The 57,671-nt window shown below is 40.1% G+C and carries 57 protein-coding genes and 1 pseudogene (1 of these 58 running past the window's edge); 4 read left to right on the forward strand and 54 right to left on the reverse strand.

Translation table 11 applies throughout. The annotated features are described in order from the left end of the window. Positions 1–47: 47 nt before the first annotated feature. The gene (locus tag QM657_RS09610) at positions 48–299 is read left to right on the forward strand and encodes a carbon storage regulator (RefSeq protein WP_415066418.1); all 252 of its coding nucleotides are present in this window, start codon (positions 48–50) and stop codon (positions 297–299) included. Between the two features lie 2 nt (positions 300–301). Here the strand turns inward: QM657_RS09610 and QM657_RS09615 are convergent, their stop codons facing one another. After that, on the reverse strand, positions 302–1,558 hold the full coding sequence (locus QM657_RS09615; protein ID WP_415066419.1) for a nucleotidyltransferase family protein: 1,257 nt from the start codon (positions 1,556–1,558) through the stop codon (positions 302–304). Positions 1,559–1,729: 171 nt separating this feature from the next. On the opposite strand from QM657_RS09615, the gene QM657_RS09620 reads away from it, so the two are divergent. After that, positions 1,730–2,458 carry a C39 family peptidase gene (locus QM657_RS09620; protein ID WP_415066420.1) on the forward strand — a complete coding sequence of 243 codons (729 nt, stop codon included), beginning with the start codon at positions 1,730–1,732 and terminating at the stop codon, positions 2,456–2,458. On the opposite strand, the gene QM657_RS09625 is transcribed toward QM657_RS09620, so the two are convergent. From QM657_RS09625 to fliD, 3 genes are all read right to left on the reverse strand, one after another. Beyond that, the gene (locus tag QM657_RS09625) at positions 2,452–2,847 is read right to left on the reverse strand and encodes a hypothetical protein (protein ID WP_415066421.1); all 396 of its coding nucleotides are present in this window, start codon (positions 2,845–2,847) and stop codon (positions 2,452–2,454) included. The two genes, QM657_RS09620 and QM657_RS09625, sit on opposite strands and share 7 nt — an antisense overlap. A 71-nt stretch (positions 2,848–2,918) precedes the next feature. Then, positions 2,919–3,287: a flagellar export chaperone FliS gene (gene fliS, locus QM657_RS09630; protein ID WP_415066422.1), complete on the reverse strand. Its 369-nt coding sequence runs from the start codon at positions 3,285–3,287 to the stop codon at positions 2,919–2,921. A 21-nt stretch (positions 3,288–3,308) separates the two neighbouring features. Continuing rightward, positions 3,309–5,645, reverse strand: a complete 2,337-nt coding sequence (fliD, locus tag QM657_RS09635; RefSeq protein ID WP_415066423.1) for a flagellar filament capping protein FliD — start codon at positions 5,643–5,645, stop codon at positions 3,309–3,311. A 142-nt stretch (positions 5,646–5,787) separates the two neighbouring features. On the opposite strand from fliD, the gene QM657_RS09640 reads away from it, so the two are divergent. After that, complete coding sequence (locus QM657_RS09640; protein WP_415066424.1) at positions 5,788–6,561, forward strand: ParA family protein; 774 nt, start codon at positions 5,788–5,790, stop codon at positions 6,559–6,561. Between the two features lie 21 nt (positions 6,562–6,582). Further along, positions 6,583–7,221, forward strand: coding sequence for a late competence development ComFB family protein (locus QM657_RS09645; RefSeq protein WP_415066425.1), 639 nt, complete (start codon positions 6,583–6,585; stop codon positions 7,219–7,221). Here QM657_RS09645 and QM657_RS09650 read toward each other — a convergent pair. From QM657_RS09650 to QM657_RS09895, 50 genes and pseudogenes are all read right to left on the reverse strand, one after another. Continuing rightward, on the reverse strand, positions 7,218–8,501 hold the full coding sequence (locus QM657_RS09650; protein ID WP_415066426.1) for an EAL and HDOD domain-containing protein: 1,284 nt from the start codon (positions 8,499–8,501) through the stop codon (positions 7,218–7,220). The genes QM657_RS09645 and QM657_RS09650 overlap by 4 nt on opposite strands. A gap of 3 nt (positions 8,502–8,504) precedes the next feature. Continuing rightward, positions 8,505–9,413, reverse strand: coding sequence for a chemotaxis protein (locus tag QM657_RS09655; protein WP_415066427.1), 909 nt, complete (start codon positions 9,411–9,413; stop codon positions 8,505–8,507). An 82-nt stretch (positions 9,414–9,495) separates the two neighbouring features. Beyond that, a complete protein-coding gene (locus QM657_RS09660) occupies positions 9,496–9,978 on the reverse strand; it encodes a chemotaxis protein CheD (RefSeq protein ID WP_415066428.1) in 483 nt (160 codons plus the stop codon). Next, a complete protein-coding gene (locus QM657_RS09665; protein ID WP_415066429.1) occupies positions 9,971–10,597 on the reverse strand; it encodes a chemotaxis protein CheC in 627 nt (208 codons plus the stop codon). The genes QM657_RS09660 and QM657_RS09665 overlap by 8 nt, the downstream gene beginning before the upstream one ends. A 32-nt stretch (positions 10,598–10,629) precedes the next feature. After that, positions 10,630–11,406: a flagellar hook-basal body protein gene (locus QM657_RS09670; RefSeq protein ID WP_415066430.1), complete on the reverse strand. Its 777-nt coding sequence runs from the start codon at positions 11,404–11,406 to the stop codon at positions 10,630–10,632. Between the two features lie 13 nt (positions 11,407–11,419). After that, a complete protein-coding gene (locus QM657_RS09675) occupies positions 11,420–12,223 on the reverse strand; it encodes a flagellar hook-basal body protein (protein ID WP_415066431.1) in 804 nt (267 codons plus the stop codon). Positions 12,224–12,238: 15 nt separating this feature from the next. Continuing rightward, on the reverse strand, positions 12,239–13,015 hold the full coding sequence (locus QM657_RS09680; protein WP_415066432.1) for a sigma-70 family RNA polymerase sigma factor: 777 nt from the start codon (positions 13,013–13,015) through the stop codon (positions 12,239–12,241). Between the two features lie 35 nt (positions 13,016–13,050). Then, positions 13,051–15,123, reverse strand: a complete 2,073-nt coding sequence (gene flhA / locus QM657_RS09685) for a flagellar biosynthesis protein FlhA (protein ID WP_415066433.1) — start codon at positions 15,121–15,123, stop codon at positions 13,051–13,053. 41 nt (positions 15,124–15,164) lie between these two features. Then, positions 15,165–16,226, reverse strand: coding sequence for a flagellar biosynthesis protein FlhB (flhB, locus tag QM657_RS09690; protein ID WP_415066434.1), 1,062 nt, complete (start codon positions 16,224–16,226; stop codon positions 15,165–15,167). A gap of 23 nt (positions 16,227–16,249) precedes the next feature. Further along, positions 16,250–17,011, reverse strand: a complete 762-nt coding sequence (locus tag QM657_RS09695; protein WP_415066435.1) for a flagellar biosynthetic protein FliR — start codon at positions 17,009–17,011, stop codon at positions 16,250–16,252. Positions 17,012–17,050: 39 nt separating this feature from the next. Further along, the gene (gene fliQ / locus QM657_RS09700; protein WP_415066436.1) at positions 17,051–17,311 is read right to left on the reverse strand and encodes a flagellar biosynthesis protein FliQ; all 261 of its coding nucleotides are present in this window, start codon (positions 17,309–17,311) and stop codon (positions 17,051–17,053) included. A 15-nt stretch (positions 17,312–17,326) separates the two neighbouring features. Beyond that, positions 17,327–17,989, reverse strand: a complete 663-nt coding sequence (gene fliP, locus QM657_RS09705) for a flagellar type III secretion system pore protein FliP (RefSeq protein ID WP_415066437.1) — start codon at positions 17,987–17,989, stop codon at positions 17,327–17,329. A gap of 11 nt (positions 17,990–18,000) precedes the next feature. Beyond that, complete coding sequence (locus tag QM657_RS09710; protein ID WP_415066553.1) at positions 18,001–18,351, reverse strand: flagellar biosynthetic protein FliO; 351 nt, start codon at positions 18,349–18,351, stop codon at positions 18,001–18,003. A 26-nt stretch (positions 18,352–18,377) separates the two neighbouring features. Next, positions 18,378–19,820, reverse strand: a complete 1,443-nt coding sequence (fliN, locus tag QM657_RS09715; RefSeq protein ID WP_415066438.1) for a flagellar motor switch protein FliN — start codon at positions 19,818–19,820, stop codon at positions 18,378–18,380. Between the two features lie 50 nt (positions 19,821–19,870). Next, on the reverse strand, positions 19,871–20,317 hold the full coding sequence (gene flgC, locus QM657_RS09720) for a flagellar basal body rod protein FlgC (protein ID WP_415066439.1): 447 nt from the start codon (positions 20,315–20,317) through the stop codon (positions 19,871–19,873). 22 nt (positions 20,318–20,339) lie between these two features. Next, a complete protein-coding gene (locus tag QM657_RS09725; RefSeq protein WP_333650786.1) occupies positions 20,340–20,699 on the reverse strand; it encodes a response regulator in 360 nt (119 codons plus the stop codon). 49 nt (positions 20,700–20,748) lie between these two features. After that, the gene (locus tag QM657_RS09730) at positions 20,749–21,768 is read right to left on the reverse strand and encodes a flagellar motor switch protein FliM (RefSeq protein WP_415066440.1); all 1,020 of its coding nucleotides are present in this window, start codon (positions 21,766–21,768) and stop codon (positions 20,749–20,751) included. Positions 21,769–21,798: 30 nt separating this feature from the next. Beyond that, complete coding sequence (locus tag QM657_RS09735) at positions 21,799–22,545, reverse strand: flagellar motor protein MotB (protein WP_415066441.1); 747 nt, start codon at positions 22,543–22,545, stop codon at positions 21,799–21,801. Positions 22,546–22,611: 66 nt separating this feature from the next. Beyond that, on the reverse strand, positions 22,612–23,421 hold the full coding sequence (locus QM657_RS09740; protein WP_415066442.1) for a motility protein A: 810 nt from the start codon (positions 23,419–23,421) through the stop codon (positions 22,612–22,614). Between the two features lie 33 nt (positions 23,422–23,454). Next, entirely contained in the window at positions 23,455–23,712 is a 258-nt protein-coding gene (locus QM657_RS09745) for a flagellar FlbD family protein (RefSeq protein WP_415066443.1), read from the reverse strand. A gap of 8 nt (positions 23,713–23,720) precedes the next feature. Continuing rightward, the gene (locus QM657_RS09750; RefSeq protein WP_415066444.1) at positions 23,721–25,337 is read right to left on the reverse strand and encodes a flagellar hook-basal body complex protein; all 1,617 of its coding nucleotides are present in this window, start codon (positions 25,335–25,337) and stop codon (positions 23,721–23,723) included. A gap of 81 nt (positions 25,338–25,418) precedes the next feature. Next, on the reverse strand, positions 25,419–25,793 hold the full coding sequence (locus tag QM657_RS09755) for a TIGR02530 family flagellar biosynthesis protein (protein WP_415066445.1): 375 nt from the start codon (positions 25,791–25,793) through the stop codon (positions 25,419–25,421). After that, positions 25,794–26,408 (reverse strand): flagellar hook capping FlgD N-terminal domain-containing protein, encoded by a 615-nt coding sequence (locus tag QM657_RS09760; RefSeq protein WP_415066446.1) that lies wholly within the window; start codon positions 26,406–26,408, stop codon positions 25,794–25,796. An 11-nt stretch (positions 26,409–26,419) separates the two neighbouring features. Continuing rightward, positions 26,420–27,667, reverse strand: a complete 1,248-nt coding sequence (locus QM657_RS09765) for a flagellar hook-length control protein FliK (protein WP_415066447.1) — start codon at positions 27,665–27,667, stop codon at positions 26,420–26,422. Positions 27,668–27,741: 74 nt separating this feature from the next. Further along, a complete protein-coding gene (fliJ, locus tag QM657_RS09770) occupies positions 27,742–28,191 on the reverse strand; it encodes a flagellar export protein FliJ (RefSeq protein WP_415066448.1) in 450 nt (149 codons plus the stop codon). Positions 28,192–28,212: 21 nt separating this feature from the next. Next, positions 28,213–29,514: a flagellar protein export ATPase FliI gene (gene fliI, locus QM657_RS09775; RefSeq protein ID WP_415066449.1), complete on the reverse strand. Its 1,302-nt coding sequence runs from the start codon at positions 29,512–29,514 to the stop codon at positions 28,213–28,215. Positions 29,515–29,528: 14 nt separating this feature from the next. Next, a complete protein-coding gene (locus QM657_RS09780; RefSeq protein WP_415066450.1) occupies positions 29,529–30,302 on the reverse strand; it encodes a FliH/SctL family protein in 774 nt (257 codons plus the stop codon). Then, on the reverse strand, positions 30,286–31,290 hold the full coding sequence (gene fliG / locus QM657_RS09785) for a flagellar motor switch protein FliG (RefSeq protein ID WP_415066451.1): 1,005 nt from the start codon (positions 31,288–31,290) through the stop codon (positions 30,286–30,288). Before fliG ends, QM657_RS09780 begins: the two co-directional genes overlap by 17 nt. Next, positions 31,280–32,866 (reverse strand): flagellar basal-body MS-ring/collar protein FliF, encoded by a 1,587-nt coding sequence (fliF, locus tag QM657_RS09790; RefSeq protein WP_415066452.1) that lies wholly within the window; start codon positions 32,864–32,866, stop codon positions 31,280–31,282. Before fliF ends, fliG begins: the two co-directional genes overlap by 11 nt. Positions 32,867–32,893: 27 nt before the next feature. Beyond that, positions 32,894–33,205, reverse strand: a complete 312-nt coding sequence (locus tag QM657_RS09795; RefSeq protein ID WP_415066453.1) for a flagellar hook-basal body complex protein FliE — start codon at positions 33,203–33,205, stop codon at positions 32,894–32,896. 18 nt (positions 33,206–33,223) lie between these two features. After that, positions 33,224–33,610: a flagellar basal body rod protein FlgB gene (flgB, locus tag QM657_RS09800; RefSeq protein WP_415066455.1), complete on the reverse strand. Its 387-nt coding sequence runs from the start codon at positions 33,608–33,610 to the stop codon at positions 33,224–33,226. Between the two features lie 435 nt (positions 33,611–34,045). Next, entirely contained in the window at positions 34,046–35,107 is a 1,062-nt protein-coding gene (locus tag QM657_RS09805; RefSeq protein ID WP_415066456.1) for a galactitol-1-phosphate 5-dehydrogenase, read from the reverse strand. Continuing rightward, positions 35,104–35,793 (reverse strand): IspD/TarI family cytidylyltransferase, encoded by a 690-nt coding sequence (locus QM657_RS09810; RefSeq protein WP_415066458.1) that lies wholly within the window; start codon positions 35,791–35,793, stop codon positions 35,104–35,106. Before QM657_RS09810 ends, QM657_RS09805 begins: the two co-directional genes overlap by 4 nt. Before the next feature lie 18 nt (positions 35,794–35,811). Next, a complete protein-coding gene (locus tag QM657_RS09815; RefSeq protein WP_415066459.1) occupies positions 35,812–36,474 on the reverse strand; it encodes a ribulose-phosphate 3-epimerase in 663 nt (220 codons plus the stop codon). Positions 36,475–36,671: 197 nt separating this feature from the next. Further along, positions 36,672–38,549 carry a hypothetical protein gene (locus QM657_RS09820; RefSeq protein ID WP_415066460.1) on the reverse strand — a complete coding sequence of 626 codons (1,878 nt, stop codon included), beginning with the start codon at positions 38,547–38,549 and terminating at the stop codon, positions 36,672–36,674. 283 nt (positions 38,550–38,832) lie between these two features. Next, the gene (locus tag QM657_RS09825; RefSeq protein ID WP_415066461.1) at positions 38,833–39,492 is read right to left on the reverse strand and encodes an acetyltransferase; all 660 of its coding nucleotides are present in this window, start codon (positions 39,490–39,492) and stop codon (positions 38,833–38,835) included. Position 39,493: 1 nt separating this feature from the next. Beyond that, complete coding sequence (locus tag QM657_RS09830) at positions 39,494–40,198, reverse strand: metallophosphoesterase family protein (RefSeq protein ID WP_415066462.1); 705 nt, start codon at positions 40,196–40,198, stop codon at positions 39,494–39,496. Positions 40,199–40,222: 24 nt separating this feature from the next. Then, positions 40,223–41,101, reverse strand: coding sequence for an NAD-dependent epimerase/dehydratase family protein (locus QM657_RS09835; protein WP_415066463.1), 879 nt, complete (start codon positions 41,099–41,101; stop codon positions 40,223–40,225). After that, on the reverse strand, positions 41,098–42,204 hold the full coding sequence (locus QM657_RS09840) for an ATP-grasp domain-containing protein (RefSeq protein ID WP_415066464.1): 1,107 nt from the start codon (positions 42,202–42,204) through the stop codon (positions 41,098–41,100). The genes QM657_RS09835 and QM657_RS09840 overlap by 4 nt, the downstream gene beginning before the upstream one ends. A 169-nt stretch (positions 42,205–42,373) precedes the next feature. Then, entirely contained in the window at positions 42,374–43,561 is a 1,188-nt protein-coding gene (rffA, locus tag QM657_RS09845; RefSeq protein WP_415066465.1) for a dTDP-4-amino-4,6-dideoxygalactose transaminase, read from the reverse strand. Positions 43,562–43,581: 20 nt separating this feature from the next. Next, positions 43,582–45,078 carry a TDP-N-acetylfucosamine:lipid II N-acetylfucosaminyltransferase gene (locus tag QM657_RS09850; RefSeq protein ID WP_415066466.1) on the reverse strand — a complete coding sequence of 499 codons (1,497 nt, stop codon included), beginning with the start codon at positions 45,076–45,078 and terminating at the stop codon, positions 43,582–43,584. Between the two features lie 183 nt (positions 45,079–45,261). Then, positions 45,262–46,593 (reverse strand): glycosyltransferase, encoded by a 1,332-nt coding sequence (locus tag QM657_RS09855; RefSeq protein WP_415066467.1) that lies wholly within the window; start codon positions 46,591–46,593, stop codon positions 45,262–45,264. Positions 46,594–46,667: 74 nt separating this feature from the next. Further along, a complete protein-coding gene (locus QM657_RS09860) occupies positions 46,668–47,612 on the reverse strand; it encodes a flagellin (protein WP_415066468.1) in 945 nt (314 codons plus the stop codon). A gap of 260 nt (positions 47,613–47,872) precedes the next feature. Further along, positions 47,873–49,930, reverse strand: a complete 2,058-nt coding sequence (locus tag QM657_RS09865; RefSeq protein WP_415066469.1) for an HAD hydrolase-like protein — start codon at positions 49,928–49,930, stop codon at positions 47,873–47,875. A gap of 16 nt (positions 49,931–49,946) precedes the next feature. Further along, positions 49,947–51,365 carry a glycosyltransferase family 4 protein gene (locus QM657_RS09870; protein ID WP_415066470.1) on the reverse strand — a complete coding sequence of 473 codons (1,419 nt, stop codon included), beginning with the start codon at positions 51,363–51,365 and terminating at the stop codon, positions 49,947–49,949. A gap of 7 nt (positions 51,366–51,372) precedes the next feature. Continuing rightward, positions 51,373–52,455, reverse strand: coding sequence for a glycosyltransferase family 32 protein (locus tag QM657_RS09875; protein WP_415066471.1), 1,083 nt, complete (start codon positions 52,453–52,455; stop codon positions 51,373–51,375). 10 nt (positions 52,456–52,465) lie between these two features. After that, positions 52,466–53,590: a glycosyltransferase gene (locus QM657_RS09880; RefSeq protein WP_415066472.1), complete on the reverse strand. Its 1,125-nt coding sequence runs from the start codon at positions 53,588–53,590 to the stop codon at positions 52,466–52,468. After that, entirely contained in the window at positions 53,591–54,709 is a 1,119-nt protein-coding gene (gene wecB, locus QM657_RS09885) for a non-hydrolyzing UDP-N-acetylglucosamine 2-epimerase (protein ID WP_415066473.1), read from the reverse strand. Positions 54,710–55,523: 814 nt separating this feature from the next. After that, a pseudogene (locus QM657_RS09890) lies at positions 55,524–55,994 on the reverse strand (methyltransferase domain-containing protein); the annotation flags it as partial. A 26-nt stretch (positions 55,995–56,020) separates the two neighbouring features. Further along, positions 56,021–57,671: the 3' portion of a hypothetical protein gene (locus QM657_RS09895; protein WP_415066474.1), read on the reverse strand. Its footprint extends 854 nt past the window's final position; the window shows 1,651 of its 2,505 coding nt (coding positions 855–2,505); the start codon falls outside the window, past its right edge; the stop codon is at positions 56,021–56,023.

The raw sequence follows: 57,671 nt of genomic DNA on the forward strand, positions 1-57,671 counted from the left end.
TCGTTTCCGCCATCCTCTCAGAGACTTTATAAAAAAGGGGGATTAGTATGCTGATTCTTCAAAGAAAAAAAGACCAATCCCTCACTATTAGCAATAATATCTCTATTACAGTTCTTGATATAGGAAATGATTGGGTTAAATTAGCTATTGATGCACCAAAAGAGGTCTCTATTCTTCGTACAGAGCTGCTGGAAGCTGTCTCAGCAAACCAGGAAGCTGCCTCCACACCTTTGAGCGAAGGTTCTATCTCTAAGATCCAGGAGTTGATGAAAAAATCAAAAAACAACAGAGATACCTGATACTATTTAGGTATCTCTGCTGTTTTTTCTTCATTATCCTGTTCTTCTGTTTTCTCGCTTTCCTGGATTTGAATTTCCTCTTCTGGACTCTGCTTCTGTCTTCTCAAAAGCAAGGAAAACTTCTTTTTAAAAAGCAAGAATTTATATCTGGATCTGTTAACGATCAATCTTATCCCATATCGTCCAAGACGAAGTATCCAAAATAATGGCAAAAGTACACCCGTTTTTTCCAATACCGGATATATAGTTTCCATATATGACCTGTCTGGAAACAGCCAGTTTATCAGACGTTTTAAGTCCTCTGCCTTTCTGTTTCTCGCATAACAATCTGCTACTTTTGTAATCAAAGGTAGTAACTGTGCGCTGATTTCCCGTCCTTCTGCGCCCTTACTGAATATGTAAGATTCCATAGCATCATATATTTCCATATTCTCAATTCCTGCCCCGGTTCCGAGCCAGCGAAGGATTAGATATTCCAAATGCTCTGCAAACCCTGCTATTTTAAGCTTCTTTAATTGCTCATAAATATGAGGCCATGCAAATGCCTCTCCATGTGCTTTATAAAATACCCAGAAATCTATAATCTGATTCAGGCTGATATCTCCTCTGGCATAGGAATCCGTTAATCTGCATATGAAAAACAAGTACATCTCAGTGGGATTCATTTCCAAAATGTGATTATACCCACTTTTATTGTGCAATGCACGGAAGAAATTTATGTAAAACTTCTGCATGTGTTTACTGAAAAACATATTCTGGTTAAAGCATAAAACTCTGCTTCCGGGAATCTTGTAATATAATTCTCCAGGCCCTTCTGTATATCGTTCTTCAAAATCTGCTTCCCTAAAAAAAAACTTGACCTCGGTAGCATCTCTTCTTTTCAGACCAATTTCAACAGAATCTCTGCAGCACATTTCTTCAATAGGATAACATTTAACTATATCAGAATAGTTTAAGAAAAAACAATTAATCTCCCTTTTTTCAAAAATAGTTTGAATCTGTTTTTCTACAGAATTCAAACGATCAATTCGGTGAACAGATTCTAAATATTTATCAAAAAAATGCTGGCGAACCAGCTGGGGAATATCCTCGTCCAATCCCATAATCCCATAATGAACAACATGTGCCACGTGATGATAATCAGCAATCCGGAACAGCTTTTCCCAATTTAAATATCTTAAGGGAGCTGGGGATTCCTTCTGGTTCATGACCGATGACAACAATGTCATTAAATACCGCTCTTCGTATCCTTTACTCATTCACTATTCCACCCTTAATCTATAAGAAACTTCGTCATCAGTATACCATTCACTGTAACAAAAATTTCCTTTCATATTATATATCGGTTTTTTTTAGACAATCTTAACTTTAACATGTAACTGTTCGATAAATAATATGTAAATAAAGCTAAGATCACGATTACAGAAAGGGTGAATGAATTGAACACCATTCATTACATTTTACTTAGAACTCTGTTTTTGACAGGAGTTCCGTTTATGACCGCCTCTCCTCATGGACAAGGTAGTCAGGAAAAAACTGCTATTGTTTCAGATTTCACCCAAGAAGAAGGATATTCAGCCTTGTTAGATGACTTTCCCCAGGAAGGCCGGTATGACCTTATGCTAGACAGCGCATGCGGCCCTCTCACCTATTATAACCAGTCTGATACGAGATGGGGAGGCTTTCTGTATGGAGGAAAGGACCCTCTTTCCACTTATGGATGCGGTCCCACAGTCATGGCCATGGTGGTTACAAGCCTTACCGGGAATCAAATATTACCTCCTGACATGGCTCAGTGGGCGGCAGAAAATAAGTCCTGGGCATCAGGTGAGGGGTCTTATCATCGCCTCATTTTGGACAGTGCGCTGGCTTATGGCCTGAATGCTGCTCCTCTTAAAGATTATACAGTTCAGGGACTGGAAAATACATTAAAATCCGGCTACATAATCGTAGCTCTTATGAAAAAAGGGCATTTCACTCAAAACGGACATTTTATCATTCTTACCAGTTTTACAGAGAATGGTATGATTAAGATTGCTGATGCAAATGAATATAATAATTGCCTGACTGAATGGGAGCCTTCCCTTATATTAAAGGAATTAAGCTACAGGGCCTCAGACGGAGGCCCCCTTTGGATGATCGGACCTCCTGACTATTGATAATAGGAATCCTTTCCTGACAACCGTATGCTTATGTAGCGGTCCAGTTCAATGGTACGCTTTAAGGCTGAATGAATGTTTTTCCCCTTCTCCAACAACATAGCTGCTGCTGGAGTATCGGGGGTTATATTTGCATTTCCCTTCATCCAGCCTCTCACTTTAAAGCCTTCCTCGGGCGGTAAGGCAGATACCAGATACTCCATATTTCTTGTACATAAATCTGCCTTATCCATCTCTTCCTGGCGCATCCCCAGCAATAATTGAACCGATTCCCTGTCATTGCGGGACAGGGAATCTCCCATGTCTCTTGTGATACGTTCGATTTCAACAATGCAATTATATCTCTTCTGCACTTCTTTCAGAATTTCAATCAGAATAGAATCTTCCATTATATTTCCTCCTTATCCCTATAATTAAATTTTAAATAGCCGGAGAGAAATTCTTCCCTCCGGCTTTACCTTTAACTGCTTAATTTCTCTGCCTCTTTGAACGTATCCCTTAATTCCACTATCAAGGGCCTGACTTCTGATATCACCGCTGAATTTCTCCCTGCACTGATTCGACTGAATTCATACAGAAAAAAGTCATACAGTCGTTTCAATTCAGAACTTATTTTATAATTATAATCTAAAGTATTTTTTAAATAATTAACAATTTCAACAGAGCGTTTCATAGACTGGTCAAAAAGTTCATAATCTTTTTTCTCCAGGGCAAGTTCTGCTCTTGTCAGGCGTTTCAACAGCTCATCATAGAGGAGATTCAGCATCTCTCCGGGAGTCATCGTACTTACCGCCTGTGTTCTATAATTTTGATAACCATAAGCATTCATATTATGCACCGCCGTTCCTTATCAACCACCGAAGGCCCCCTGCAGCCAGCTGCTTTGTGAGTTCATCTGAGAAATTAATGTTTCAAGAGAGGTAAACTGTTTCACATACCTGTCTGTTTCCACTTTAAGCTGGGCCTGAAGGCGTTCAACATAGTCATCTATTCTATCCATGGATTTCTTGAGTGTATTGGAGAGAATGCTGGCTGGTGAATGAATGGAACCTGCCTTTTCTATCAGACTGCCTTTTACTGATCCGGTGGTAGCAGCATACTGCTTATTAACCTCTGACAAACGGGCCATAAATCCGCCTCTGTCTCCTGTATCCTTATCTGCAGCCTTATTGAACAATTCCTGAACTTTATCAGGAGTCTCTTCAAGAGCCTTTCTGAACTTTGTTTCATCAAATGACAAGGCTCCGTTCTCTCCATAATCTGTGCTCTTGGTAATACCAAAAGATTGCATGAGAACAATCTCATCTCCGCCAGTACCAAATATAAAGCGCATACTATCAGAAAGACTTCTCAATTCGGGATCACCAAACAGCATTCCCTTCTTTGCTTCTGTCTCCCATTTCTCAATCTGCTTTTCCGTCATTTCTTCTTTCTGTTCATCTGTCAGTGGCTCGTACTTTCTGTTTGGTCTGGTAGAAACCTCATCATTGATCAGCTTGATCAGTTCATTATAATCCTTAACCATACTAGAAACGGCTTTCACAATCTTATCAGGATCTGCTTTGGTGTTGAGAGCAACCTCCTGAGTAGCATCATTTCCATCTGTATTAAAGGTTCCATTCACTGTGACCTTCATTCCATCCAGGTCAAAAGTATTGCTTCCTCTGCTCAGCTTAACAGGATCTGTGGAATCTCCGTATCGAACGCTGATGATGGCATCCTGACCATCAACCGTACCTGCAGCAGCGTTAAACAGGTCTGCAGCAGCCTGATCAAGTGTTACCTTTCCGGAAGCGCCTTCTTGCTTCGATATGATAGAGAACTGGTCTGTATTCTTCATATATGTTACTGTTACATCGGTCTCATTATTGATTGTCTCAATAAGCTCATTCATTGTCCAATCAGGATCAATGGTTATTTCCTTACCATTGATTTTAATCTTCCCGTCTGCCGGTATAACCAAACCGGAATCCTTGACCGCTGCATCCCAGTTCAAGCGGTTAGACTGCCCCGTCTTTACACCTAAAAGTTCCACTATACCAGAATCAGCAGAAGTGACTGTAAGTTCCGATGTAGAATCAGTTCCACCATTCGGAGTCTGAGTTACAAACTTAAGCTTACCATTATCTGTTGTTACACTGATCCTTCCTTTTCCAAAGACATCCTCTAATTTAGTTTGAATATCTTGGGCAAAATTTTGTAACCTGTCACCAATACCCCACGTATCATCATACTTAAGATCTATGGTTTTTGATGTCCCATTATAAGAGAATGTCATCTTCTTTCCATCTATTCGATCCTTAAAGCTTAACTGACTAAAAGCCTTCTGAGTTAATCCATCAATACCTTCCGTACCAGAATCAGTAATTTTTAATGCTACAAAGGCAGAACTGTCTTCAAAACCAAGTGCTTTTAGAGCACCTTCACTGCCCCCTGTCAGACTAATCTCTCTGTTATCCGGATCGATGGACGTAAAATCCAACTCAAAGGGAGTGCCCGATGGAGTGTTTTCATCACCAGCAGGACTTGCAGTCACCTGAATCACCTGATCCAGAGTCTTATCTCCTATTGAAATTCCCTTTAATGCCTCTTTAATAGATGCCATAGCCTTGGTTGCATTGGAATAATCGTATGTAAATCCACCCACTTCCCCGCTCTTTAACTCAACAGCAAAAGTTTCAGTTCCCACCTGAAAGTTTAATGTCTGTCCTTCCAGGTTGCTGATGGTCTTCACATCCTCGAAATTAATCACACCTGTATTCAGCGCTCCACCGCTGACAGAACCGGAAGTCACAGATGCCCTCTTTGCAAGCTTCTCCACTCCTACAATAGAAATATTGCCGGAACTGTTAGGACTCCCCGTTACCTGAACGTACTTACTGTTAACTCCTGTGGGAGTAGCTGCACTTTTAGTCCAGAAAGCGGTACTAAGAAGGTTTGTATCCACGCTTGAGTAGGATGTATATTTTTTTGAAAATTCAATCAGCTTGGAACTGATTGAACGGTAAGTATCCTGTTTCCACTGCAAGGTCTGTTTGCTCTTTTGTTGCTTTGCAATCTTGGACCTTGTTCCAATTGTCATGCCTTCAATCAGACTATCTCTGTCCAAACCACTGGCAAGGCCGCCGAAACCACGGATTGAAGAGGCAGAGCTACCGCTGCTTATCTTACTAGATGCTGATGCCATATTAAAAACTCCTTTCTAAACATACAGACAATTTAATTCTTCAAAATTCGCTTTTTTTCTTGTTTCTGCTATACTTATTTATCGACATATTGTATACTAAAGATAATAGTATTATCTCAATTTACGAATGGAGGAATAGAACTTGTCAACTGTAATTGCAATTACAAATCAAAAAGGCGGCGTAGGCAAAACCACTACTTCCTGCTCCCTTGCCTGCGGCCTGGCTATGAATCATAAAAGAGTTCTGGCTGTAGATTTGGACCCTCAGGGGAATTTGGGGTTCAGCCTTGGACTGCAGATCGAATCAGGAGCAACCATTTATGAGGTCCTAAAAGGAACCGCTACCTTGCAGGAGGCTATCCGCTCTGTAAAGCGCTGTGATGTGCTTTCCTCCAATATCTTATTAAGCGGTGCGGAGCTGGAATTTACAGGCAAACAGAGAGAATGTATGCTGAAAAATCTCCTCTCAACGGTAGCAGGATATTATGATTATATCATTATCGATACCCCTCCTGCACTTAATATCCTCACCATAAACGCATATGCAGCCTCTGATTACCTGATCATCCCCATGGTGCCGGAAATCTTAAGCCTGATGGGAGTTGCTCAGATTAAGGATACCATCAACACCGTCCGTTCTTCAGTCAACCCGGAACTGGTGGTTCTTGGCATACTGCTTAATAAATACAATCCCAGAACCCTCCTTTCCAAAGAAGTAAAGGAAATGGCTCAAAAGATTGCTTTGCAGATCGATTCCACGGTATTTAACACCCACATCCGGTCCAGTGTCAGTGTGGCGGAAGCTCCTGCCCAGGGAGAAAATCTTCTGGATTATGCCCCACGGTCTAATCCGGCTCATGACTACAAGGATTTGGTTACTGAGGTTCTGGAATTAATTAAGCAGCGCAAAAACTGATAATAAAAGGAGTATGAAATTATGGCCAGAAAAAGCAGTAAAACAGCTCATGTTATGAATCTGTTGGCCGGGGATGATTCTGAGTCCCCAAAGGAGGAGGCTGCCAGAGAAAACCTGGCGGCCAGACAAACTTCTGATTCCGCAGAGGCCATTAAAGGGCTTACCAGCATGAATCAGCCCTCATCTGCACCGACACCCATTTCCATCATTGATATGTCTTCCTCAGCGCCTGATCCTGTGGCGGAGCTGATTAAAGAACAGTTGGAAGAGGCCGAGGCGGCTGAAGATACCCCTCCGCCCAGCAGCCCGGTTATGGAACCTGAAAAAGAAGTTGTCAAAGAAGTTCCCAAAGAGGTGATTCCTGAGAAAAAGGTTTCCGTAGAACCGCCCATTCCTTCTTTTCAGTATTTAAACGTTATGGAATACATCGTTAAGAATGCTGCTCCGCAGTACATGAAGAATTTTGACGTATGCACCTGTGACCACTGTACCGCAGATGTGACCGCATTAGCCTTGTCTCATCTGCCTCCCAAATACATTGTTGTAGACCGGGATTCTGTGTCTCCGCTTTTAAATTTTTATTCCACCCGTTTCACCCAACAGGTGGTGGTGGAGCTAACTAAGGCTTGCTCTGTTGTAAAAGAAAACCCACACCATTAGGTGTGGGTTTCCTGTATTACAGCTTCTGCTTCCTGATAAGCGCTGCTGCTTATAATTCCCTTCCAGATTTCGTTTACGGCTTCCACACAATCCATATAGGTCTGTGCAAGCAAGCCAGACGGAATTCCCAATTCATTGGAAAGAAGCTTCACTTCCTTCCAGTCCGCATTCTCATAGCTGAGAATGAGCCTGTAAAGTTTTCCGCAAACTCCCTCTTTCTTGATCAAAGCATCCTTGATTTCCTGAGCTACCGGAACCTCCTCCAGTATTTCCTCCAGGGGCGCATCGATCATGAACTGTAAAGTAGAAAACATTCCCATCATATAAACCTCTGAACGGATAATGGGCAGATCCTTGATATGTTCAGAAAGAGCCATGGCATAGTTTGCCCTGAGAAAGGACAGTTTCATCATGGCCTCACGGGCCTCATCATTTTCAAATTCATTGTTGAAGCTCAGGAGATATACCCATTGCTTCAACTGGCTGATACCCATAGTCACCAAAGCCTGGCGAATGGAGGATACCCGTCTGCGAAGGGCAAAATAAGCGGAATTTACGATTTTAAGAAGAGCATAGCTCAAAGCCGCATCATGACTTACGATTTCCTCTATCTGCTCAATATCCGGCTCATCTTTGGATACCTCCACAACAAGCTGGAAGAAGTTTCCTTCCAGGAATTCCATGCGCTTTACCTTATTGGCCATTGCTTCTGCCACATAGCTGCCTTCTGCAAAATCTGCACCGATTTCCACAGCCAATTCATAATCTTCCTTCGTATTGACTCCGGTTGCAATACACTTCTTATCAAAGCCTCTCATGGTATTGATGAGGTTATTTAAAGAAACCCGCTCTCTTCCCTCATGCTTATTGCTGATATCCACCTTTATATATGTGACAAAGTCCAGCATGGTGAAATATTTGGGGGAAAACTGAAAGTCATTGATGGCAAATATGTATCCTTCTGTACGGTATTTCTTAATGATCGTAGGTGATAAGGGATGAATCATCACATGGTCTTCGATCTGGATGATCAGTTTATCCTTATCAAAAATCTTCGGCGTATTCCGGAACAGCAGGGAAGGGGTAAAAGTTACAAATGTCAGTTTATCCTGAAAAATTTTCTCTGTATTCTGCATCAGAAAGCCTGCAATGGTGTCTGCTGCCGCCACATCAGAACTGCTGTAGAGGGAATCATAATCCTTCTGGAACAGCACCTCATAGCCGATAATCTTGTCCTCCTTCAGTGCCTTAATGGGCTGCCGGGTGACATATCTGTCCATTTTCTACCTCCTTTCAAGCAAATGATCAATTACTTCCACCAAATGCCCGATTTCCGGTTTAGACAACTGTTCGTCTGCTCCCAGTTGTTTTCCTTTGATCATTAATTCCTGATTGATCATGGAAGAGAAGATAACAAGAGGAAGGTGCTTTAACTGCCTGTCCTCCTTCACCAGCTTTGTCAGGTGGTGTCCATCCATTTCCGGCATCTCAATATCCGTAATTATCAAACTCACCTTCTCAGTAAAATCCGAATCATTTCTGATCTCATTTAAATAATCCCATGCTTCCTGGCCGTTGTTCTTGAAGGTCAGATTTTCATAGCCTGCCTTTCTGAGAGAAGCTTCAATCATCTTTGTCAAAAGAATGGAGTCCTCTGCAATCAGAATGGGGCTGTCAATCTTTTCCCTGTGACCGAGTCTGGATATTTCATCTAACTGAATTCCTGTTTCAGGAGCTATCTCCGCTACAATTTTTTCAAAGTCCAGAATCGTTACCAAATCCTTTCCGCACTGGGCGATGCCTGTTGCCACGCCTTCTTCACCCCGGCTGATGGTGTCATCCGGCTTCTGGATATCTTTCCATGAAATGCGGCTGATGCCAACAACACTATGCACGCGGAAAGCAATGTGCAGCTTATTAAAATTGGTAACAATGAATAAGTCCTTTGGCTGCTTCTCTGTCGCACTTCCGGTTAAATAATGAGGAAGGTCAATGACTGTGAGGAGGATATCTCTGGGTTTGAAAATCCCCTCTACAGAAGGATGAGCATGGGGGATGGGCTTCACCTTATCTGACATCATGATTTCCCGGACTTTTGCCACATTAATACCGTATAATTCACCATAAATAGTAAATTCCATTATTTCAATCTCATTGGTTCCTGATTCTAACAAAATATCTGTTTCTGCCATAGTTCTTCTCCTTTGTCCCAATATAATCAGCAAAAACATCTGCTTACTGAAATATCGGCATATTTCTTCCGGTTCATAATGTTTATAAATCAATTTCCGCTCTGCCGTAGGTTCTGATTCTGACCCTTCCCGTACTCACATCAAAAGACATGGTCCTGGCGTAATTTTCTCCCACATCGGAAGCCGCAAGGCGGATTCCCTGGGAATGAAGAATATGTCTTACACTGACAATATTGCGGGCTCCTATATTGCCTAAGGTGCTGTTTCCCTGAAGTTCAAACATCTTGGCCCCCCCGGCAATCTTGGCAATCAGCCTGGCCTTTCTGGCTCCCATAATTTCTATTTTCCGGAGCGTTTCAGCCAGCCCGGTATCGGCATATTTAAATATGTTTCCGTCCCCTGTACCATATACTTCAGGAAGCATGATATGAATCAGGGCTCCCAGCTTAATCATGGGATCATATAAGCTGATCCCAACACAGGAACCGAGCGCATAAGTGATCAGGACTCCCTCCTGCCGCGCAAACTTCATATCTGCGATTCCAACTGTCAGATTTCTATCCATTGATTATCCCCAGCTTTTCCATTAAAAAGTTCAATGACTGAATTTCCGGCATCATCAGAAGGTCACTGTGAAGCACATTTCCGCCTATGATAAACTGACCGCTGATCATCATCATCTTATCCGTCTGATAGCCAAATTCTACCATGGGCACGCTTAAAATTCCGCCCAGCATGTTTACCGCTATATCCGGAACAGACAGGTTGATGGTCACATCGCTGAGGGTGGACATTGCGTTGACGTAGGAAGATATGATAATGTTTCCAACCTCCTCCAGTGCGGAGGTCTCCAGAACATTCAGTTGATAATAGTCTTCAATTTTTTGCTGCATCAGGCTGGACAAAACCTCATTGATAAAATCCAGCTTCAGGATAAAGAGCATCAGTCCATTGATTTCTCCTGACATCTTTACCAGTATGGCTGCCACAATTTCCTCCGGATCTCCGAGAAACTTAATGGCATCATTGTAGCCGAGAATCTGCACAGTCGGAAGTGTCATCCGCACAGTCTTCCCCAGCATAGAAGATAAAGCTGTAGCTGAATTTCCAGTTCCTATGCTGCCTATCTCACGGATCACATCCAGTTCTAATCCATTCATCTCATCGTAGCGTTTTATTTTCATGACACCGCTCTCCTTCCTATGTGGTTACCTTATTACTGTCGAAGCGTATTGATGGTAGCTTCCACCTCTTCAGAGGTCTGTACCATTCTGAGAGAATAAGAATAGGCTCTCTGGGCTTCCATCATTTTGGTCATTTCTTTTGCAAAATCTGTACCAGATACTTCCATGGCACCTTTTATCACCTTGGCATGTTCAAGGAGAATAGGGGCTCCATTCTTTTCAGTCACAGCAAATTCATTATTTCCCGCGCTTTCAATTCCATCCCGTCTGATAAAGGTATAGATGCCTACGGTTTTCGGATCATGGGCTCCTTCTTCAAGTTCCTCCTCCTCTGCCTCTTCCACTTCATCCTCCTGTCCGGGATAAACGGCAGGCTTGACATCATAGGAAATCTCCTCCTGATCCATGTTCAGGACTCTCTTTCCGGAAACATTTACCAGATAAAACTTGTCCTCTAGCTGGGAAAGCTGGAAACGTCCATCTCTTGAATATGTAATCGCTCCTGTAGCCGGGTCTTTCAGCATGAAAAAACCTTCCCCAGCTATGGCATGATCATGCTCAAGACCGGTCTCGCGGTAGGGCATATCGGTCATATCGGTCTTTGCAAAGTCCATTCTGACTCCGCTGCCTGTTTTGGCCGCATCTCCCCCCTCCGTACTCCTTGTCTGAGAATAAATCAAATCGGAAAATACGCTGTACTGAGGCTTAAAACCTGATGTATTCACGTTTGCAATGTTGCTGGATACCACATTCATCTTTGCCTGATTGCTCACAGCACCTAAGGCACCGATATAAAAAGACTGATTCATCTTATTCCTCCCCCTACACTCTGCCTATATCATTAGAGGCCTTACTCATAAGCTGGTCATAAATCCGCAGCACCTGAGCTGCACTTTGAGAAGCTCTCTGGCTGGTAATCATCTGTGTCATTTCTTCAATAGGATCGATATTAGACCGTTCCAAAGCCTTCCACATAATCCCTCCATCTGCTACAGTTCCTTCAGCAGCGGTGGTAAAGGAACCGTTATCGCCCTTTATTAGCTGACTGTAATCGGCAAAATCCACAACCCTGATTTTACCCAGAAGAACAGGTTCCTGCTCCTCATTGGTATCACCGTCTTCTCCCGTACCAAGACCTTTGATGGGGACTTCATAAATGTTACCATCTCTGTCTACCGTAATATGATCGGAGGAAATCTCAATGGGGTTGCCATCCTCTCCAAGAATCCTTCCCAATGAAGGAATGGAAAGGTATCCTTCATCATCAACGGTAAAGGAACCGTTTCTGGTGTAAACCTGGTTTCCCGCAAAATTCCGGACAGCAAAGAATCCTGGGTTTGTCAGAGCAAAATCCAAGTTTCCTCCTGTTTCTTCCACTGCTCCCTGGTCATGATTGGTCACTGTGCTTCTGGATGCGCGTATCATGGATACGGATCCCAACTGAGATGCATTGTTTTTATTGCGGTTTCCGGTGCGAAACAGCATCTCATCACGGAAGGTGGTGCTGACCATGCGGTCAGGCTTAAAGCCTGAGGTTCCGCTATTGACCATATTGTTTCCAATTACATTTAAGTTTCTGGTCTGATACAGAATTCCTGATGTCAGATTATAAAATCCTTGAAACATATCATTTCTCCCTTCCTACTTCCCATCTATGAAATTAGTCAGATGCAGCCTAAGTTTTTGAATCGCATTGGAGTGAATCTGTGAGATTCTAGGCTCGCTGACACTCATGACGTGTGCAATCTCCTTCATATTTAATTCGTCCATATAGTACAGTGAAATAACCTTTTGTTCGTTTTCTTTTAAATTATTTATGGCAGAAATCAAAACCTCTTTAAATTCTTCCTGCAGATAGTGATCTTCCGGCTGATCATCTTCATTGATGGAAGGAAGCTGCACCATCTTTTTGTTATCACTTCCCGCCTCCAGAACCATATCTAAGGAAAGAACACTATAAACATTGGACTTGCCAAGTGTTTCCTGATATTTTTCCAGACTGATATTCATGTAGGACGCAGTCTCCTGAGGTGTTGGAAAACGGCCCAAGCGGTTGCACAATTCAGTGACAGCATTATCCATCTCTTTCGCGTTTTTCCTTACGCTTCTGGGTATCCAGTCCTGCTTTCTCGCCATATCAATGATCATGCCGCGAATCCGCTTGGAAATGTAAGTTTCAAATTTTACGTTCAAGTCCGGGTCAAACTTCTCAATACCATTCATAATGGTCAGCACCCCTTCATTGACGATATCCTCCACCTGGGCAAAACTCAGATAAACATCACGCATCTGAATGGATATGCTTCTGACCATATTCATATACCGCATCACCAGTTCATGCTTGATTGTGATATCTTTTGTATGCTTATATTTAACTAATAAATCCTCATTGGTATATTGGCTTAAATCCTGTTCCATTTCGACTAACACTGCCTTTCTGACACAAAGATCGGTCAAAGGGTAATATTTCCGATTGCCTGGATCTGAATATTATTTGCGATCTCATTAAAGGAAAGGACATAGACATTGGGATAGAACTGTTCCACCAAACGATAGAAATACAGTCTGACTACCTGGCTGGTGAGAATCACCGGCTTTTGTTCCAGATCCGCAAACTTTTTCATCTGTTCCCCCATCTGTCCAATCACAGACTGCATCACATCTGGACTAAGAGCCAGATATATGCCCTGTTCTCCTTTTGCCATACTGCTGATAATATTTTTCTCCAGTTCCGCCTCCAGAGTGAGAACCTTCATCTGGCCGCCTTCACAAAACATTCTAGTGATGGTTCTCTTTAAAGCGATCCGGATATTCTCTGTAATTGTATCCATATCCCTTGTAGAAGGAATCGAATCTGCTATGGTTCCCAGAATCGTTTCCATATCTTTAATGGGAACGCCTTCCCTCAGAAGATTAATAAGAATCTTTTGAAGACCGCCGTAAGTCAGCTGTCCCGGCATCAGTTCATCTACCAATTCCGGTGTATGCTTCTTCACATTGTCCAGAAGCTGCATGACCTCCTGACGTCCTAACAATTCAAAAGCGTGTTGCCTGATGGTTTCAGATAAGTGGGTCAGCATAACGGAGAGAGGATCAATAACGGTATATCCGTAAATTTCTGCCATCTCCTTGTTTTCAGGTCTGATCCATTTACTGGGAATTCCGTAAGCAGGCTCCACGGTCTCAATTCCGTCTACCTCGCCGGAAATGCCTGGAGGCTCTAAAGCCAGATAATAATCTACCAGGATTTCTCCTCTGGCTACCTCTTCCCCTCTGATCTTTATAACATACTGGTTTGTATTTAAACTGGAGCTGTCCCGCAGCCTGACAGAAGGAATGACGAGTCCCATATCCTGGGCATACTGTCTTCTGAAAATGACGATCCGGTTGATCATCTTGCCTCCACTGCTCTCGTCGATCAGCGGAATCAGGCTATAACCGAATTCCATTTCAATAGGCTCTACATTGATGAGAGCATAGACATTGTTCACATCACGGTAATAAGCTTCTTCGTTGGCACCAAGTTCCGGTGCCTCTTCAGTCATTGCCATGGTAGCAGCCATCTCCTGAGGACCGATGGCAGATAAACGAACTCTATGCCCCAGCTGATACCCTGCCACAATAAGTGCCAATGCCATAATAACAAGCTGTACCTTAGGCATCCCAGGCACCAGCATCAATACGATCATAACAAAGCCAGTGAGCATAATCGCTCTCGGCTGGGCCATGAACTGACCCGATACATCTTCATTCAAAGTGCCTTCTGATACGGCTCTGGTAACCACCATACCAGTGGCAGTTGCGATTAAAAGAGCTGGAACCTGAGAAACAAGTCCGTCACCTACTGTCGCGATAGAATAAACAGACATTACTTCGCCGAATGCCATATTTGACTGCACCATACCGATAATGGCACCGCCGATAAAATTGATGGCAGTGGTGATCAGGGACATGATGGCATCTCCCTTTACGAACTTAGTAGCACCATCCATGGCTCCGTAAAAATCCGCTTCCTTCTGGACTTTATACCTTCTTATCTTCGCTTCCTGCTCATCGATCAGACCTGAACTTAAATCTGCGTCAATGGCCATCTGCTTACCAGGCATAGCGTCCAATGTAAATCTGGCTGCAACCTCTGATACACGTTCCGTACCTTTGGTAATAACCAGAAAGTTTACTAAAACAATAATGAGGAATATAATAAAACCGACAACCACATTTCCCTGCAAAACGAAGTCACCAAAAGCCTTGATTACCTGACCGGAAGAACCCTGGTTTGACAAAATATTTCTGGTAGAGGATACGTTTAATCCCAATCGAAACAAGGTTGTCACCAAAAGCAGGGCAGGAAAGATGGAAAATTCCAAAGGCTCTTTGATGTTCATGGTTATCAGCAGGATAATCATGGAAATGGCAATATTTATAATAATCATTACATCCATAAAAAACGGAGGCAATGGAATTATCAATAGAAGTATGATCAAAATGACAAATACTACTACAGAATTTTTCAGTAATGTCTTCATTCTTTTACACCGTTTCTTTCAGTTTCTCTGGCATGATTTCCTCATTCTATGATCTTGTTGTTCATTCGGTATACATATACCAGAATCTCAGCGACCATACCGTAATATTCTGAAGGAATTGCAGCCCCCACTTGAGTGCCGGCATATATCCCCCTTGCCAAAGGCTTGTTTTCAATCACATGTACCCCGTGTTTCTCACCCAAGGCCACTATTCTTAACGCCAACTCGTCCTGGCCTTTGGCTACCAGAACAGGAGCAACATCTTTTTCTATATCGTATCGAAGGGCAACCGCATAATGGGTCGGATTTCGAATAATAACATCTGCACTGGGAACTGCCTGCATCATTCTGGAACGGGCCCTTTCCCTTTGGAGACTTCGTATACGTCCTTTGATTTCAGGATTTCCTTCTGTCTGCTTGAATTCTTCCTTTACTTCCTGTTTTGACATTTTTATCTGGCGCTCATAATCCCACCGTGTATAAAAAAAGTCAAATCCGGCAACAGCCAGAAATACCATGGAAACCCGGAAGATCATATCCATAATCGCACTCAGCACATACACTGCCGAGTTTTTTAAATCCATATCAATCGTTCTTGACATCGGTCTTAAGTCCGCTCTTATAATCTGGTAAAGAATTACACCTAAAATGGTAATCTTTATCATATTTTTCAAAAGTTCTATAACATTTTTTAAAGACAGCATATTCTGTAAACCTTGAATGGGATTCAGTCTGTCAAACTTGGGAGATAGTTTACTTTTTGTGAATAAAAATCTTGTCTGCACTCCGGTTGCAACCACTGCCAATACAATGCTTGTCAAAAGTATAGGGAGGGCAGCTTTTACAATTGCCCACATGGTGTCTCCAAAAACGCTGGTAGTATAATCAGACAGATTCTCTGCCATTGGAGCCAGACTCACATATTTTATCATATAATCCCGCATGGTCTTGTACATGAGGGGGAAAAGCATTTTCAGCATTATAAAGCTTCCGAGAAGGGAAGCTATCATGACCACATCCTTGCTGATGGGAACGTTTCCTTTTTTTCGTTCATCGCTCCGTTTTTTCGATGTGGCTTTTTCGGTTTTTGAAGGATCCGGCATTTCCGTTCATCACATCCTTTGCGTTATAAGAGCCTGATTATATCCTCAATATTCAAAAGCATCTGGCTGATCAAACCGCTTACATAGTCCGACATAGGAGAAAACAGGAAAATCAGCATAAAAAACCCAAGCACTAACTTTGCTTGTATGTTGACAACAAATACATTAATCTGGGGAATTATTTTCATCAGAACTCCCACTGCAATTTCTGTCAAAAATTCAATGGCAACCAAGGGGAATGAAAATTTAACTGCCATGATCATGCATTGAATAAAAATTTCTGCCATAGCCCATGCAGCTTGTGATCCCAATGCAGCCTGACCATAAGGAACTACTTCAGCCGCCTTTATAAGAACCTTAAACAGAGCCAGATGTCCATCCACTGCAAAGAATAAAAGCATGAAATAAGTGTTGTAAATGGTTCCTGTAAGAGCAATTTGAGCATTGGTTTGAGGATCGTAAATCATAGCCATGGACAAGCCCATCTGAAAGTCTATAATACTTCCGCCAAAGGTGATGACCATGATGAATAATTCTATAACAAATCCAATGGCAAATCCAACGGCAAACTCTTTTAGAAGAAGTACTGCAAACTCAACGGAATTCACAGGCTCTGGTACTTGAACCGAAGAAAAAGAGTAAATGAGCAGGGTAAATACCATAATCATGCCGCCCTTTACCTGTGCCGGAATATTTCTTCTGCCCCATATGGGATTCAGCAGAACAAACCCTGACATCCTCATCAAAATAAGGGAAAACAGCATCACCTGTCCTATTTCCGGCATCTGAATCTTCCTTTCCTTTTATCCATACCGCACGCCCATTTACACTAGCATGGAATTAAAAATATTCACTGTAAAATCACCGAGGATTGACATCATGTAATCCCCCATCATCAGAAGCATCAAGCCTATGACGATCAACTTTGGAACAAAAGTAATGGTTTGTTCATGAATCTGAGTAGCTGCCTGAATAATGGAAATGACAATGCCGACGATCATACTGACAATCAGCACCGGCCCAGCCAGCTTGACCACTGCTTCGAATAATTCATAAAGCATACTGTTTACTGCAGTTTCTGTCATATTCTAATCCTCCTGTCAGTAATGAAAGCTGTTCACCAGGTTAGTGAACAGAAGTTCCCAGCCATTGACCGTCACAAACAGCAGAAGCTTAAATGGAAGGGAAATCATGGCCGGCGGAAGCATAACCATACCCATGGACATCAAGGTACTGGATACAATAATATCCACCAGCAAAAATGGCAGAAAGATCATAAATCCTGCCGTAAATGCCCGCTTCAGCTCTGAGGTCATAAAAGAGGGAATCACCACTGTCATGGGGAGTTCCTCAACATTCTCCGGACTGTCGGTATTGGATAACTCTACGAATAAATTTAAAGTGGCAGTCTCCGTCTGCTTCAGCATAAACCGCTTCATGGGAACTGCCGCCCGGTCCAGGGCCTCTCTCTGGGTTATCTCCTCCCTGATATAAGGCTGATAGGCGTTGGTATTCACATCCTTGATCACCGGGTCCATGATGAAAAGCGTCAGGAACAATGCGATTCCAACCAGTACCATATTAGGGGGACTCTGCTGAACGCCCAAAGCATTTCTGGTAAAAGACAGGACAATGATGATCCTCGTAAAGGAGGTCATCATCACCAGAATGGATGGCAGCAGGGAAATGATGGTCATCATAAGGAGAACTTCCAGGGTTGGTACCCTGCCGCCATTAATATTGATCAAGGCATCTGTATTCATTCTGTTCCTCCTTATACATCATCCCTGTTTCTGTCTGTATATTTCTTTAATATCTTTTTAAAACTCTCATAGCCTTCTGCTCCCGGAAACGGAGCTGTTTCAAGAGCTTCCTTGGGAATGTCCTCCTCTGAAAGCTCTGATAAAAGGGTGATCTGAGAAGATGCAATGCCAATCAGATAATAGTGGCTTCCTGCACGGACAATTGCAACTGATTTATCCTGACCAAGAGGAAGCCTGTCCAGCATCTGCATGCAGGTTCCTCCCCGTTTCATCCCTATCCCTTTTCCGAGACTTCTGGTAAATATATAGCTCAGATACAGGATCAAAACCGTAAGAATCAGCGCTGAAATCAGACTAATCACACTGTTCAAATGCAGCCACTTCCTCTCTATTCCGCATTCTTCCTGATAATCTCTGTAATACGGATACCAAAGTTATCATCAACCACCACCACATCGCCCTTGGCAATACAGCGGCCATTTACAAACAAATCAACCTGCTCTCCAGCCAGCTTGTCCAGAATTACAAGAGAGCCCTTGGTGAATTCAAGAATTTCCTTTACCAGCTTTCTGGTTCTTCCAATTTCTACAGATACTTCCAGAGGAACTCCCATGATCAGCTCACGGTTTTCTTCCTGCTCTTCAAAATCGTTAGCACCCTCTTTTAAACTGTTCTGAGGAATAGGCTTCACATTTATGGTCTTAGGTTCCTGAGACACAGCGGCTTTCGAATGCTCGTGATCCTTCTGCATCTGCGTTATGATCTGCTGCATCTGGCTCATCATCTGCTGCTGCATCTGGATTTGACCCATCATCTGCTGCATCGCCATCTGATCGCCTCCAATCATCTGTGGTACTTCTGTCTGACCGACTCCGCCCATATAAAGCATGGCCTGGTCTATTCCGGCTGTGGATGGCATTACTGCCTGGCCGGTTGCCGCTGCCTGGGAGGCTGCCATCTGGCTGGCTCCGCCCATGCCGAGCACTTCCGCATGACTGGTTTCAGCCATAGCAGGGGCTGCCGTATGCTCTGGTCCGGTACTCCATACTGCCTCTGGCTCTGCGTACACGGCGGGTTTCTCTTGTTCAGGCTCTTCAACCCCAAAGCTTCCTGCCAGCAGTCTTTCAATCTCTTCCTGGGACATCATGCCGCCGGAAGACGGTGCTGCAGGTGCTGCAGGTTCTACAGGTTGCTGTACTGCCGGCTGAGGTTCTGAAGCCGTTTCTTCTGCCATCAGTTCTTCAGGCAGGAATCCTCTGACAAGCTCTTTTGCAAGGCTTGGAGTCATCACGTTAATAAATTCACTTTCCATCTGGTCTGCAATCTTTAAGGTAAAGCCGACCACAACCATGGATTCCTGGCTGTTATAATACTTTTCTTTGAAATCGACCACATTGGCGATTTCAAAGGAGCTTGGGGTTGAAATATTAACTGTTTTTCCTAAAAACTCAGACAGGGCTGTAGCAGACGCTCCCATCATCTGGTTCATTACTTCACAGATTGCACTGATGTTCAGTTCGTTTAATTCAAATTCTTCCTCCGGCGTTTCCATCCCCATCAGCATATCCACAATCACTTTTACATCATGCCTTTTTAAAAGCATGATATTGCTTCCGCTGAGTCCTGCAATATATGTAATTTCCACTCCTACTGCCGGTTCCAAATTTGAAATTTCAAATTCATCCTTTGACAGTACCCTCACCACAGGCGTGGTAATATCAACTCTGGCATTGAGCATGGTAGATACTGCAGTTGCCGAGGCACCAAGGCTTATATTCAGTATTTCACCTATGGCATCAATTTCAAATGCACTAAAATTCTTTGAATCCATACAACTTTTCTCCCTTTATACTCATTTAGCCCTCTATGCCAAGTGATGCCTTATTTCCCAATTTCCAATGCCTTGGAGGCCATCGTCTTTATGGCATTAAACGCTGTCACATTGGCCTCGTAGGACCGGTATGCAGACATACTGTCCACTGTTTCTTTTATTAAATCCACATTAGGCATCTGCACATAGCCGTTTTCATCCGCATCCGGATGATCCGGATTATAAACGGGTTTAAAGGGACTTGGGTCCTGTACGATCTGTGAAACCCTGACGCCGCCCACACTCTGCTGTCTGCTTACACCGGCTGCATTCATCAAAATTCTCCGGAAATTATTTTCATTTTTGGATTCGAGCACTACCATCTTTCTCTGATAAGGTCCGCCCGCTTCCGTTCTGGTCGTATCAATGTTGGCAATGTTCTCCGATGCAATGTCCAACCGGAGACGCTGTGCAGTCATTCCTGACGCACTAATGTTCATGGAACTTAAAAATGACATTTGTCCCCTCCTCTTTAGTAAGTTAACCGATAATACCTGTAACTGTTTTAAGAATCCTGTCAGGCTTAAACGGTTTAACAATGAAGTCCTTTGCACCGGACTTGATCGCCTCAATTACCATGCTTTCCTGCCCCATAGCGGAGCACATAACAACTGCAGCTCCCGGAGCCTTTGCCTTGATCGCCTTTAATGCCTCCAACCCGTCCATATTGGGCATGGTAATATCCATGATCACCAGATCCGGATTAATTTCAGAAAACATTTGTACAGCCTGGGCTCCGTCAGATGCCTCATATAAATCGGTATATCCATTTTTAGACAGAGTATCCTTGATCATCATTCTCATAAATGCGGCATCATCTACTAATAATATTTTCGCCATTTCTATGCATCTCCTTTTATCATCCTTAATTCTTTATATAATCCCTGGCTCAATTTTCACTGGCCTGGTAATTTCCTTTTTCAACAAGGTCTTCAACCCGCACTGCCACATTCCGCTTATGGACCCCTAACTGGCCCTTAAACCATGGCTGTTCTTCCACATACAGCTTGATGTCGGAATCCTTGGGCGTTCCAAGATTGATAACATCTCCCACATGAAGATTATAAACGTCATCAAGGGTAATGACGGAGTCTCCCATCTGAGCACGGATCAGCAGATCAGAAGACTTGATATTATTCAATATCTCCATCTTAATATCCTGACTGTTCTCCTCTTCGCCCATGGCGCTCGCTCTCCGCTTATCCATAATGCTGTATATATTCATGAGAAGATTTCCCGGAATACAGAGACTGAGTCTTCCGATGGAGCCCTCCATTTCCACATCGATGACGACGATCACAATGGTCTCATCCACACCGATTTCCTGAAACATGCCGGGGTTTCCTTCAAGCCTTTCCAGTTCAAAATCCAGATTAATATAGTTTGACCAGGAATCCTTTAAGGGTCCGATGATGTATTGGATCACTCGGCGGTATAAGGCCATCTCGATTTCTGTATAGGTATAGGTCATGTCAACATTAGTTTCTGCTCCTAAACCTCCCAGCATACGATCAATCAGACTCAGCATCAGCGGCATGCTGGCATTAATCAGAAGGGGAGGATTCTTGGAATGATCCGGCAGGCTCACATTGACAAGGGTGAGAACATCATTATCGCTGAGAGCATTGCTGAACTCATAGTACCTCTGTTCCTCTACTGTAGTGACCGACAATTCACTGGAGGTCCTGAACAGGCTGTTGATCTGGGAACCCGCAATTCTGGAATAATTATCAAATATACTGTTTAAAACTTTAAGCCTGTCTTTTGTAAACTTCTTCGGGCTGTAAAAATCATATTTCCGGTATTTTACTTCATTTTCCTTTTTGTCAGAATCCTGGCTTGGCTCATCTCCCACCTGAAGGGAATTGAGCAGCGCATCGATTTGACTTTGGGATAATACTTCAGCCATTTGTTTCACTCCGCTTCATTTTTTAATTGCCTAGTGGTTCTGATAATTCTGATATATCTGGTCGTAATACTCTTCCAGAGACTTCTCTACCGCATCACTCTTGGTTATCAGTATCTCCACGCGGCGGTTTCGTGCCCTCCCCTCCTCTGAATCAAAAGGAGCAATCGGCCGGAACTGGCCATAACTGGTTCCCACCAGTTTATCCGGCGAAACAGCGCTTCTGCTCTGGAGGTAAATAACCACCTCTGCGGCACGCTGAGCCGAAAGCATTCTGTCGTTGCGGACATTATTAGGTCTGCTGGGATCTCCCTGGGAGGTGTGTCCCAATACCTGTACTTCCTTTATGGAAGGCTCCACCTGTTGCATGGAAGCGGCAAACTGCTCCAGAACTTCCTTGCCCTCCTGCCGAAGAACAGAACTGTCTCCGTCAAAAAATACTTTATCACGAAATGAAATAAAAGTGAAGCCGTCTCCGCGGGTAATTTCCACGGAATCCTGCATACCTCTTTCCTCAACCACCTTTTTCAGAGACAAATACAGTTCATCAAAATCCTGAATTTCCTGCTGTTCAGCGGTCTCTGAGGCTTCATCAATCTGTTCCTCCAGCTGTTCCAAAGCCTTTGGATTAAAGCTCTGTACCAATTTTTTCCACTTGGTCTGATCCATGGAAGACATGGAATACAGGAGAACGAAAAAACACAGAAGCAATGTAACCATGTCCCCATATGTATCCATCCAGCTTCCGGATTCCTCCGGCTGCCTATTTTTCTTTATCATACAACCACCTGTTTTCCTATTTTCCCTGAGTATATCACTGCAAGGCGTCCTTCTCTTCCGTTCCGATTAAGCGTCGCTTCCGCTTGCCTCTCTGACGGAATTTTTCTTTGCAATTTTCCCCTGCTGTCTCTGTGACAGATAGGATAACAGCTTTTCTTCCAGATATTTCGGGTTATCCCCTGCCTGAATGGACAAAACGCCTTCAATAATGATCTGTTTATACAAAACTTCCTGATCGTTTCGGATACGAAGCTTTTTTGCCATAGGAGCAAAAAACAAATGAGCCATAACACATCCGTAAAAGGTAGTGATCAGGGCTACAGACATGTCTGCTCCAAGGCTGTTTGCTCCATTGCCTGACATATCCATATTTTTCAGCATGTTAACCAGTCCTACCAGAGTACCGATCATACCAAAGCCCGGAGCCACTCCTGATCCTTTGTCATAAATACTGACATCCTGCTCATGGCGGTCCATCATGGCTGATACTTCACTTTCCAGCATCTCCCTGATTTTTTCTGCATCCATAGCATCCACGATCAGCATAACGCTCTGTTTCAGGAAAGGATCCTTGATACCGCTGGCCTGCTCCTCCAAAACCAGAAGACCTTTCTTTCTGGCTGTTTTCGCCATATCCACAAGAGTATCAATGACAGCTTCTGAATTATACCGTTTCGTACTCAACATAATTCCGATATGTTTTGGGATCTGAGCCAGAGTTTTTAATGGAAAGCTGGCAATCAATGCCGCTATCGTACCCCCTCCGGTAATAAGAACACTGGGTATATCCACAAAGTTTATCAGCTTATCCATGCCGATTCCATAAACAATCAGGGCAAGTCCCGCTACCCAGCCAATGACCAATGATAGATCCATAAGTAACCTCCTATATTCCAGGCAGGGCCTGGACTAACCATTTTTCTTCTGCACGCGAGCCTGTATTTCAGCATGAAACTCGATCACCCGGTCGATGATCTCCTCTACACTCTCTTTTACCACATAATGCTTTCCGCTGACTAAAACGATATTGGACTCCGGTATGGATTCAATCCGCTCAATCTGTTTGCAGTTAATAACAAAATCCTCATTATTCAACCTTGTAAGATGAATCACGGCCATGCTCCTCTTCTTATCATAGAGGCGGTTAAAACCGCCTCTATGAATCATATAAAATATTATCTCTTAATATTAACCAGCTCTTCCAGCATCTGATCTGTAACTGTGATGATCTTTGAGTTGGCCTGGAAACCTCTCTGAGTGGTGATCATGTCTGTCATCTCTGTAGCAAGGTCTACTTTTGCCATTTCAAGGTAATTTCCCAGAATCTGCCCCTGGGCTCCGCCTGCCTCATATATTCCCACATTACCGGCATTAGGACCTGGAGTGTAATAATAACCTGTAGTCTTTTCCAAACCGCTGGTATTTTGTACACCGGCCAGAGCAATCTTACCAATGATAACAGTAGCACCATCCTTTGTGGTTCCGGTCAGAGTGCCATCCTTTTGAATTGTATAGTTTGTCAGTTCGGCAAGTTCATTATCACTGCTGTTCTGAGCATTGTTCACCTCTGTGCTGGTAGAACTGTCCTGAGCGGTCTTCAGACGTTTTTCTGCGTCATATACTGTATTCTGCGCTGCATCAGCGAAAGCTTTTGCCTTATCTGCACCCTGCTTTTTGGTATCCCTGACACCTTCCAGGGATTCTGGTTCAATTTTACTCAGGGCTGCATAGAGAGTGTCTAACGCTGTCCGGGCTGCATCCAGTGCATCCTTATTTGCTGTATTTTGAGTAGTATTATAGGTATCACGTGCAGTGACATAAGCAGTCCATACACCAGGTATATTGGCAGCATTGTCTGTCAGAGCCTTTGGTGCACGAAGATTCGCCTGTGCCATAATCAGATCGTTTACATCTTCCTCATAATTTGCTTTTGCGGTATTATAAAGAGCCCTTAAACCGGGTTCTTTTGTCGGATCACCCTTTTCTGCCTGCCAGTTTACATAGGCCTTTTCCATGAGGTCCTTTGTACCTGTTTCTTTCGTATATATAATAGCTGTCTTGCCTTTTATATCCTGAGTGGAAGCAGCTGTCTCATAGGCAGTACTGGCTACCATTTCTTCCTCTCTCGCCTTACTCAGTTCCAAATTCAGCTTGCTTAAATTCGCTCTGGCGTCTTCCAGTGCCTTCCTGGCTGCCTCTACCTTGGATCCAGCACTTTCATTTCCTATTTTAGCCATATCAGCTTCCATAGGCACCCTGAGGGGTACTAATGAAGTAGTGTTAAAATCAGTTCCAGTGGATAAATTATCACTGATATTAGAAAATCCATATACATAGTTTCCAGCATCGTCTACCAAAAATCCCTGATTATCCACATCAAACTTTCCTACTCTGGATAGGAAAAGTCCGTTGGAAGAAATAACATCCGGATCCTCCAGGGAAATTCCGCTTCCGTCTCCAACCATAGGCCCTACGATATAAAAGCCTGTACCGTCAATAAAAGCATCCAGACCTCTGGCAGAGGGAGCCATGCTTCCCATGGAAAAGTCATATGTAATGCTTCCTGTGGTTACACCGTAACCCACCTGATTGGCATTGCTTCCACCATAGCTTCCTGAAGCGGTGCTCCCCTTTGATCCTGAAGAAGTATTCTGATACATGGTATCTTTAAAAGACATACTTCCTGCTTTAAATCCCCATGTATTTACGTTAGCGATATTGTTACCAATAACATCCATCTTTGCCTGGTGTGTTCTAAGACCTGCCACACCGGCGAACATTGATCTGACCATGATTTTACTTCCCTTCTTTTTTAGATGCCGTCATCCTGCTGTCAATCGGACATACAGAAAAAGCTCCCATAAATGGTCCAGCTATAATAAAACGGCACTGTCGATATTTGTAAAAATATTTTCCTTCATTTCATTGCCGGACATAGTCGTTACCACAGTGTTGTTGGGCACATTGACAATGAACGCACCTCTGTCACTGATAATCACCACATCCTTTGCTCCTTTTAAACGGGCCTTTTCTACGGCTGACTGGAGGTCTTTTAAAAAGGAATCAGACATCTCAATTCCCCGCTGACCTACCCGTTCTGCCGCATGACGGGAAAATTGAAGTCCTTGCGTTTCTCCGATCCGGCTCTGAAGCATTTCGTTGAAGCTGGCAGCCGGTTTTGATACTGCCGCCGCACTTCGCAGCTTTAGCTGCCTTAATTCCTCATGCTGGCTTATCTTACCTAGCATTTAATCATCACCTTTACTGTCATTATCTGTATCAGTTTTTAGGTCGTCCTCCGTGTTGTTCGCCCCATCCGCATCATTCGTTCCGTCTGTTTTGTCGGGGTCATTAACTCCAGCCACTTTAGCAGGATCCTTTGTGTCTCCTAAATCGGCAGGCGGTGTATGTCCTTCTTCATAGACAGACATAATAGAGGAAATCGGATACCCTGTCTTAACATCATCATCGATATAAAGAGTGGGGTTGCCTCCAAAAATATCTACTCTGGTTACCGTTCCTGTAATCTTTTTAACCGCTCCGGTTTTATCCTGAACTGCCAACATAACTTCTTTTCCCATCATGGAGGTTCCATAATTGATGGTATTGACCTGAGCAAAATCATTCATTGCAGTAGAGAAATTACTCATAGCCTGCATCATGGCAATCTGGGTCATCTGAGTCATCATCTCAGAGTTATCCATAGGGTTTGACATGTCCTGATTCTGCAGCTGTGCTGCTAGAAGCTTAAAAAACCCTTCTGTTGTCAAATCACTGTTGCTGGCTGTTTTAGTCGTTTCAGTGCTGTTTGCAACGGCTCCCAAAGAATTATAGTAACTGTTCACTCCGTTTACATTTGACATGGTCTCTCTCCTTATCTGTAACCAACGCCTTCTTCATTAGCGCCATTCATTTCAAAAATACCAAGCCTAAGCCTCTGGATAAAATCTTCACGGTTTCCATCCTGTTGTCTTCCCTGATGCTGTTCCCGCTGATCCTGTCTTTGATTCTGATCCTGCTGCTGGTTTAAATAATCATTCTCCTGCTTGTCTACCTGAATCTGGAACGGACGCTCTAGGTTAGATTCCAGAATCGTTCCTAAATCACCTGCAGTCTGGGATAAAAGCTTTAAGGTCTTGCTCTCGGTGCATAACAAGGATACACTGATCTGATTATCCTCGTAGGAAATCTTAATCCGGATTTTCCCCAGATTATGAGGCTCCAGCTGAATATCCAGCTCCTTTTTTCCTCCGTGCACCTGCTTTAATATCTGTTCAGACAGCTTTAATTCCAGTTCCTCCAGATTTTCTGCATTGGCGGAAACATATACCTCCTCAACCTTTTCAGAACCACGGTTTGCTGAACCTACAGGTTGGTAAGGTCTTCCTCCAAGTTCTGCCGGAGCATCTTTTCTGGTCTCTTCTTCTGATGTTTTCTTTTCCTCAGAGCCAACCTTTTCAAAAATCTTTGGCTGTTCTTTTTCAACCGGATTTAAAACGTTCTCGTCAGTACCTGTTAAAGGCTCATTCTGAGCAATACCGTTTTCATCTTTGACCGGACCGGAAACCTCAGTATTCTGTATGGAGGAACTCCACATCATCTCTTCCTTTTCGGCTTTTTCCTCAGGCACTTGATTCTGCTCTGCAAAAAGAGGCTGCGGTACTTTGGCCAAGTCTACCGACTGTTTAATTTGATTTTCTTCCTTCAAGCCTTCCATTCCCGCGCCGCTTTCCTTCAACATCTGAAGGCGGAACTGATCAAGGGTTCTAAAGGAATCCATAGTCCGGATATTTTTGTCTTCTCCGGATACAGGAACTTCTTCTGTTCCGATAGCCTCTACAAACCCGGTCATTAACTCTTCTCCGGTTTTCAAAGATTCACTGTCGGGAGTCTGAACTACTGCCATTCCAGCCGCCACAACGGAAGCTGCCGCTTCTGATGCAGCCATAAGGTCTTCTGCTTCTTCCTTGACTTCCGGCTCTTTGCTGTCCTTCTTCTGGTTGCTCCCTTTCAGCATGGTCTTAAAATCCCAAGAACTGTCAACTGACTTTTCATCCCTTTTTCTGGTGCCAGTCATCTGTCTGGCTAACAAGTCCACACTGCTGTTTTTTACTTCTGTCATCTTATCACTCCTTTCTTTCATGCCGTAAGGCACTTGATTTCTATGGTAACTGCCGGAAACCTGTTCCGGCAGGATTACCTGCTGGCCTGAACCGAGGTGGTGTTGGAAACAAACTCCTCAATGAACAGTTCCTCACTGCGAAGCACCTCTTTGTTATACTGCAAAAGCTTTTTTTCTTTCAGTTTTTCAATAGAAACCACTTCCTTTCTGGCTTCCACCACTTCACTGCGCTTTTGCTCCTCTTTTTTCTTCAGCCGCTGAAGAACTCCCTGTTCTGCAAGAATCTTCTGCTGCATAAAAGCGATATAAGTCTCATATTCCCGCATCACACTGATCGCAATGCCGTTTTGTGTCTCTTCCTGAAAACGGACACAGGCGCTTTTTCTCTGTTCGGATAATTCTTCGATTTTCTTTTCCTGGCTGACTACTTTAGCCACAATCTGGGCGTGTTCATTTTTTAAATTATCCAAAACCTGATCTTTATAATTCAACACCGTATCAAGTGGGAAATTGAATTTTTTCATGTTCCGCCCTCCTTTTCAAATCTATGCTAAAATCCTTTTCAGTTTTTCCAGGACCGCTTCATAGCTGTCACTTTCCTGTATTCCCTGGCATAAAAACTGATTGATTTTGTCAATTTTAGATATTGCCATATCAAGCCTGGGATTAGTGCCGCTTTTATATGCACCGATGGAGATAAGATCTTCATTTTTCTCATAAAGGCTTAAAATATCCCGGACCTCCGAAGCCATTTTCCGGTGTTCATCGGAAACGATATTGGTCATCAGACGGGAAATGCTGGCGCTTATGTCAATGGCCGGGAAATGGTTTGCATTAGCCAGCTTCCGGCTCAAAACAATATGGCCATCCACGATACCTCTTACCGTATCGGCAATGGGTTCATTGGTGTCGTCACCTTCTACCAAAACGGTATAAATTCCGGTGATGGAGCCTTCCCCAAAATTTCCGCTTCGTTCCAACAGCTTAGGGAACTCCGCATAAATGGAGGGGGTATATCCTCTGGCAACCGGAGGTTCTCCGATTGCCAGCCCGATCTCTCTCTGGGCCATGGCAAAACGGGTCAGGGAGTCCATCATGAGCAGCACATCCTTGCCCTGGTTTTTAAAATACTCGGCTATGGTAGTCGCTACCAGAGGACACTTCATACGAAGCATAGCCGGCTGGTCGGAAGTTGCCACCACCAGGACAGAACGTTTCATTCCTTCCGGTCCTAAGTCCTTTTCTATGAACTCCCGCACTTCTCGTCCTCGCTCTCCTACCAGAGCCACTACGTTAATATCCGCTTTTACATTTCTGGCAATCATTCCCAGCAGGGTACTCTTTCCAACACCGCTGCCTGCAAAGATTCCAATACGCTGGCCTTTTCCAATGGTGTTTAATCCGTCAATGGCCTTGACTCCGAATTCCAGCGTGTCCGTAATGGGCGGGCGGGTCATGGGGTTGATGTAAGGATTCTCTACGTAATAGTACCGGGGGGATTCAAAAGCCCCTTTCCCATCCATGGGTTCTCCCTTTGCATCAATGATACGGCCCCTTAAAAAGTCTCCTACCGGTATCTTCAAACGGCGCTTGGTGTTGCGGACAAAGCTCCCCGCTGCAATGCCGTTCATATTCTCATAAGCCATGAGCTGTATTTTATCATCCTTAAAGCCCACCACTTCTACCGGTATCTGTTCCTGCCTGTCCTCGTTATAGATGTAGGCAATATCTCCGATGCTGGCCCTGCCGCCGGAGGCTTCCATGGACATCCCTACAATGTTTTCAATTTTCCCGATGTGATCGATGGTCTCAGTCTTCATGATAAGATCCGTCAATTCCTTAAACATGCAGGTTCCTCCTGTTACAGTCTCGCGTTGTTGAGTATTCCCTTGATATTTTCCAACTGGGTATTGACGCTGACGTCAATGATTTCTCCCGGAAGCTCAATGATACAGGTGCCATCCTCTGCATTGTCCATGGCGATGATCTTGATATTTCCGGAAACGTGGGCCAGTTCACTGAGCAAGCCCACATCTCCCTGTATGATCATTCCTGCATCCTCCTGGGACACATAAATCTTTGCCCACTGGGTTTTCTTCAGCTTTCCTGCGGCAGCCACGATCATTCGTTTAATGACCTCTCCGCTGGATTTTAAGCTGGTCTGGATCACCTTTTCCGCAATGGTCAAGGTGACCTTTTTCAAGTCATCAATATATTTGTCCAGAATCTTTTCTTTTTCTTCTGTAACGCTCTCAATGCTTTTCTTCATCGCTTCCACAAATTCGTCCTGGCGGAATTTGAGGACTTCCTGATGTACCTCATAGGCCTTTCGGAAGCCTTCCTCATATCCTGCGTCGTATCCGGCCTGACGGCCTTCTTCTGCAGCCCGGTCACGAATTTCTTCCGCGTCTTTCATTGCCTGATCCAGAATGATCTGTACCTTTTGCAAAGCCTCCTCGTATAGCTCAGAAGTCTGGAAATATCCGCCTGACGGCCGGACTTCCACTTCTTCCTGGTCTTCCTCTGGCTGCTCTTTTCCTTTTATGACAATATCTTTAAATTCCCTGGTAAATCCAACTTCCAGAACATGGTCCTCAAGGTGCGTGCCCTTAATAATATTAGACAATGACATCATCCTTTCCGCCCTTGCTGATGATCAGCTCGCCTTCTTCCTCCAGACGTCTGATGATGCCAACAATCCTCTGCTGAGCCTCTTCCACATCCTTCAGACGTACATTAACCGTAACTTCCATATCGGACTGAATGCTGTCCTTCATACGGGCTGACATATTGGAGAAAATAACGCTTGTGATCTGTTCATTCGCGTTCTTAAGCGCATAAACCATATCCCGCATATCGCACTCCCGGATGAAACGCTGGATAGAGCGGTCGTCCATGGTGATGATATCCTCGAATACGAACATCTTTTTGCGGATGGTATCTGCCAGCTCCGCATCCTTTCTGCCCAATTCGTCGAAGATAAGCTTTTCGTTGCTTCTGTCGATGTGATTCATTACATTTGCTATGTAATCGATACCGCCCACGCTGGTGTAATCGGTGGTGAGGATACCGGAGAACCTCTTCTTAATCTCCTCTTCCACGATTTTAATGGCTTCAGGAGAAGCGCTTTCCATTCTGGCAATGGATTCCACTACCTGCATGCGCTTTTCAGGTGCAAGCTCTGAAATAATCTGAGCAGTCATCTCTTCGTTGGTATAAGAAAGCACCAGAGCAATGATCTGAGACCTTTCATGCTGGAGGACGGAAAGCAGGTTCTTTACATCGCTTTTCCGGATAAATCCAAAGGACCTGGATTTCAAGGACTGGGTAACCTTCTGAAGAAGGCTGTTGGCCGTACTTTCACCAAATGCCTTTTCCAGAACAGTTCTGGCGTATTCCAGACCTCCGTCAGTAACAACCTTCTGGGTCAGGCAGGTCTTATAGAATTCATCTAAAGTGTTTTCCGTCAACTCAGATTCCACATGTCCAAGCTTTGCCACTTCCAGCGTTAATTTTTCAATTTCATCTTCCGTTAAGTATTTGTATATCTTGGAAGCCTTTTCCACTCCCAAGGAAACAATCACTGTCGCCGCTTTTTGTTCAGGCCTAAGACTAATCGCCATTATTACCGCCTCCATTCAGCCATGTTTTCAGAAGCTGGGCCGATATCTCAGGATTCTGTTCTGCAAACTCACGTACACTGTGGCGCAGTTCTGCCCCTCTGTCTTCTTCCGGTTCCAGAATCACGATTTCTTTTTCTTTGGTCACTGCAACTTCCGGAACATCTTCCTGGCTTATCCCCAATGCTGCCAAACGGGCCCGTCTTCTCCTTCTGATTCTGATAGCTATAATGATGATCAGGAGAAGAAGGATCACTCCAGCCAAAGCTGCAATGAGAATCCAACGGTTGATCAGCAAGCCGCCGCCTGTACCAGTTTCCACCGGCTCTTCAGGTTCCTGAGGTACTTCTATTGTGTAGAAGGGAGCTGCTACGGCAGTTATTTTTTCCGCCCGCTGGTCCAATGCGATTCCCGCTGCATTTCCAGCCAGATCCCTTATATCATCAATGGTCAGACTTCCAAATCCGTTTCCGTTTATTACTACAGAAACGGTCAGATTCTCTAAAGTGCCCGGATTGACCTGGCCCTGTTCCTTAATCTGGTTTAAAAGGTACTTTCTGGTCAGACCGCTGGAAGCGTAAGCATTTTCATCGCCACCCGCCCCTGCATTGTATTGAGGGATGTCTGCATTGACCTCAGAACCGGCCACTCCAGCCGCATTCTCTCCACTTCCGGAATACTCTCTGGAAATGGACTCTTCGGAAATGAGCCCTGTCTTATCATTTTCATCAATCTTTTCGGGTGTATTATATATGATACTTTCCCGAATCAGTTTTTCCATATTGACTGTGCCTTTTACAGATACGCGCACGTTGCCATTTCCATACACTGGACCCAGTACATTCATGACCTTTGCAGAAATCTGCTCTTCAATCGTCCTGGTAATCTCGTCTCCGATCTTTCCGCTGGCTATATCTTCATCTTCGGAAGTGACAGAAACCTCACGGCCATTTCCGTCAAATACGGAAACATTGTCAATGACCATTCCAGGTATACTTCTGGATATAAGAAGCTGGATGGATTTAGCCTGCTCTTCTGTAGGAGACCCTCCGTCCTTCATAACCACAACAGCCTGGGCACTTGCTTCCTGCTTCGTTTCATCAGATAACGCATACTTGGAAGTCTCTCCCAGGGCTATAGTAACATATGCCTCTTTAACACCATCAAGAATTTTGATAGTAGAACCGATTCTGGTTTCCAGATCATAAAGTTTAAAGGTCCGGCGGTCAGAATCAGTAGTCATTAGGTTCACATTATCTCTGAATACATCATATGTAAAACCACTTTTTGGATACCCCTCTGAAACCATCTTGGCTTTGGTGGTATCCATATCCTCCGCAGGCACCAGGATATCTCCAGCCTCGTACTGATAGGCAACACCATCTTCCTGCAGTTTCCCAATAATCTGTTTAGCTTCTTCGCTGCCAACTCCGGTAAACATGACCTCATAAGGCTTTTCCTTCATTGACAGTGCTATCACAATAGCTCCCACCACAACTGCCACGCCTACAACGCTGACAATGATGATTTTTTTTACTTTACTGCTCAGTCTTCCTAAAAGTTCCTTAATTTTTTCCATCACATCTGTCCGCCCCGTTATCTATGGTTAAATACCGATTCTTATAATCTCATTATAGGCTTCCAGTGCCTTAGTCCGAAGAGATGCGAGAAATTCCACTGATAACTGGGCTTGTGCTGCAGCTGCAGGCACAGTGTGGGGATCGTCAATCTGGCCTGTTGACAGCAAGTATTCCTGTACCATTAGATTTTCATCTGTACTCTTTACACTCTGAATTGCTTCTTTAAATATATCACGAAAATCCGGGCTTCCATCCCGCCCGGCCGTCACCTTCTTTTCATTTCCTATAGAACCAAGAGGCTCCATGGGAACAATCGGTGTTATAAACATCTGTGACATCTTAATCTACCTCCCGTCTTAACCCTTAATCACTGCACGAAGTCTGTTCACTTCACTGTTTAAGGCACTCACCTGATACTGATACTGAAGATTTGTTCTTGCAAGTTCCACGTTTTCCACGTCCAGATTTACATTGTTTCCATCCATTCTGGCTGACTCATTCTTTGTGTCATGGGTGAAATACCTGGAACTGCTTATGACTTTCCCCATATCCTTTGATGTACCATGTCTGCTGGCCTGCAGACGGCTGCGGAATTCGTCTTCAAATGTGACGTAACGGGCTTTATACCCCGGAGTCTCTACATTTGCAATATTATTCAAGGTTACCTGCTGCCTTGACCACAGATGACCTAATGCTTTCTCTGCCATAGAAATACTGTTTCCAAATATTCCATTCATAGACATTGATCCTCACTTTCATCCCTTTTGCAGAAATTTGGAACTCATATTTTGCTGTTAAATTTTATATAATGCCAGTTAAATTTTAACAGCCTTTTCCAATTTTTAACTTTTTCTGTAATTTTTCTTACTATATTCTACATTTTATTACAAGTATTGTCAAGAAAGAATCGGAGGGTAAGGCGAATTTAGTCAGATTTTCTTCTAAAAGCACATAATGGAGGGGGAGGGATGTGAAAATGAGATAATCCATACAGAACCGATATGTTTATATCTTAAAATACAGCCCCCCTGAAATGCTGAAATCAGCTTCTCAAGGGGGGCATTACCGCAAGAATATCAATAGGAATATTCTTAATCAAATATGCAACATTATAATCTTTGAATATTCTCTTCTAAATATATATTAAAGTGCCCGTTTCAAAATATGAAAAATCGATTTTATCGGGCGTACTCCTGCATAATTCCCATGACTTTCACGTAATCTTCTTTCTTATCCCGCATTATGAAAAGTCCTTGTTCTAATTTATCAAAGGGAATATGATGTGAAATCATTTTTGAAGGAGTAATTCTTTTCTGTTCTAACCGTTCCAACACATAATGCCAGTCGTCATGGGTATCATGAGTAAATGATGAATTCCATGTGCCCATAACAGTAAGTTGATTCCGTAATATATTCCAATATACTGCTTTCTCAAGCTGCATATCAGAATATGGATTTCCCATCAGCATGACTCTTCCCGATGGGGCAGCATTCTTTACTGCCTGGGCATAAGTTTCGTTCTTTCCGACACATTCAAAGAACACATCTGCGCCCTGCCCATTCGTCTGTTCCTTAATCCATTGGTCTGCATCCTGCTTTCTGCTATCACAATAACATTTCTCGTCAAGCCCTATCTGGCATGCAATATCTCTTTGAAAATCTTTGTTTCCAATGACCAGAATATCTTCTATGCCCGCTTCCTTCAAAAACATCAAAAGTAAAAGTCCTATCGTTCCCAAGCCGCATATAACCACCTTATCATTGCGTTTTGGCTGGATTCTTCTCATTGCATGGACAGTAACTGCCATGGGTTCTAACATAGCGGCCTCTTCAAAAGAGACATTATCCGGTAAAGCAATCAAGTTCTCTGCCGGAACTGCTACAAATTCAGCAAATCCCCCATCCCTGCGCGAACCAAGATAATTGTAATTTTGGCACATTTCGTACTGCTTCTTTTGACACTGCGCACATTTCCCGCATGGAATCAATGGAAACACGCCAACTCTCTTGCCTTGCCATTTCGAATCCACACTTTTTCCCAGCTTTACAACCTCTCCAGAAAACTCATGGCCAGGAATTAATGGATGAGTGTGTGCACCGGTCTTATAAATTCTCGGAATATCAGAACCGCATATACCCACTGCTCTTACTTTTACAACCACCTCATTTTCAGCCGGAAGAGGATCAGGTACAGTTTCTGACAAGAAGTCATTTATACCATGCAATACATATGCTTTCATTCATTTGTTCCTCCTATTATTCCTCTAAAACGGTCCAAGTCTTCCCTTGTAGTTATTTTAAAATTTTGCTCATCTCCCGGTACCATGACGATATCCATTCCCATAAGAATCGCCGGTTCCGTAGAACCATTGATTTGAAGTATTTTTTCTGTCAGAAGTCTTTGATTGGCCTCATAATACTTTCCCAAGCGAAACACCTCAGGAGCCTGTCCCGCAAACACACTGCTTCTATCTATTAACTTTGACACCTTTTTCCCATCCCTGCTTAAATATACAGTATCCTTCATGGGCAATACCGGCATCACACCATCATGACCAGTAGCGGCAGCAAAGCAGTCATCAATCTGCTTATGACCAAGCAGGGGACGCGCTGCGTCATGAATCATTACCAGCGAATCCTCTACTGCTATTTTCTTTATCTCACAAAGTCCCTGCAAAATAGACACCTGCCTGTTTATTCCCGGAGCAGAAAAACCACAGAATTTTTCCATGGAAATGTGATTTAAAATGTAATCATGCCACATTTCATCTGCTGCTACCCAAATAGCATCCACACTCCCGTTGGCAGTAAAGGTATCAACACAGTAAGAGATAATGGGTTTCCCATTCACTTCTATATATTGCTTTGGTATATCCTCCCCTACTCTGCTCCCGGTTCCTCCGGCTAATACCAATGCTATATTCATCTTTATAGTATCTCCCTTTTAAAATCGCAGTTCCCTGATATCCTGTAATATTTCTCCATACCCTCTTTCTTTCCCGAAAAGAAGAGATGTCCCAAGCACAAATCCCTTTACGCCCTTAGGGGCAAACTCCAGAATCTTATCCGAACTACAGGCCCCATCCCAATAAATTTCAAAATCCATATCTTCTTTTAGAGAAAGTAGCTTCGTAATCTTTTTTCCTACATATGGAAGAAACATTTGTCCTGCATTTCCCGGATTCACCGACATAACCAATACCTTTTTCACAATGCGCAACATTTCCATAACTGTCTCTGCACTCGTCCCCGGATTAATAGCAATTCCCGGAATCATTCCAGCACTGATAATACTTTGCAGCGTCGTAGAAGGATGGTATTCTGCTTCCGGATGAATATAAATCGTATCACCCTTCCTTAACTTGCTCAGAAATAGATCAATACGGTTATTGGGGTGCTCTATCATCAGATGCACATCCAATGGTTTTGTTGTTGCCCCCGCTATATATGTCATATCATTCAATGACATTGCAAAATTCGGCACATACCTTCCGTCCATAATATCAATATGGAAGGAATCAATGCCACCCGCTTCCAAATCTCTTACTTCTTTTTCCAGATTTCCATAATTAGCGCACATCATGGAGGCTGTTAATTCAATATCCATATGTATCTCTCCTAACTGCTTTTATGTCAGAATAAATCTTCCTGTGTGTACAATATTTAAATCTTCTTTAATAATATAAAAAATACAAAGTCATTAAGTTTTCCCCGATATTATCCATAAAATCTGTAATTTGTTCATTAGTTAATTCCATTACCAGCTGTTTTTAATGTTCCCTTTAAAGAGACTTTTAATATAAATTAACCACGCACAAAATTCCGTAAGTATAAGAGGGTTGTCGGAGGAACAAGCTTCTCGATTGCTAGCCAATCCTCTTTTTCTAGCAAAGCACGGACACGGCTTGCACTGACAGCTGCTCCATCTTTCTCAATACGAGAAATTTCCTTTATTTCAATCCCATATAAGGGTAAATAGTCAATCAACTGCTGGTTGTATTGTCTTGTTATTATGCAATTCGGTTCATTCCCTACAAATCGTTTCGTAATACTTAATTTAGGTGCTATCTTTGTACCAAACAACTTGACATCAAAAGAAGCATCAATAGTATCTTTAAAACTATCCTTAATAAAGTATTCAGGAAATGTACGCGTTGATATTATAAATTGTCCGCTAGGTAATACCTTAACGTTATCCAGATCACTTAGACCTCTTCTTACACATTCTATCCTATCTTTAAATGGAAAAAAAGATTTATCCTCTTCAACAACAAAAACATATAAATAATCACATTGCTTTAAAGCCTCATCTACTAAATATCTATGTCCATAAGAAAAAGGATTACAATTTACAACTACCGACCCAATTACCTTATTATCTGCGCCCTCTATTCTATTTTCATCCAAAAAGCGTAAATATGTATCCAGGTCTACCAGATCCACAATCTCGCCAGATGGTCGCTGCGGTTCAATTCTTTTTTGCTGTTTCAGTCCAGATATAACACTATTAAAGCAATTTATATCTTTTATGGGTATATTCTTGTTATTTTCAATCTGTTGTAAAAGGAAGTTATATATATAATCTGCAATTAATTTATATCCCCTATGGTTTGTATGATAGTTATCAAAGAATATTTCTCCAAATCCATGTGGACGATCAAATGCTGGAACCAAATCAATAAAGTTCATATTTTCATTTTCATTCACATATAACTTAAACCTTTGCATTCCCTGATTAATCAGAATAACATAATCTCCAGATTTAATCGGAGTATGTAATATTTGTAGTAAAGATTTTTGGTAATTCATCCAATTTGCTCTATTTACAACCCGGTATTTAGTGTCCCCCGACATACCATTTAGTCTTCTCTGCAGAAAGCTCCCTATTGTATATTGATCTTCCGCAAACAATCCGAGAACTGTGCAATTACCAAAAAGGTGTATAGAACTTTGATATATATCTGGCACATTGGTGGTTAATCTACAGCCATTTATAATATTACAGTATTGACTATTTATATCCTTAACGTATTCTATCCCCTCTTTTTCAATTATGGACAAGGAATTATGTACTTCAAGAAAAATATTACGTATATATTCTATCGAGCAATTTTCCAAATCATCATAATATGGGATTAAACCTTCTAAATAATCGTTAAATACAGTGTAGGCATTACCTTGAGTATGTCTGAAATACCTTTCAGCATTTGTTGGATTCTTTAAATAGCTTAAGGGAAATGTCATATCTGCAAAAATCAAATTTGCACTATTATCTTTTATATATCTTGTTACGTCCTGAAAAAGATTAAGTTCATCTAAATCAATAATTAAATTTTCTAAAGAAAGACATTTAACATATGACTTTAAGCTTTCCTCTACCCTCAAAAAGTCAACTGTAACTATAATTGCATCTAAGGACATGAGCAAATCTGCCTTGTCCGGTTGTATTATATTGACCTCATCCATATACGGAAACTCTACATACCTGTTTTTATCAACAATATATTTAATTTCTATTTCAGTACCTTTAAGGTGTTCATATAAAATAGTCCCTAAAACACCTCCTCCATATATAGCAATATGTCGTATATCATTTTTATATAATATATCTGCCAAAGAAAACTTATTGACATATCTAATCCAACGATACATCAAATCTAAGTGCTTATTTCGCGGTTTCATAGTGTATATCCTCCTCTTTCGAAATATGAAAATACCTCTTGTACAAACTTTTCTAATAAATCTCAGATATTGATCATTGTCTCGTATTCCTTTTTATGAAGCAGTAATAAATTCATAAATATTTACACCTTTTGCTTCATTAACTTCAATGACTCCCTTTCACATGCCTCACCGGTATTTCTTGTATAAAATTCAGACATCACTGTTAAGAAGTTATTATATACCCTCTATGAATCAATATAACATCTGGTTTTTCTTATATAGAAACTTCCAGAAGCTATGATCATAAATTCATTTCAATACTTTTCTTTCCCTCAAGTTTAATAGTTCGCTGCGGAACATATACACTATCCTTTTCTGTATCTTTGCTTATGTAAGCGCCTGCTCCAACCAACGTATAATCGGCTATATCCAACCCATTTCTAATTGTACAGTTATTGCCAAAAAAGCAGTTATTATGTATCCTGATATTTCCTGCAACCGAAACTGAAATCGTAAAAAAGTTATAATCTCCAACAATTGTATGATGTGCTACATGTGCATTAGCCCAAAATACATTCCCATCACCAATCCGACACATCACCCCTATTGTTACACCCTCCATAACAATATTACCTTCTCCAAAATCATCAGTAAGAACAATTGCTGTCTTATGTATATAACTCATTATCTTATAACCTTTTTCACGTGCCTGTTGAAATTTAAACGTTCTGACATTATTCATATTTTTATATCCAGCACAAATAAATATCGCATATTCATCTGGTGAATAAAATTCCTGTACATTTTCAAATGCCACCACTGGTAACCCCAAAAAGTTTTCCTCATCACAATAATCATTATCAACTGTAAATGCGCAGACTTTATATTCATTCTCCTTTAAAAGATAATAATACAGCATTTCTGCAAATTGGTTCACACCAAAAATAATCACATTTTTCATGTCAGTTTTTCTCCTTCCTCAGCAGCACTTCTTTCAACTTTAGATTTCCAGCATCAAATAAATCTACATCTCTAATTAATTTATTTACATTATATTGTATTGTTATAAAGTCAAATTTTTCATTTCCTAAATCCAGCAATAATGCTGAGCAGCCTTTCCCATCACGCTGCTGTCCAAGGGAACCAGGATTTATGACAGATGTACCCATGACTTTTTTTACCATCCTATGATGGGTATGCCCTAAAATCACAAAATCATACTTTAAATAATTTTTTATATCGCTTATATCTGTATCAGGATATATTCTACCATTTAAAGGATCACTTGGAGAACCGTGAAACACTCCTATTTTACATCCATCTATGTTAAGTTCCAGCTTATGTGGTAAACTCCTTAAAAATTCAATATTTTTCTTACTGATTTTCTCTATATTATGCTTATAAGTATTGCCATACCTTGTCACCAAGATATCTACATCTAGTTTTCCATCAATTACGTCTAAAAACATCTTATCATGATTTCCCAAAACAGCCTTTAATCCTTGCATGTTTCTAAACTTGTCTAAAATTTCATTCTGATAATAATAATATCCGAAAACATCTCCACAAAATATAAGTTCATCTGCATTTTTCACTTGATCACTTTTTAAGAATTCATCTAATGCATATTGGTTTCCATGAATATCTGAAAAAAACAAAAGCTTCATTTTTTAATTTCCTTTTCGAATATTTTATACCATCGATTTTATTGTTTCTTCCATACTGTATTTTGCTTTAAATCCCAGCACTCTTTCAGCTTTGTCCGTGCTTATTTTCCAACAAAACCCCTCCTCAGGGTCCTCAATACCATTAAAAGTTATTTTCGATTTTGATTTTAATAAATCTATGCATAATTGAGCCAGTTCAAAATTTGAATATGATATCTCAGAAGCGATATGAAACACACCTTCATTCCTCACTTCAATTGATAAGAGAATCGCTTGAAGGATATCACGAATATCCACATAATTCTGAAGCCGGGATCCTTTCCCATACAAAATAATGTCTTTATTATTTTTACAGCTTTCAACAAAAACAGGTAATATCGTCTGAGTATTCATACCTTTTCCTACAGGTGATGGTAACCGTAATATTGTTGTATTTAAGTCTGCATTGCAGGGCAGTCTAAGCAACTGCTCCCCAAAAAACTTCGTTGCATGATAAGTTGTTATAGGATTAACCGGATGTTCTTCTGTAATTGGAATATCAACAGGCTTTCCAATTACAGGGATACCAGAAATATACACCACTTTCTTACATCCGGCCTGCTTTGCATATTTTATAATATTTTGTACACCCAGACAATTGGTTAATATACTTTCAGTTCCCAGATTATCTTTATCTAAGCTTGCAGCCACATGTATTATGATATCAATTTGAGGCACTTCATCTATAAGGTTTTCAACAAAGTCATAAGATTGCAGATCAGATGAAACATATTTACACTCAGATTTATTTACCCATTTTTTCTGTCTTCCTGTTGCAATTACATCAAAGTCCCTATTCTGACTAATAAATTTCACCACATTACTGCCAATAAATCCATTTGCACCTGTTATAAGTACTTTCATACACTTCCTCTCCCATATCCAATTGCTATATTATTATAAGTACATGTATTTTCTACCACTTTATCTTGTTCAAGCTTATACTTCATAGATTCGTCTATGTACATCTCATCAAAGTACCTATATGCCGTTCCCTTTTTTATATGAAAGATGCTTCTAATATCCTCATTTAATATATATTCTCTTATCATTGCCTCAACATCGTTATATCCAAAGTAAGCCCTCATGGGCGTAGTTCCTGAGAAACGAACATTTAATTCAAAGCACACTGGTCTACCATGTTGATCAATCCTAAACTGGATATTCAGCGGCCCTATTGGTCTAAATTTATCACATATTTTTACAGCTTCTTCCCGAATCTGTTTATGCTCAACTACAGATGCCTTAAATGTCGTCCCATATTTCAACTCTCTATGCATGATAATGATTTCAATTAATTCTCCATGCCTATCGCAATAGCAACCAACGGTATACTCTGATGATTCATTTCCAATATATTCCTGCACAACATAATCTGGCATGTCTTTTAACTTCGCTAATCCGGCATAATCATTAATTATAAATATTCCCTGTGAACCTTTACCCTTTCTTGGTTTTGCTATCAACGGAAATTTCGTTTTCTGTATCAATTCCTCCAGACCCTTTGCATCATTCGAACTACAATATAAAGGATAGTTGCAATTATTATGTCTTAACCATTCACATGTAGATAACTTATCCTGCCCTATCATGAGTTTTTCATATGGAGTAAAAAGAAAATTTGCTTTTGTATATAATTTCATATACTCATAGTTTGTAGAAATTTTCTCAATAACTTCTTCTACACCAGTCAGAATCATATGTATATTTTCATTTTGACAAATATTAATCAACCATGGAATAAACTTTTCATCAGATGCCAACGGACTTAAATATGCAGTGTCACACATATATAACCCCAAAGAGTCCGAGTTTATGCATGCTCCAACTATATTAACATTAAGTTTTGACATTAGTATCGCCTTTATAATTCCTTGGCTTACATTTCCTCCCACTCCTAAAACTAAAACATTTATCTTTTCCACGCTTTTATTCTCCCTGGCAAATCCCCTGAGTTTTCTAATCATTAAATAATATTTGTTTCATCAAGTGACAATATATCTTTTTATTTCTCGACATCAGAGCCTTAAATATATTAAATATATAAATATTATTTCCAAATAAAGCATCGAATTCTTTATTTAATGAAATAAATCCTCGATGCTTCTCTGGCATTATCATAATATTATTCTACATTTAAATTACCTGTTCAAGTATATCCAACGGCCGTAGAACATTTCTATTTTTTTCACATACAGCTTCTTCCAATTCAATAAACCTCTTTATTGCTTCTATAATTGTTTTTTTATCATTATCTGATATGCCATAATATAACGGAAGTCTTAATAAGCACTCACTTTCTTTAGATGTAAATAAATCCGCCCCTCTTAACTCCCCATATTTCAATCCCGCTACAGAAGAGTGGAGAGGTACATAATGGAAAACTGCTCCAATATTCATCTCTCTTAATTTGTTTAGTAAGTTAGTCCTCACAGTTAAATCCTTAACTTTTATAAAAAATAAATGTCCGTTATGTACACATTCTTTAGGAACATAAGGCAACTCTATTCCATCAATATTATTTAGTTCACTATAGTAATAATTCCAAGTTGAAATTCTGTTTTGATTGATTATATCTGCTATTTCTAATTGTCCCCATAACAATGCAGCATTAATTTCACTAGGGAGATAAGAGGAGCCTATATCAACCCAGCTATACTTATCTACTTCGCCTCTAAAAAATCTGGATCTATCTGTTCCTTTTTCCCTTAATATTTCGGTACGTTCATAATACTTTTCATTATTTAATACAATAGCTCCTCCTTCCCCCATTTGATAATTTTTTGTCTCATGAAAGCTATAACATCCAATGTCTCCAATAGTCCCCAGATATTTACCTTTATAGGTAGCCATAACCCCCTGTGCAGCATCTTCTACAACCGGAATCCCATACTTGTGACTGATTTCCATAATATGATCCATCTCACATGCAACACCTGCGTAGTGAACAACAACGATTGCTTTCGTCTTTTCTGTTATAGCTGCCTCAATTTTGTTTTCATCAATATTCATTGTATCTGGTCTGATATCTACAAATATTATTTTTGCACTACGGTTTACAAAAGCATTTGCAGTTGATACAAACGTATATGAAGGCATTATAACTTCATCTCCAGCTTTTATGTTTAATAACATTGCTGCCATTTCAAGAGCAGCAGTACACGATGTAGTAAGCAAAACCTTACCTGCATTAAAACGACTTTCCATCCACTTACTACATAACTTCGTATATTTTCCATCTCCTGCAATTTTACCGCTTTCAATACATTCAGATATATATTTCATTGATGTTTGAAGATTGATAGATCTATTAAATGGAATCATTTTACACCTCTACTCTTCTTTCATGTTGCTGCATCAGAATATAATTTGTTCCAGCTAAAACCATCTTTTTCTAATGTCTCTATGTATTCCCTTATATTTCTTTTATTTTCCATACAAATTCTGCAATCTGCAAATTCCTCAAAAGTATTGTTTTTTATCTCATCAATATTAAATACTTTTATACCATACTTCAATATATCATTATTATTATTTACTGATGTGGTATAAACTTTCTTTCCCGACTTAAGCAATGAATAAATAGTTGTCCAACCACAATCCCTTGTTAATGGAAAAATACCAATATCTATATCAGTTAATAGTTGTCCGTATTGTTTCAATTCCATATATTCACACATCGCTATAAACTTTTCACCAAAAATTTTTATTCCTTCAGAAATCACCGCATTAACATATGATTCATCTACTTCATAGGAAAGCGGACAAAAAACTTTGATATCTTCATCTTTAAACTTTTCTAATAATCGAAAAGCCTCAATATGATTTAATGCTGTTGTTGCACTATGACCAACTAATATATTCACTGTTGCGTCAGCTTCATTTCGTTCTTTCATCAAAATCCCGGTATCATAAAACGAGCAATTATTTATAATAATATTTACATCTTCTTTAAAATGATATAAATTACTCAGTGTATTATAAGATATCTCATTAAACAGCACAAGATTCCCAATATCAGAAAAACAATCATGAAACTCTTTGGCAGACGTATTCCAGGATAGTTCCCCACCATGTATAACAAGATAGGTTTTTTCTCTAAATTTAAATATATGCCTTTTTATAAAATCTCCTAACGTTAAAGACATCACACCACTATGAAATATTATTTTTTTACTTTTCATTAAAATATCAAGAAATTGGTGATTAAGTAGTTCTGTATTTCCTGTATATAAATCATTTATTATTATTAGATTTTTATTTTCTCTTTGAATTTCTTTGTAAAACTCCCACACATTATATAAATCATCCGGATTTAGTTCATTGGTATAATGAACAACAATTAAATGCTTGTTAATATCTGATGTTCTTTTTATTGTTTCGATAACATTCACAACAAACTTTCCATCATAAATAAAATCAATAAAATCAAACTTACCCTGTCCCAAGACTTCTCTACTAATTTTATGAAACTCCTGATTGACAACAAATTCCTTTTTGTATTGATCAACTGATATATACTTCTGTACATAAAATTCCTTGATTTGATACAACCTCATCACATTTGAGATATATGGATAGTCTTTTATTACTGACATAACTACAATATCTTCTTTGCACAAATCACTCAAAGAATCCAGTCTGTGAATTTTTAATCCATGAAATAATGTACCTTCCAAACTGGAATTGCTATCAATTATGATATATCTTTCTTTATTCCAAGCATCAATATATTGCATGATTCTCTTTGATGCACCAAATATAACTACCGTTTTATTATTAATAAGCTTTATTAACTCTTCATCAGAAACTTCGTTAAGTTCATTATCAAGCCACTCCATAATTACCCTCACCCTACTCGCCAAACACATTCCTAATACTGTAACATTATAAGATAATCATACAAAGTATAATGTCATTTAAAAATTATGATCGCCATCATCTGCCTGCCATATACTTTCTGATGAATCCCACATAATAGGGAAGAAATACAACTTCCAGTTTTTATTTAATATCAAATTATCTCAAAAAATATCTCCTGCCTCAGCAACAAACTTTCGCTCTTCACTTGATAGCAGCGATTCAATCTTATTTCCCAATGCAGAGAACAGAATCTGTCTTGATACTTTGAGCAGGAAAATCTTATTTTTAAAGACAGAAAGATCATACAACTTTGACAAAAAATCAAAAGTAGCGCTGGCAGTCTCCATCTCGCCTGGTTCTCTCTTTAAAAGAAGCAATAGTTCTCGCAAAGCCTCTACATGATAAGGTTCCATCCGAAGAAGCAGAACACCATATCGCACCACCTCAACAGGGCGGTTTTGCTTTACATAAAACATAAAAATCCTTTGGTATGTAATAAGAAGCCGAGCTGACAAAAGAAGAGGATCATTACCCTCATACTGATCCAGCTGCTGTAGAGCTTTCTCAAAATACTCTATGGACTTTGCCTCATCCCCACGCATAAAGAACCACTCCCCAGCCCAATAATCCACATCCGGAGAAACACATCCTGCATCTTTTGCCTGCTGATGTGCAGCCATAAATTCATCGTCACTATCAACATTTCTTCCAAACTTCACTTTGAGCAAAGAAGAAAAACCAGGATCTTGCTGCGTTATATCCGCAAATGCAGCCGGGTTCTCAACACCACGCAGATAAGCTTCCTCAGCTTCCTCAAGCCTGTCTTCAAGAAGCAGAGAATCCCCAAGATACATCCACATTTGAGCATTTTTCGGGTTCTCTTCCAATTCTTTTCGTATCATGGATATGTTTCGTTCTTTTTTATTCTTTTCTCTGTAGGCCTCTTCTGAATAACCTGTATGAATAACAGTAAGCTCTTCTGTAGCATCACAAGAGTAGAGTTGTCCGCCCCCCACCAAATCCAAGTGCTCATGAATTCGACTAAAATAGCGAAGCTCAGGTATATTTCTCAGTATTCTATCCTGAACACCAGAAGTAATAGCTTTTCCGTTATCATCCAAATTAACCAACATGGAACGTACAAAATGCGGCCGATGGCTCGGAAAGGAATCCTTTTCTATTTGTTTTAGCAGCGGCAGTATCTTCTTCACATGTTCCTCTGAAAAATATTCATCCGCATCTAAAAAAGCAATCCAATTTCCCCTTGCTTTCTCAATAGCAAAGTTTTTAGCTGCAGAAAAATCATTAATCCAGGGAAAGTGATATACTTTTGCACCCATCTCTTCTGCAATTTCTACCGTTCGGTCCGTGGAGCCGGTATCTACTACAATCTGTTCGTAAACAATCCCTTTTCCCCAGCTAAGTGCGCGACGAATATTCTTTTCTTCATCCTTCACAATCATGCATTGTGACAGCCGAACGAAAGGCTTCATAAACAATCCTCCTAATAATAAAATATCCCCCGAAAATCATCTTTCCGGGGGATAAGAGCCAAATCCTGGTATAATTACTGCAGTAACTGTAATACGCCCTGTGGAAGCTGATTTGCCTGAGCAAGCATAGCCTGAGATGCCTGTACCAAAATATTGTTCTTAGTATAAGCCATCATTTCCTTAGCCATATCAACGTCACGAATGCGGCTCTCTGCTGCAGTCATGTTCTCAGCAGTTACGCCTAAGTTATTAACGGTATGCTCCAGACGGTTCTGAAGTGCACCTAACTTACCACGCATGGAAGAAACGGTGTTAATAGCAGCTTTAACTCTGGATACTGCTGAAGATGCTGAAGCCTGAGTTGCGATACTAACCTGGCTGCTTGTAGCACCTACCAAACTTGCCTTCGTCTTGCCGTCAGCACCTGTTGTATAGGTAACTGTAGCCTTTCCGACTTTCAAAGTATTGCTATTTACGCTGCTTACAGATACAGATAACTGATTGAATTCATCAGATGTATCACCAATCTGAAGCTTAAGAGCTGAACCAGTTGTTCCAGCAGCAACGCCGGAAGTAGTAACTGCACCGCCAGAAGATAATGTACCATTCAGAAGCTTGGTTCCGTTAAAGTCTGTAGCATCAGAGATACGATCGATCTCATCCTGAAGAGCCATGAACTCTTCGTTCAGGTTCTTACGGTCTGTAGCGTCATCATAGATTCCGTTAGCAGACTGCTGAGCTAACTCAACCATACGGTTTAACATAGAGTGAACTTCAGTCATAGCACCTTCTGCTGTCTGAATCAAAGAAATACCATCATTAGCATTCTTCTGAGCAGTCTCAAGGCTGACGATCTGGGATCTCATTTTCTCAGAAATAGCAAGACCAGCAGCGTCATCACCTGCACGGTTTACTCTGTAACCAGAAGATAATTTCTCAAGGTTTTTGCTTACTGCGTTGTTGTTTCCGCCTAACTGTCTGTGAGAGTTAATGGCTGCGATGTTGTGTTGAATTCTCATAAAAGATTTCCTCCTTGAATGTATTTCAGGGAATTCCTTTTCCCTGTGTGACGTGTTTCTCATATTCAGAAAACACATAAACTAGATTAGTGGAATCATGCGGGGTACCGACCGCAATATGATTCCAAGTTTTTGACACTTGTGTCTTACGGAAGTATAACTTCCTTTCATGTGTATTATCGTATTGGATGTAGTAAAAGATAAGTCCTTTTTTCAAATTTTTTTAATTTTCAATAGCATACAGAAAGCATAACCTTTCCTCAAATTAAATCAGCCACATCAGTCATGCGATTAAAAAAGGCATCTTCTACCTTCAAGGCTATAAAAGTATTATCTAACATTTTCAATTGGTGTATTAACCCCAAGAATTTTTCATCAATTTTTTTATCTATCTCAATATAATCCTGGGGACAGATTTGCAAAAATGTTTTGAAATATTCTATTATTCCATTTTGTACTTTTTGGAAGCACTCAATATCTTCTCTTCGCCTTGTCTCCCTATCAAAACAGACATCTCCATTTTCGTCGAAACCTAAAACCGATGGCATAGGAGAAGTTAAAATTGTTTCCATAATATAATAGTCTTCAAAAATTACACTATTTTCAACTTCATCATTTTCATAAAAAGCATGAATATCCAACGCTTCAGCCTTAGCAAACTCTTCTTCAAGCTGGAGAAAATATAAGCCTTTTAAACGTTTATGAATCAATCGACTACAATACATCTGACTAGTCCCTTTGGCCACAAAATCAAAAAATGCAATGTCTGTATCAAATAACTTCAAACGATTTATGTACATCTGATAATTTTTTTTATAACTTAAAGCATTACTAATAATTTCTGAAGAAAAGTCTGTTAAAGACTTATTTCCCACATCTTCGTCCGCAATTACTATACCGAATCGTTCTTTAAGCTGTTGTTGCATATTCCCACTATATTTCATATTGGCAATATATTCCACATCCTTTTTATTTATCATTCCGGCTCTGATTGCCGCTATTCTAGACGTAAGAAAATAGACAGAGTCATTGTCCTTAACTAACAAATCATATAATCTCTTTATCAAATATCCATCTCTCGCACCGAACCATACATTTTTCAGATTTTCTTCCTTTACCTTCCTGGTAAACCATATTACAAAGTCTGTAATCATTGGACCCATAAGAAGATAGCCCAAATCAAATGCATCATTTATGCAAATTCTTCTCTCTGTAGTTTCAAATTGAAAAGGACTGTTAAATACCGTTGCAACAAACATTCCCATTTTAATCCGCGAAGAAAGACTATCTGCATGTTCCCACAATCCTAGAAAACCCACCATTTCAAGTAAGTCCAATCCGCTGTATATCTGACAAGCAGTAATTCCTCTTTTTTTTGCACATTCAATATCTGCAATTAAATCATCACCGATATGCAAATACTTCTTCTTATGTGTATTACGCTTTAGTTCATCAAATAAGTTCTGTGTTTTGCCTGTTTTATATTCGCTGGAAACGTAAATATCTGCATATTTTTCAATCCCGCATCTATTTAATATCTCAACAATCTGTTCTCTGCTATAATATGTATCTGTGACGATATATACTTTTTTTCTTTGTCTGGCTGCTTCTGATAGGAATTCTACCATTTCCTGCCTTGGTATAATTAAATCAAAATCAGTTTTCCACTCCAAGTCTGCCAATTCTTTTGCTGTCATATTGATGGATTCTGACTCGTCTAATATACGCTCATAAATTTCCTGTAAACTCGGGGATACGCTTTTCGACAATTCTTTCTCGCACTGGAGTCTTTTAATGCAAAAATCTTCTATAACAACGCCTTTTTCTTTTAGCCTTTCATCTACCAAATCAATAACATCCGTTGAAAAGAGCACTTTACGCATGATAAGAGTATCAAATAAATCAATACTAATAACTTCATTTTCAATTGTAAGTTCTAATAATTGTTCCTTGGTGACTCCATTCAAATTTTTAAAGTCATAGATTGTCTTACTTCGAATACACAAATCTTTTCCTCTCACATCAAACAACCTTATATGATTTTCAATGCAAAAGTTACCTATTCTTTTCGCAATCGCTCTGCACGAGCCTGGTCTTGCCACCACAATAATAAGTTCTACCTGATATTCAATACATTTTGACAATGGAATTATTTGCTTTCCATAAACAGTTCCATCTTCTCTAAAAACATCTAACAAGCCAACAATATTAAACTTATCATTTAACTCTGCCAACACTTTTTCTGTCTCTGTTCCTAAGCCGTATAAGGCGATTGGAACATTCTTATATTCATCAAATATTTCAGCTAAATTAGACATCGTCTTTATACTCTCCTCACTTGATATCTATGCAATCATCCACTAACTTAATTAATCCTTTCTTAAATACATCCATAGAAAAATATTTATCATACGTGCCTCTTGCACGCTTTCCCATACTGTATATTTTTTCATAATGCCGTATGCACCAAATAATCTTTTCTAAAAGCATTTGGGTATTTTCACTTTGAAATACAAACCCATTGATGCCATCTTCAATATACTCAGCGGTTCCTGTCGCATCAGAAAGTATACATGGCACTCCATGCATCATAGCTTCCGCTGCTACCGTAGGCATTGCATCCTCTCTCGACGGACATATGAGCACATCTGCGCTGCTTAACAATTCATTTATTCTGTCTCTGTCCACAACCCCTGTCATTATTATTTCAGGCATTGAGCGTATTTCCTGTTCCAATTCCAGAGCCAAAGGTGAATCCTTTTGCCCCACAAAATAAAATACGCTTTTTTCTCTCATTTCATCAGGCATCATCTTAATAGCTTTCAGTAAAACATCTTGTCCCTTGATGCTATTAATATAACCGATAGTAATAAAACGGATTTTTTCTCTTTTCTCCGTTTTACCTATATCCGGCACTTCATTTTGTTTACACATATCAGGCACGCCATAAAGCAGCCTCTTTACTTGTAACCCAGGAATATATTCACGTATTGCTATTTCTGGAAATGGGCCAACTGAGCATACTTCCATATTTACAAGATTTATCTTCTGCATGTTATCTTTTCTCGCACCTGCGTAAAAAAATATCGGATCATGGAGCCACCAAATAACAGGAATTGCAGTATCCCTTTCCATTAAAAATATATGAAAATTCAAAGTATTACATATAATTAAGTTAAATTCTTTTGTCCATTCAGCCTCCTCCATTGTTTCTATCTGCAGATTTATATCAACAACAACCGGAATATTATTTTTTAACAAGACATTCCGAAGCGGCCCATCCATCATAGAGGCATATAATACATGATACCCTTGATCCTCTAAAGTTTTGGCTGCATGAAATAGGGCAATCGAAGGACCTCCTAATTCCAAATCCTGAGAAAGCAATAGAATTTTCTTATTTGATGAACCTTTTAACGTTATTCCCCTCTCCAAATCTCCGTAATACTGAATCGGTTTTATAACATCTTTTTTATACACCAATTGATGCATATCATAAAAATGGTATACTTTATTTTCTTGTACTCCTAATTCAATCAATTGTTCTTTCATTTCTTTAACGAAGAAACTCAGAATTACAATCACATCAAAGGGTAATTTGATTCCTTCACCGGGAGATAAAATAAGCAATCCATCCATACATGTATTATGCTTTGAAGGGGAATTATCCAAAAGAGCTAAAATATCTTCTTTAGAAAACCAATGTTTATATCTTTTATAATATTCTCCCGTGCCAAACAAAAGAATTTTCATATGATATCTATCCTTTACTTAACCGTTCATCTACCCAAGTAAAATTATCAAAGCATACCGAGCGAATATCTGTGTCTTTTTTCTCCATCCAGGTTGCTGCATACTGATGGATTGAATATGTATTATCTGTTATCTTTCCATATCCACAGAAATTAAATGGGGCAAAATATTCTGTCGAGAAGGAAGCATATCTATCATGTACTTGTGTTTTTCCATTTAATATCAACCCATGTCTCTGCAATATACGAGTCTGATATACTGGCGAAGCAATCAGGTTTAATGAACCGTCTTCATTAATAAATGTGGATTGTTTATAATCTTCCATCATTTCTTGTAAGATGGGGTTGTCCTTTTTAGAGCCAAAGCCTAAACCAAATGCAACATAATTCCAGCTTTCAAATCCGCAGAACAGATCATGATGTAATAAATCATCCCAATTTTTTATCATTTCTACATCTGTATCCAGATAAATCCCCCCATATGTATTCAATATATCAAGTCTTGCATAATCAGGAACAAATCCCCACTTTTTAGCTTGATAGGCCTGCTGCATATAACTGCATTTCGTCACGTCATAATTGCTTTCATCCCATCTTTTCAATTCATATTCTGGACAAAACTTCTTCCAGGTTTCTATATTTTTCTTAAATTTGTCTGGCATCTCATTATTTCCAAACCAAAAGTAGTGAATTATTTTAGGGATTTTGGAGAATTCTGATTTGCTTGAATCCCAATTCTCTTCTACTGTAAATACATCCGGAACATAACAGCTCATTCCGTCAAAGGTATTCAAGGTGTCTAATTGTGTTATCATTTCTCTCGCATACTGGATAGAAGAAATGACAACAATATAATCTCTGATATCGCCATCAATTTGTATTTCATCAACCGTTTTTACCGGAATTGTAATATTGGCGACAGACAGCGTATCGCTCATAGCGTGGTTATTTATAATAAATTCAAGGAATCTATGTATCTGAAACCTTTCGCATAACTCCTGAAACTTTTTTCCCTGTCCAAAACATATAACCTTTTTTTCTTGTAATAACTTTTCAAATTCATCTACTGTACAATTCTTTACATTAACCACTCACATTACCTCATGTCTTTCCACCATTCATATTCATTTCTGATAGGAACAATTGATAAGTACAAATTTTTTTTATACCATACGTATCAAGCTTAAGGAGAACTTCCCACATCTTTTCTGCGGACACTGCTATAAGTATTTGATATTTTGCCAATTTTTCAGATAGCTCTTTAATGCTTATTATTGTGACTCCATTTTTCTTCCTTCCTTCTTTATCAGGATCACTGTCAGCATAATATGCTATCTTATCCCCAAGTAATTCATAAACTCTGTCTCCATAATTTCCAGCCCCATATACAATGTATGGCATATCGCACGAACCTGCAAAGTCTCCTTTCAATAGGGGTACTAATTCATATAAATTCTCGGGAATCTGTGATTGGCTAAGACCGCTTTCAAGCATTTGACAATATATTTCTACTAATTTATCAATCCGTTTATTTAAATCCTTTGATATATATGAGAAATGGTTCAGTCTCATATTTGTTCTATGTTTGGCAATCAGCATTCGTTTTTGATTACTTAAGCTTTGTGTATGATATCTGTACAAGTATAGTGGTTGGCTGATATGCCCAATTGTATTATATTGCTCATAAATACGCAACCAATAATCATAATCTTCAACACCGAATAAATCTGCATTGTAGTCCCCTACAGTACTTAATACTTCTCTTCGGTATAGAAAACACGCCCCAATCAAATTATACAGATACAAATCATCTAGTAAAAATGTTTCGGACTTACCTATAATCTGTGAATGTTCATCAATTAAGTACATATCTGCACGTACCATATATTCTTTTGAATTATGATCCAAATATTCCACCATACTTTTTATGGCATCGGCAAGAAATATATTATCATCAGATGTCCAAGTTAAATAATCACCTTTTGCTTTTTTAAATCCTATGTTTAAAGATTTGGGCAGCTTCTGATTCTGTACATTCTGAATCATTTGAATTCGTTGATCTTTTTTTGCATATTCCCTAATAACCACTGCCGTATTATCACTAGAGCAATCATCCACAACTATTAATTCCCAATCTTGGAACGACTGTCCTAAGATACTGTCAATAGATTCCCTTATGTACTTCTCTCCATTAAATGTCGGTAAGACAATAGATACTTTTGCCAATTACTGCACTCCTTTAAAGTAAGATTCTATAGCTGCAATAATCCTCTCTGAAGCATGACCGTCTCCATAAGGATTTGCTGATTTACTCATTCCTTCGTATACAATTTGATTTGTCAGCAATTCTTTTGCAGAATCATAAATGGTTTCTTCTGTTGTTCCTACAAGTTTCAATGTACCCGCCTCTATTCCTTCTGGACGTTCAGTGGTGTCTCTCATAACAAGTACAGGCTTACCAAGTGCCGGCGCTTCCTCCTGTATTCCTCCGCTGTCTGTCAGTATCAGATAACTTTTTGCCATGAAATTGTGGAAGTCAAGTACATCTAGTGGTTCTATTAAGCGAATCTGATTATGATTACCCAATTCTTCATTAGCAACTTTCCGCACTTTGGGATTCATGTGTAATGGATATATAACTTTCACATCGTCAAAGTCTTCCACAATTCTTCGAATAGCACGAAACATATTGTGCATCGGTTCTCCAAGATTCTCTCGCCTGTGAGCAGTTACTAAAATTAACCTTGAGCCTTTTGCCCAATCCAGGTTCTCATTTTCATACCCTTCTTTGACTGTTATAGAAAGAGCATCTATCACCGTATTTCCAGTTATATAAATATGATCTTCTTTCTTACCTTCCCGTAATAGATTCTCTTTTGAATTACATGTAGGCGCAAAATAAAGGTCAGCAATCAAGTCTACTGCTTGTCTGTTAAATTCCTCTGGATACGGAGACCTTATATTGTAAGTGCGAAGTCCTGCCTCCACATGACCGATAGGAACCCCCTCATAAAATCCCGCTAAACCCGCTGCAAATGAAGTTGTCGTATCCCCATGTACCAAGATCAAATCGGGTTGCTCTTTTCTTATAATATCGCCTAGATTATTTAATATATCTATTGTAATTGAGGATAATGTTTGATTGGGCCTCATAATATCAAGATTATAATCTGCCTCAATCTCAAAAACATCCATTACCTGTTTAAGCATTTCCCGATGCTGACCAGTAAGACAAACACTGCATTCCAAGCCTGTACTCTTTTTTATTTGTTTTATCAGTGGACACATTTTAATTGCTTCTGGGCGTGTACCAAAAACAACAATAACTTTCTTTTTATCTTTCACTAAGACCTCTTCCATAATTCTCGCACCTTTGTTTTAAATTCTATAAAAAGATTATCCGGTATTGTCTTTTCAGCTATAGCAATGATTCGTTGACCGTAATTCCCACTATGCATTACTTCCAGTCCTCATACTCAATAACTTCACTAGCAAATATGATATGGTCATCTGAAACTCCATGTTCCACTAATTCCTTTTTAATTATATTTCCATCATATCCCACTGTAACAATAATTAAATCATTATTCTTAAAATCATACTCATCCATTGTTATGCTGCACACCGTTTTATATGAAATCGGTTTCCTGTCAATAACCGTTACAGGCATATTCACTTCATATAGCTTATCGACAAGTGCTTTCCCTACTTTTCCAAGTCCATAAATAACAACATTATATGAGGAAAACTTTCTCAGCAATTCACTGGCATCTGCTTTTATAATTCTTTTTTCAAGTTCCTCTCTATGTCTGCTAATACGATTTCCTATTCCTGCATTTGCCAAATCCCACATAGTGTTTGCATAAACCTCATACATATTAGAAAATAACATATACAAATAATCACGATGCGGAAGTTCAATTTCCCTTTTCTTTGTTAACACAACCTTGTTGTGCTTCCATGTGCCATCCTGCCACATTACATCCGGATGCAGTTCAATATCTGCATAAGCAGAAAGGGACTTACAAACATCGTACCGTTCCGTTTTATTCCATATCACAAACGAATTTTCATTATTGTGGAGAGACAAATTCCATTGATGGAGCCCCTCATAATTTTCATTACATGCTTCATTTTCTGAATGTCTTAGAATTACTTTTCCGCCAATCTTGCAAATATTGAGCATCTGTAAGATGCCATATAGAGGGTCAAAACTATGATCCAGCGAATTACTCATATGTACTATGTCGAATGTATTCGTTTCAAATTGCTTATCCAACATTTCGACAAACCCTCTTCTGATTCTATTACCGTTATTTATACCATTTTCTTTCTTTAAGATTTCATATACATCCGCCAGTGGATCCACACAGCTAATTTCCAGCATACATTTATCAGTCACCCGGCCACATTTAGAAAATGGTCCTGAACCTACATCTATAAACTTTATTAAACGACTCTGGTCATCAGGCAGGTCTTCTTCCATCTGAAACTTAGAATTAGCACGAACTTCTTTCTCGTAGTCCGCCTTACCGAATTCATCTCCACGCTTTTCCATGTAATTCTTCCAAAACTCTATTTCATCATAAAGGCCATCTAACCATAGATGAATGTAGTCTCTATACTCCATTTGTATGTCTCTCCTTATTTTAATTCCTATTTTCCTGTTAATTGTCTATGTATCATAGTTCCTATATTAAATTTCTCGTAATTTATCACATTATCAGAAGACTTAATATCTTTAAGAAACATCTCTAAATTATACAATTCCATTTCTTTGATATTTCTCTGCACTCCAATCTCCTCATTGTAAATGTCTTTTAATATCTGTATTTCAATGCAAAATTGATACTGCTTATATTTTCCATCTTCCTCAATTTCATATAACGTGTTTTTAACCCGATCAAAATAATACCACTTGCCTTCAAAGCACCTCATAATTCCATGAAAATAAGTATAGTCTAATGAATTTCGAGTCATCTCAGTTGAATCATCAAATATTATTGGAGGGACAACGTCACAAAACAATCTTTTTTCATCCTGAAGGTCTCCATCCTGCATAATCCATTTATTACAGAGATTATGCAGTTTACAACTGCTCAGTATCCCCAATTTATACTCTTCCAATTCATGATCCTTACTTGAAAGATTATATCTATAAATTGATTTAGTATCAGGACTAAATAAATACAGACTTTTCTCAACATAAGTCAAGGCTGAAAATTGAATTTTGAAACTTCCTAACGCCTGGTAACGGATACTGTCAGTGGAAATGTCATAAATAAACAAGCTCTTCAGCCTCGGTATAATACCTATTATTTCATTTTCATCAGTAAGAACGGCATCAACAATCAATAAAGAGCCTTTTTCCTCCTCCGGAAAGCTATTTTTCCAGTTTATATAACCGATCACTTTATCTGATTCCATGTCTATTTTCATAAAATAACTTCCATAGAAAGGAATACAATAGAGAAACTGTCCAACCTGATATGATTTTATAAACTTCCCCTTTACTTCTCCATTTTTATGATTTGATTCTATCTTTTTAAATGAGCCTTCTCGAATATCATACATCGTAATACAGGTTCCCCATGTAGGAATCATATATATTTTTTCATGATAAACATGTATACCACAATACAACTGTTCATTCATATTCTGCTCCCATGGTACCTTGCCAATAAATGTTGTTTTTTTCATACATGTATCATATACAAATAACCCATTCAGTTTACCGTGCATCATCCAAATCTTTTCACCGCTTACAGCAAAATCTGAGGGCCATATATTTATTATTCTGGTATCTTTACGGCAAAAGACTTGCTGTTCAAGTATTTTCTTTCCCGTTTTTTCATATAACTGCAGTACCGAACTGGCATCACCGTAATATGCATCACTCAACACCACAGCCCTGTCCATATCCGCGGTTTCATCATAAATGCCCCATCCTTCTCTTTTATATGTTTCTACAATTTTTCTATATTGATTCCACAAGTCAGGTCGCATGGACTTTATAGTATTGGGTATCAGTGGATGCGGTCTCCAAAGCAAAACCACCTCATCCCCCATTTCTTTAAATGTAGCAAACACATCTTCTATCTTTTCCAACATTTGTTCATTATGCTCGAGCAGAGTAGCTATGCTTGTATTATAAAAGATTATCTTTTTCCAATTTCCATCAGACTTCCGAATTATTTCTGACCATTCTTTTGGTATTTCCATATCATCTTTTTTGGTCCTAAAAACCTTATCAACTTTAGGGGTTCCTAACCCTAATATCCTTTTTTCCTGATATTTTCTATCAATA

It is taken from the genome of Lacrimispora sp. (genome assembly GCF_047605665.1).
Classification (GTDB): Bacteria; Bacillota; Clostridia; order Lachnospirales; family Lachnospiraceae; genus Lacrimispora.

Bases quoted from the DNA above. Each gene is read 5' to 3' on its own strand.
- QM657_RS09615 (WP_415066419.1), bottom strand. From the start codon at position 1,558: ATGAGTAAAGGATACGAAGAGCGGTATTTAATGACATTGTTGTCATCG.
- QM657_RS09830 (WP_415066462.1), bottom strand. From the start codon at position 40,198: ATGAAGCTTTTGTTTTTTTCAGATATTCATGGAAACCAATATGCATTA.
- QM657_RS09850 (WP_415066466.1), bottom strand. From the start codon at position 45,078: ATGGAGTGGCTTGATAATGAACTTAACGAAGTTTCTGATGAAGAGTTA.
- QM657_RS09755 (WP_415066445.1), bottom strand. From the start codon at position 25,793: ATGCTAGGTAAGATAAGCCAGCATGAGGAATTAAGGCAGCTAAAGCTG.
- fliG (WP_415066451.1), bottom strand. From the start codon at position 31,290: ATGGCGATTAGTCTTAGGCCTGAACAAAAAGCGGCGACAGTGATTGTT.
- QM657_RS09835 (WP_415066463.1), bottom strand. From the start codon at position 41,101: ATGAAAGTACTTATAACAGGTGCAAATGGATTTATTGGCAGTAATGTG.
- fliP (WP_415066437.1), bottom strand. From the start codon at position 17,989: ATGAATACAGATGCCTTGATCAATATTAATGGCGGCAGGGTACCAACC.
- flhB (WP_415066434.1), bottom strand. From the start codon at position 16,226: ATGCCGGATCCTTCAAAAACCGAAAAAGCCACATCGAAAAAACGGAGC.
- QM657_RS09760 (WP_415066446.1), bottom strand. From the start codon at position 26,408: ATGTCAAATGTAAACGGAGTGAACAGTTACTATAATTCTTTGGGAGCC.
- QM657_RS09695 (WP_415066435.1), bottom strand. From the start codon at position 17,011: ATGCCGGAAATAGGACAGGTGATGCTGTTTTCCCTTATTTTGATGAGG.
- QM657_RS09660 (WP_415066428.1), bottom strand. From the start codon at position 9,978: ATGGATAGAAATCTGACAGTTGGAATCGCAGATATGAAGTTTGCGCGG.
- QM657_RS09750 (WP_415066444.1), bottom strand. From the start codon at position 25,337: ATGGTCAGATCAATGTTCGCCGGTGTGGCAGGTCTTAGAACACACCAG.
- QM657_RS09625 (WP_415066421.1), bottom strand. From the start codon at position 2,847: ATGGAAGATTCTATTCTGATTGAAATTCTGAAAGAAGTGCAGAAGAGA.
- QM657_RS09735 (WP_415066441.1), bottom strand. From the start codon at position 22,545: ATGATAAAGAAAAATAGGCAGCCGGAGGAATCCGGAAGCTGGATGGAT.
- QM657_RS09655 (WP_415066427.1), bottom strand. From the start codon at position 9,413: ATGGCAGAAACAGATATTTTGTTAGAATCAGGAACCAATGAGATTGAA.
- fliI (WP_415066449.1), bottom strand. From the start codon at position 29,514: ATGTTTAAGGAATTGACGGATCTTATCATGAAGACTGAGACCATCGAT.
- QM657_RS09780 (WP_415066450.1), bottom strand. From the start codon at position 30,302: ATGATGTCATTGTCTAATATTATTAAGGGCACGCACCTTGAGGACCAT.
- QM657_RS09665 (WP_415066429.1), bottom strand. From the start codon at position 10,597: ATGAAAATAAAACGCTACGATGAGATGAATGGATTAGAACTGGATGTG.
- QM657_RS09740 (WP_415066442.1), bottom strand. From the start codon at position 23,421: ATGGATCTATCATTGGTCATTGGCTGGGTAGCGGGACTTGCCCTGATT.
- QM657_RS09840 (WP_415066464.1), bottom strand. From the start codon at position 42,204: ATGATTAGAAAACTCAGGGGATTTGCCAGGGAGAATAAAAGCGTGGAA.
- QM657_RS09680 (WP_415066432.1), bottom strand. From the start codon at position 13,015: ATGGAACAGGATTTAAGCCAATATACCAATGAGGATTTATTAGTTAAA.
- fliD (WP_415066423.1), bottom strand. From the start codon at position 5,645: ATGGCATCAGCATCTAGTAAGATAAGCAGCGGTAGCTCTGCCTCTTCA.
- QM657_RS09865 (WP_415066469.1), bottom strand. From the start codon at position 49,930: ATGTCTAATTTAGCTGAAATATTTGATGAATATAAGAATGTTCCAATC.
- QM657_RS09745 (WP_415066443.1), bottom strand. From the start codon at position 23,712: ATGATTCATAGAGGCGGTTTTAACCGCCTCTATGATAAGAAGAGGAGC.
- QM657_RS09725 (WP_333650786.1), bottom strand. From the start codon at position 20,699: ATGGCGAAAATATTATTAGTAGATGATGCCGCATTTATGAGAATGATG.
- QM657_RS09815 (WP_415066459.1), bottom strand. From the start codon at position 36,474: ATGGATATTGAATTAACAGCCTCCATGATGTGCGCTAATTATGGAAAT.
- QM657_RS09650 (WP_415066426.1), bottom strand. From the start codon at position 8,501: ATGGACAGATATGTCACCCGGCAGCCCATTAAGGCACTGAAGGAGGAC.
- fliN (WP_415066438.1), bottom strand. From the start codon at position 19,820: ATGGATTCAAAGAATTTTAGTGCATTTGAAATTGATGCCATAGGTGAA.
- QM657_RS09810 (WP_415066458.1), bottom strand. From the start codon at position 35,793: ATGAATATAGCATTGGTATTAGCCGGAGGAACCGGGAGCAGAGTAGGG.
- flgB (WP_415066455.1), bottom strand. From the start codon at position 33,610: ATGTCTATGAATGGAATATTTGGAAACAGTATTTCTATGGCAGAGAAA.
- QM657_RS09730 (WP_415066440.1), bottom strand. From the start codon at position 21,768: ATGGCTGAAGTATTATCCCAAAGTCAAATCGATGCGCTGCTCAATTCC.
- QM657_RS09805 (WP_415066456.1), bottom strand. From the start codon at position 35,107: ATGAAAGCATATGTATTGCATGGTATAAATGACTTCTTGTCAGAAACT.
- fliQ (WP_415066436.1), bottom strand. From the start codon at position 17,311: ATGACAGAAACTGCAGTAAACAGTATGCTTTATGAATTATTCGAAGCA.
- fliJ (WP_415066448.1), bottom strand. From the start codon at position 28,191: ATGAAAAAATTCAATTTCCCACTTGATACGGTGTTGAATTATAAAGAT.
- QM657_RS09795 (WP_415066453.1), bottom strand. From the start codon at position 33,205: ATGTCACAGATGTTTATAACACCGATTGTTCCCATGGAGCCTCTTGGT.
- QM657_RS09610 (WP_415066418.1), top strand. From the start codon at position 48: ATGCTGATTCTTCAAAGAAAAAAAGACCAATCCCTCACTATTAGCAAT.
- QM657_RS09645 (WP_415066425.1), top strand. From the start codon at position 6,583: ATGGCCAGAAAAAGCAGTAAAACAGCTCATGTTATGAATCTGTTGGCC.
- fliF (WP_415066452.1), bottom strand. From the start codon at position 32,866: ATGGAAAAAATTAAGGAACTTTTAGGAAGACTGAGCAGTAAAGTAAAA.
- QM657_RS09825 (WP_415066461.1), bottom strand. From the start codon at position 39,492: ATGAAAAATGTGATTATTTTTGGTGTGAACCAATTTGCAGAAATGCTG.
- flgC (WP_415066439.1), bottom strand. From the start codon at position 20,317: ATGTCATTTTTAAGTTCCATGAACATTAGTGCGTCAGGAATGACTGCA.
- fliS (WP_415066422.1), bottom strand. From the start codon at position 3,287: ATGAATGCTTATGGTTATCAAAATTATAGAACACAGGCGGTAAGTACG.
- flhA (WP_415066433.1), bottom strand. From the start codon at position 15,123: ATGAAGACATTACTGAAAAATTCTGTAGTAGTATTTGTCATTTTGATC.
- QM657_RS09870 (WP_415066470.1), bottom strand. From the start codon at position 51,365: ATGAAAATTCTTTTGTTTGGCACGGGAGAATATTATAAAAGATATAAA.
- QM657_RS09675 (WP_415066431.1), bottom strand. From the start codon at position 12,223: ATGTTTCAAGGATTTTATAATCTGACATCAGGAATTCTGTATCAGACC.
- rffA (WP_415066465.1), bottom strand. From the start codon at position 43,561: ATGATTCCATTTAATAGATCTATCAATCTTCAAACATCAATGAAATAT.
- QM657_RS09820 (WP_415066460.1), bottom strand. From the start codon at position 38,549: ATGAAACCGCGAAATAAGCACTTAGATTTGATGTATCGTTGGATTAGA.
- QM657_RS09765 (WP_415066447.1), bottom strand. From the start codon at position 27,667: ATGACAGAAGTAAAAAACAGCAGTGTGGACTTGTTAGCCAGACAGATG.
- QM657_RS09670 (WP_415066430.1), bottom strand. From the start codon at position 11,406: ATGAATCAGTCTTTTTATATCGGTGCCTTAGGTGCTGTGAGCAATCAG.
- QM657_RS09860 (WP_415066468.1), bottom strand. From the start codon at position 47,612: ATGAGAATTCAACACAACATCGCAGCCATTAACTCTCACAGACAGTTA.
- QM657_RS09855 (WP_415066467.1), bottom strand. From the start codon at position 46,593: ATGAAGCCTTTCGTTCGGCTGTCACAATGCATGATTGTGAAGGATGAA.